The organism is Dictyoglomus sp. (assembly GCF_049968615.1).
Classification (GTDB): domain Bacteria; phylum Dictyoglomota; class Dictyoglomia; order Dictyoglomales; family Dictyoglomaceae; genus Dictyoglomus; species Dictyoglomus turgidum.
In genome coordinates this window covers 229,351-285,776 of sequence record NZ_JBMFQK010000001.1, presented here as the reverse complement: position 1 = coordinate 285,776, position 56,426 = coordinate 229,351, and the positions used below count along the sequence as shown (strand labels likewise).

Sequence of the window (56,426 nt, the reverse complement as noted above, 5' to 3'; positions counted from 1 at the left end):
ATATATACTCAAAATGTTATTGCTAATTTAACAATTAATAATTGTTTGATAAATGTGAAGAGTGACTATAAAATAGCTATGATTTATTCTTTCTATATTTTTTGGAATACTTTAAAAAGGGAACTAAAGGAAGAGAATTTGATCAAAGAGATTGAAAAAGCATGGAGTGAGTTTGTAGAAAGTTCTTTGCTTGATGTACGATATTTATTTAATCATATAGTGCTTGATAGAAGGCCTAACTTTATATATTTTTATAAAGAGAAGGACAAATACAGCGAAGATGAAATTAAAAACTTTATAGTTGAGGCTGGGGGATTGATTTATAGTGTGTTAGAGAGTAAACTAAGTAAATCTAATAAGGATGAAGTTTTTAATAAAATTATAAGGGAGATAGAAAGTAAAGTTGTAAAAGAGAAGGAGATATATATTAGTCTAATAAGATGAGAAATACAAGTAAAATATTAGCAATAATTTTTTTATTTATTAGTCTATATTCAACAATTTATGCTTTTACTTTTGCGGTAATTGGAGATAGAGCGGGAAGGCCTGTTTTTGGAGTTTTTGAAAGAAATCTTTCTGAAGTTGTAAAAAGAAAACCTGATTTTATAGTTCAGCTGGGAGATATTCTGGTAGAAAGTAGTGACGAAGAGTATCGGTATGTGGGAAGCATTTTAAAGAATGTAAGTGTACCCTTTTATATCGTTCCTGGGAATCATGATTTATATAAAGATCCTAAAGGGGCAAGGTTTCAAAGCTTTACTAAGAGACCCTTGTATTATTATTTTGACTATGAGAATGCAAGATTTATTATTCTGAATAACGCTTCGGGATCTCTTGGAAAGGTTCAGCTTGAATGGTTAATTGAAGTACTTAAGGGGACCAATAAGAAATATAAATTTGTTTTTATGCACCAACCAGTTATATCTCCAAGTTGGTTTTTCCTTTTTCACAAGGCAGATCCTGTAGAGTCTAAAATATTAATGAAATTATTTGAGGAATATCATGTAAATTATGTTTTTTCAGGGCATATTCATATGTATTATAGGAAAGAAATTAACGGAGTTGTTTATATCATCTCTGGAATTGGTGGCGCCCGTCCTTACATTTCATCGGACCTTGATGAGGGAAAGCCTCATTTTATTTTGATAAAAGTCAGCGATGAAGGTATAAATGAAGAAGTGGTTAGACTAAATTGGTAGAGCGAGAGGCTTAATAAAAGTAGCCTCTCGCTCTAATTTTTATGTTAGTAGTTTATAGAATCAAGCCAATAGGAACCTTCAAGAGTTTCTCCTGCTGGAGCATTTCCACCCATCAGGATTTTGATTCCAATTGCCTTTATTTTGGTTATATCTAATTGACCATCAGATCCTCCACCTGCCCAACTCCAATTTGGGTTATCAAAATTTAGTGTTACTTCTGTCCATGTTCCTACATTGCTGTCAGATACGTTGATCCAAGGTCCTGCTCCATAAGACCAATCACTGTCCTTTGCAAATATTTGTATGCCATTATTGGTTCCTTTTAAGTTAGGATCAATGTACATGTGTATTGTCAATGTTTTTCCAGTCATATCTACAGGTTCAGCAAAATATACTTCTACTCCCGCTTTTTCTTGAGTTCCCTTAATTAACTTTACGTCTACTTTTAAACTACCATTTCCTTTATAAGCTTTTGTGGTATCCTGAGAAACACCTATTACTGCTGACCCATCATCACCACTTGCTTTTTGCCATCCTTGAGTTCCATCCTCAAAATTAAATATTGCTGTATCCTCTTCGGGTCCAGTAGGAGGCGGAGTAGAAGGAGTTGTACAAGCAGTTCCTGAGAAAATTAGGAAAAGTCTTAAAAATTTACTAAGTCCTGCCCTTTTCCTATCTTTATAGTTTTTTTAATGATTTTCTGAAAAAAGTTTTGTGTTTCATAAAATGCTTTTTCTATGTTTAAATTTTGGGCAAGAAAAAAGGAGAGAATTGAGGAAAACAGACATCCTGTCCCATGGATATTTTGATCTTTTAAATACTCCTTTTCAAATAATACAAATCTATTTCTAGAATAAAGTAAGTCATAAACCTTGTTTTCTATATTTAAATGTCCACCCTTTAAAACTATATTTTCAATTTCAAATTTTTTACTGATTTCTTCTATAGAAGTTTCCATATCTTCCAAGGATTTTATTCTCTTTCCACTTAGGATTTCTGCTTCTGGTATGTTTGGAGTTATCACTGTACATAAGGATATCAGCCTTAGGAAAGAGGAAAAAGCATCTTTTTTAAGGAGTAAAACTCCTTTTGTAGGGTTTATTACTGGATCAAGAACTATGTTTTTAAGTTGATATTTTTTAATAAGTTCTATAGTTAAGTCAATGATTTTTTTTGAATATAGGACTCCTATTTTTACACTATCAAGTTCTCCTACATCCTTAATTAAAACTTCAAAGGTTTTCAAAAAGTATCTTGGATTTATTTCGTAAACTTTGTAGACTTTTTGGGTATTTTGGACAGTAAGACAGGTAGGAATACCAAAAGCATATCCTCCAAGCCTTTGGATTGTTTTTATATCCAGGAATATTCCCGCACCCCCTGATGGATCTAATCCCGCTATAACTAATATTTTAACTACTGTTTTTGATGGCACAAAGTTCACCACACATGGTACAAGTATTATGGAGTTCTCCTCTATATCTTTTTGTCTTCTCAGGATCTATAGAAAGATTTATAATCTTTTCCCAGTTCAACTCTCTTCTTGCCAAGGACATCTCTATATCCTTTTCAATAGATTTTCTAAATCCTCTTGCTATATTGGCACTATGGGCTGCGATTTTAAAAGCAATAATTCCTTCTTTTACATCTTCTAAATCTGGAAGTCTTAAATGTTCTGCAGGAGTGACATAGCAGAGGAAGTCAGCTCCAGCAAGGGATGCAATCAATGCTCCCATACTTCCAGATATATGATCATAGCCTGCTGCAATATCTGTAGTAAGGGGCCCCAAAACATATAAAGGGGCATCTTTGCAGATTTTTTTAATCATTTTTACTGTCCAATAAATTTCATTAGCTCTTACATGGCCAGGACCTTCAATAATTACTTGTACACCATATTCCCTTGCCTTTTCTGCGAGTTTACTTACTATGTAAGTTTCTCTTACTTGTAGCTCTTCTCCTGCATCTTGTATGCATCCTGGTCTAAAAGCATCACCTATACTTATAGTCGCATCATATTTTTTCAATATTTTAAGTACATCTTCAAAATATTCAAAATAGGGGTTTTCGAAGTTATTTGTCTCCATCCACTTATAGATCATGGAGCCACCACGAGACACAATATTTAGGAGACGGTTTTTATCTTTCAATTTTTCCACAAGTTCCCTATTTATTCCTGCATGTATAGTAACAAAGTCAACTCCAGTTTCTACGTGTTCTTCAAGAACTTCCAAAAAATCCTTTGGCTTTGCTTTTGTAAAATCCTTAAATTTAACGGAAAGATCATATATAGGAACACTTCCCACTATAAAAGAGAATTCATTTATAAGCTTTTCTCTAAATCTTTTAGCAAAAGTACCGCAAGAGAGATCCATAACTGATTCCACATTATATTTTTCACAAAGTTCAGCCTTTTTAAGTTCTTTATCAAAGCTAGAATAGCTTCCTGTAACTCCTATATTTGCATTTATTTTCACTGTACAATCCTTTCCAATGGCATAGTATTTGTTTCTTTTTCTTTTTTTATTAGCAGGAATAACAGTTTTTCCTTCAACTATGTTTTTTAATAAGATTTCCATTGCTGGTATTTCTTCATTTTCAAATGCAGATTTTATCTCATAAGAAAGTTCTCCTTTTTGGGCTTTTTCAAGCAATGTATTTTCCATTTTTATATCCCTCCAATATGTGGATGATTTTTCTCGTTTTCTCATAAATATTTGGAGAAGAAACAATCTCAGTCACCATAGCTATACATTTGGCTCCCAGATTTAGTATCTCATGGATATTGGATTCTTTTATACCCCCAATGGCAACAACGGGAATACTGATATTCTTGATAGCCCAATCAAGAATCTCTATTCCGATTGGTGGGTGAGGTTTTTCTTTTGTATAACTTGGAAATATAGGTCCAAGTCCAATATAATCAGCTCCTTTTCGTAATGCCTCCATAACTTGTTCCTTTGTATGAGTAGTGAGACCTATAATGAAGTTTTCCCCTAAGAACTCTTTAGCAACCTCTATAGGATAATCTTCTTGTCCAATATGTACCCCATCTGCTTCAACTATTTTTGTAAGATCTAGGTGATCATTTACTATAAGTAAAGCATTATACTTAGCAGTTAAATCTCTTATTTTTATGACTTCATGATATTTTTCTCTCATAGGTTTTTTCTTTTCTCGGTATTGTATAATCTTTACCCCTGCTTCAAGAATTTCTCTTACCACATCAATATTCTTCCTTCCTATGGAATATTCTTCACAGGTTAGGCAGTATAGATTGAAATCTTTTAATAGCTCTAATTTTTCTTTTTTATTCATAAAGCACCATCCTTAGGATTTCATCACATTGAATATTTGAAATTGCAATTACCTTAGGGGCATAGGGTTTGAAAAGAGAGTTATCACTTTCAAAATCACCTACGATAGAGATATTATTAAATCTTTTTATTTTTATTTTTTCAGAATTTCCATAACCACATACTCCCGATGCAGAGACAATTTTCTTGTTAAGTTTTATAGCAGTATTGAGAATAAGAGTTTTTGTTTGGGCTGAATCCACGGCCTCCATGATAATATCCCCTTTATTCATAAATATTTCTATATTTTCAGGGGTTATTTTTTCTTCATATTCCTCAATATTACAGTCGGGATTTATTTTTAATAAATTTTCTTTTAGAGCTTTTACCTTAGGCATTCCTATTTGATGGAGAAAGTAGGCTTGACGATTAAGATTTGAAATTTCAACCTTATCATAATCTATGAGGATAAAGTTTTTGAATCCTGTGCGTGTTAGAGAAATGGCACCATTGGAACCAAGCCCTCCGCATCCCATTATTACAATGCGGGTTTTTTGAATTTTATCAAGTTGTTCTTTTGTGAAATAGTTAAGGAGCATTTCCTCAAAAGAATTCATTAATATAGGCCTCCTTTTATCCAATTTGTGAATTCTGGTCTATATCCTCTATTTTTTATTGCATTAATAACTTCATTTACAGTTCTTCTGTCATCAGTTTCAAATTGAACACTTGTTGTTTCAGTTTGAGCATATCCCCCTACAGTAGTTTTTGAACCTGCAGACATTTTAGTGACTCCATAGCCAATGATATTATCTCTGAATCTGCTGTTTTCTCTTGTGGATATGGTTATTCCTACATGGGGTAGGTAAATTCTTGCACAGAAAATAAACCTTAAAAGTAATTTTTCGTTTACTTGGTACTTGGGTTTGAAGCCTGTTTTGGGGTCTCTAAATCTTGGGAAAGATATATTAATCTCAGCCTTTGGATATTTTTGAGAGAGGTACTCCGCATGAAGAATGCTCTTAAACACATCTTCATAGGGATCATTAATTCCTAAAAGTACTCCTACAGTTACCTCATAAACTCCTGCATTTAGTGCTCTTTCTTGAGTATGTAATCTATATTCGTAATCACTCTTAGGACCTACAGGGTGGAGCTTCTTATAGGTTTCCTCATTATAAGTTTCTTGATATTGAACAACTCCTGTTAAACCCTCCTTTACTAAGACTCTGTATTCTTCCTCCTCCATAGGATATGCTTCAATGGAGATCTCTGAAAAATATTTTTTAGCAAGTTTAACTGCATAGAGGATATATTCAAAGGGAGTATTAATTTTATCACAACCTGTTAAAAGTAAAATACTGTCAATGCTGGTTTGTTTGATGGCTTCGTATTCTCTTATTATCTCTTCCTCCTTTAGTTTCTTCCTTGGAATTTGAAGTTTAGCTGAGAATCCACAGTACTCACAGGGAGAAAGACAATAATTAGAAAGGTAAAGAGGAGTAAATAGGGTTATAACTTTTCCGAAATACCTTTCTGTAAGTCTCTTTGCTTTATTAGCCATTAATATTAAAGTTTCATCGGAATTATCAGTGAGGAGAATAAAAAGGTCCTCTTTTGATATCTTGTCTTTATCAATTATTTTCCTGACATTTCCTCCTTTATTCTCTAAGACATGAGATTTTCTCAAGATTTCATCTGCTTCTTTAAGAATCTCCCTGAGCATGTTTTTCACCTAATTCCTTTTATAAAATCTATCAGTGGTGACGAAGCGTCAGCATAGTCTTTTTCTTCGGGAAGACCAATTTCGTAGGCAATTCTTCCTGCTTTTACCGCTAAATTAAAAGCCTCAGCCATTTTAAAGGGATCATTGGATGTAGCGATGGCTGTATTTATAAGTACTGCATCAGCACCTAATTCCATAGCTTTTGAAGCGTGGGAAGGCCTTCCTATACCAGCATCGATAATAACAGGAATAGAGATTTCATTTATAATCGCCTTAAGCAAAGTTTCACAATCGATTCCCTTGTTACTTCCTATGGGAGAGCCTAAAGGCATTACTGCAGAAACTCCTATTTCTTCTAATTTTTTTGCTACGATAAGGTCTGGAGATATATAGGGAAAGACTTTAAATCCATCTTTGACAAGTATTTCTGCTGCCTTTATGGTCTCTTCATTATCGGGTAAAAGGTATTTTAATTCTCCTGATATCTCTATTTTTACCCAATCAGAACCCGTAAGTTCTCTTCCTATTTCCGCAATTTTAACTGCTTCTTTATGATTTCTTGCTCCAGAGGTGTTAATCATTATTTTTGCCGTTTTAGGAAGGAAATCTAAGATAGAATAACCCTTATTGATTTCGGGGTTTATTCTTCTTACTGCCACAGCAAATACTTCTATTTTTAGTTCTTCATGCATTTTGGGGATAACACTATAATCTGGCAGTTTACCTGTCCCTACAAAGAGACGGTTATTTATAATAGTATTATCAATTATTAAGCCCATATTATTATCCCCCTCCCACAAGAGAGACAATTTCTATGTAGTCTTCATCTCTTAACTCTACGTTATCCCAATTTTCCTTTTTTACAATTTCTCCGTTTACTAGTACAACTATTTTTTCGGTGGGATAATTAAGAGAAAGAAGCAATTCTTTTAAATTTCCTTTAAAATTTACTTCTTTATCGTTTACAAGCATGTTTTTCCCTCCCTATTAAACATAAAGGACCGCCCGGTTTATACCGAGCGGTCCTTTGATTTTTTATACCTTTCACTCCCTCCGCCGGCATTACCCGGGTCAGGTTCAAAGGGTCGAGACCGGGATCTTAGGTCTCCTCTCAGCCGAGCTTATCCCCTCAGCTCCCCTGGAAAACCATATTTAATTTTGGGAAAATTATACCATAAAAGTTAGAATTTATTCAATATAAGATAGTTCATTAGGATAAGGATTTAAATAGGTTTGATTTAAAAGATATTGGTCATCAAATCTATATGCCCAACTTCTCAAGATTTCAACAAGAGGGCTTAAATTTATTTTCGCTCTTCTATAAAGATCTAAAAGATGTAGAAAATGATTTTTTTCTCCCGCTTTTAATTTTCTAGAAAAATATCCATATATATGGAAGATGGCATTAACATGATTTCCTCTTTTAAGATTTGTAGAGAGTGCTTCTTTAAACAAGAGGGCATATTTCTCAATTAGCTCTTCAAAGGGATATTTAGACTGATTGGCTAAAAGATTTCCAAGTTCTTTCAAATGCTTTTGAGAATAAACCATAAGGAGATATTTGTTGTTTTGATGAAACTCTATTAGGTCTTTTACTTTTGTATTATCTTTATTCTTGAGATTTCTTAACTCTGATAGAGCAAAAATTCTCGTTAGAAATCTCTCCCTAATTTCTGGATTTCTTAACCTTCCCTCGTCTTCTGCTGGAATGTAAGGAAATTTTTCTAAAACCTTTTGAGCAAAGATTCCCTTTCCTTTAGAGTGGAAGATTTTTCCTTCTCTATCTTTATAAATCATGGTGTTTGATAGGCCACAGGAAGGAGATTTGCTTTTTAGGAGGAATCCATCTATTTCAGGTAAGGTATTTAGAAAATTTTCGGAAAAGTCAAGTATCTTATCGGTTAGGTCTAATCCAGTTTTGGGTTGATAGATTCCTAATCTATTCTCTTCCACATATACTATGATCTTTTCCCTGGGTACCCCAAGCCCTATAGAGACTTCTGGACATACTGTTATAATTTCACAATATTCTTTTAATTTCAGAGCAAAACTATCTTTTATTATTCCACCATCGTATCTTACTGGTTCTGAATTAAGACAAGCACTATATACTATTCTTGGCTTTGTAAAATTTCTCATGTTTGATATTATATCAATATCATTTGTAAAAAGCAAAAGGGGTGAACCTTATGGTTATGACTGTAAAAGGTTTTTTTGATAAAAAAGATATGGGAAAAACCTTAGTTCATGAGCATATTCTTGTGGATTTCTCTCCTGCCGAAGAACAAATAAAGATTGATGATAATTTGAGAAATGAGATTGTAGAGGTAATGTTACCGTATTTAATGGAGATTAAAAATTTAGGTTATAGTACTTTCTTTGAATGTACTCCCAAGTATGTAGGAAGAGATGTAAAGGTTTTGAAAATTCTATCAGAAAAAACTGGATTAAATGTCATAACAAATACAGGTTTTTATGGGGCAGGCGAAGATAAACATGTGCCCAAAAAGTATTGGAATCTTTCTTCAGAAGATTTTGCAAAAATGTGGATTGAAGAATGGGAAAAAGGAATTGAAGATGGTATTAAGCCCGGTTTTATTAAAACTGCAGTAAATCCTGGACCTCTAAATGAGATAGATAAAAAATTGATAAGAGCTTCTGCTTTTACTCATCTTGAGACTGGGCTTACAGTGGCATGTCATACAGGAGAAGAAAGGTGTGCCCTCGAAGTGGCAAGAATTTTTGAGGAAGAGAAAGTAGATCTTTCAGCTTTGATCATTGTTCATGCTGATGCCATTGAAAACTTTGAAGTGCACCTTGAATTGTTAGAAAAAGGAGCTTTTCTTGAGTACGATTCCATTGGGGCAAGACCAATGGAGTATCATTTAAACCTTATGGAGAAGGTTATAAAAGAGGGGTTCATAGATAGGATCCTGATCTCCCATGATGCAGGATGGTTTACTGTAGGAAAATCTAAAGAGGAACAAAATATAAGGCCTTATACAGACATATCTTATAAGTTTATTCCTAAACTGGAAGAAAAGGGCATAAGTGAGGAGATTGTTGAAAAGTTACTTGTTAATAATCCAAGTGAAGCTTTTGATATAAGAGTGAGAAAGAGATAAATAGTTTACTTATAGTAAAAAATATTTCCCCATAAATATCATCTATCCCTTTATCTTTATTGATTTTTTGCATTCATGGAGGGTTAATTTGAAATTTTTTAAGGTATATATTGACAAAAATTAAAATTCAATTTTAAAATATGTTAAGTAAAAATTAAGGATTTAGAGGTGATAGATGAAAAAGGGGCTTATGCGTGAGATTTTTAAGAAGGATTGGACTTTAAACGTATTAGCACTCCTTTTATCAACTGTAGTTGCGTTTATAAATATTTATTTCAAAAATATGGAAACGGATTTAAAGAGATTTTCTTTACTGTTCTATTGATCTCTATTTTTAGAATTATTTTGGAATATATCAAAGCTTTTAATTTAAGTAAATTCTCAGAAAGATATGTAAATGATCTAAGATTAAGGATTGGAGAAAAACTAAATAAGACTACATTATTTTCTTAACTCTTCTTTGGGTGATATTTTTTATCAACCTTTTGTCTTTACCCTTGGATTAATTCTTGCTTTACGTATAAATTGGAAGTTAACCCTTTTTACTTTTGCCATAATTCCCCTATGTATTTATCTTTCAGTTATTATTACAAAGCCTGTAGAAAAATATACAAATTAGAGGTTACTCTAAAGGGAGAGAAGATTGAAAACAAAGCGAAATTTCTATACATAAATGGGAAGGGCATTATAATGAAGCCCTTCTCTTTTTAATTTCCTTTAACTTCCTAATGTTAAATTTAGATCCTCATAGTCTTTTCTTTAGGATGATTTTTTGAACCTATACCTTTTATTACTTAAAAATCTTCTGAAGAGGATTTATAATATTATATGTTTCATTTGGTTCTATTCTTACCACATCAAGGTTTATCCTCTTTCGTATTTTTATAAACTTCTTATAAATTCAAAAAAAGCTTACTAAAAAATTGTAAGGCATAAGATTTTAATGATATAATGTCTTTGATTAAGATTTTAGATCTTGGGTGCGAAAGAAGATATTATATATTTTTTTGCAAAAAATGGACTTGAAGTTTATGCTACAGATATTTGTGATATGCGTATTTTTTGAAAGATATATATAAGGGGTGATTTATAATGTATATGAATATTATATGGTCTTTATTTATTCTCTTTGTATCCTTTTTTATTCATAAAATCATTATGAAAGCTATAAATAATGTCGCTTCAAGAGCAGGAAGAGAGATAAAGGCTCCAAAAACTGTTTCCATGCTTATTGGCTTCTTAATATTTGGCTTTGGTGTAGCTATTATTTTGTCCATTTGGAATGTAAATCTAATGCCCTATCTTACAGGACTTGGAATTTCGGGTGTGGTTTTAGGTCTTGCTTTTCAGGAACCGCTTACAAATTTTCTTTCTGGAATATTGGTTTTGGTGACAAGAAAAGTCTTTGAGGGAGAAGCTTTAGATGTAGATGGAATTAGTGGAATAGTGGATATGGTGGAGATGAACCATACAAGGATAAAGACTTTTGATGGGAAGATGGTATTAATACCCAATAGAAAAGTATGGTCTGGAACAGTGACAAAATTTTGGCCAGGTCCTTATAGGAGAGTAAGTTTTGATGTTAGTGTGGATTATTCTTCTGATCTTGAGAAGGTTATAAGTTTATTAAAAAGAGCTTTAGAAGAGGAAGAACTCGTAGTAAAGGATGAGAGTGTAAATAATATGGTGGTTTTTAAAGAGTATGGAAATTCGGGAATAACCTATACTGTGTATTTTTGGGTGAATAGAGATAGTTATTTTGATGCTATCAATGCTTTAAGTACTAGAATTAAGAAGGTTTTTGATGAAAATAATATTTCTATTCCATATATGGTCGTTGATCTGAGGATAACAAAGAATTAATTAGTAGTAGGATAAATGGGGGGAAGGGATAATGAAGTATTTAAAAAGACTTATTTCTTTTGTAATCATTTCTATTTTGTTACTCAACTTTGTTTTTTGTGGAACTAAGGGGATTTTCTATGAGGTAAGATCTGATTATGGTAAGGCGTATATTTTGGGATCTATCCATTATGGAACTCCCGACTTATACCCTCTTGATCCATTGATTGAGAAGGTTTTTATTGAGACAGAGGCATTAGTTGTTGAACTGGATATAACTGATTCCCAAAATATATTTAAAACTCAAAGTTATCTATTTAGGAGAGGAATATATAAAAAAGGAGATAGTATTGAGAATTATTTGGATTCTGAATCGGTAGGGTATTTAAAGAAGCTTTTGGGCGAGGAGAATTTTGAGCAAATAAAGATCTTTAAGCCTTGGGTATTATTGCTTCAAATTAGCTCTTCTGTTTTAAATTCTGCTTCGGATATGAGATATGGGATTGATTTCTATTTTTTGAATAGAGCCAAGAAATTAAATAAAAAAATAATACCCTTAGAGACTGTAGAGGAACAACTTGATGCATTTTCTGAAATACCGGAAGAGGATCAATTGAATATTTTGAAAACTATTTTACAAGGATTAAAGCAAGAAGAGCACAGTAAGAATGATTTATCATTATTGCTTGATGCATACAAAAATGGGGATGAAGAAAAATTGTTGAATTTTTTAATGAAAGATAGAGAGAAAAAAGAATATAAAATATTTTATGAGCATATATTCTATAGGAGGAACTTTAAGTTTGCAGAGAGAATAAAGAAATTATTAGGAGAATATAAATCCTTATTTATAGTAGTTGGGGCTGGACATTTAATAGGTGAAAATAATGTGATAAAATTATTAGAAAGTGAGGGGTTTTTAGGCAGTAAAATTTTTTGATAGAAAGGAGTTGTTGGTAAAATGATTAAGCAAAGGTTTTCCATCTTTGCACTCTTATTATTCCTTTTAATTTTTTCCATAAGCGATTTAAGGAAGGAGGCAGTAGGGATGGAGATTCCATCCCTGAAAGAAGTATATAAAGATTACTTTCCCATTGGTGCAGCGGTTAGCCATTTAAACATCTATACTTATGAGGATCTTCTTAAGAAACACTTTAATAGTCTAACACCTGAAAATCAAATGAAATGGGAAGTTATTCATCCTAAACCCTATGTTTATGATTTTGGTCCTGCCGATGAGATTGTAGATTTTGCCATGAAAAATGGTATGAAGGTAAGGGGACATACCTTAGTTTGGCATAATCAGACTCCAGGATGGGTTTATGCAGGAACTAAAGATGAGATTCTTGCAAGATTGAAAGAGCATATTTATGAGGTGGTAGGACACTATAAAGGTAAGGTTTACGCTTGGGATGTGGTTAATGAGGCCCTATCAGATAACCCTAATGAGTTTTTGAGAAAGGCTCCCTGGTATGATATTTGTGGGGAGGAAGTTATTGAAAAAGCATTTATTTGGGCTAATGAAGCAGATCCTAATGCTAAATTATTTTATAATGATTATAACTTAGAGGATCCCATAAAGAGGGAAAAGGCTTATCAATTGGTAAAAAGGCTTAAAGAGAAAGGGATCCCAATTCATGGTGTTGGAATACAGGGCCACTGGACATTAGCATGGCCTACACCTAAGATGCTTGAAGACTCTATAAAGAGATTTTCAGAGCTTGGTGTTGAGGTTCAGATTACTGAATTTGATATATCTATTTACTATGACAGAAATGAAAATAATAATTTTAAAGTTCCACCCGATGATAGGATTGAGAAGCAGGCTCAACTTTATAAACAAGCCTTTGAGATCTTAAGGAAATATAGAGGGGTGGTCACTGGGGTTACTTTTTGGGGTGTAGCTGATGATTATACTTGGCTTTACTTCTGGCCTGTAAGGGGAAGAGAAGACTATCCATTACTCTTTGATAAGAATCATAACCCTAAAAAGGCTTTTTGGGAAATTGTAAAGTTTTAAAGAAATATATGAATATAGGAGGGATTGTTAAATGAGAAAGCTTTTAAAATTGTTACTTTTTATTAGTTTAATTTTATGTTTTTCCTTTAATATTCTTTTAGCAGATACTAATAAATACGTGGATGAAAAGTTAGGTTTTTCTATTGTGCCCCCCGAAGGATGGGAGGTAAAAGACGGAAAACCTTATAATTTAGCGGTGATGTTTGTAGGTCCTGCTGATGAAGGATTTATGCCCAATTTCAATATAAATGTGGCAAATCTTCCTGGTGAGGTTACAGAGATAAATGAAGATCTTATAAGTGCAATAAAAGTCCAATTAGAAGCTGTAGGAAAATATTATGGTTCTTTAGAGTTTATTTCCGAAGGAGTAAGGGATGTATCAAAATATAAAGGTTATGAGATTGTTTATACTCTAAACGTGGATGAAAGTTTGTCTTTCGAACAAAAACAAGTTTATATTATCTATGAAGGAAGATTTTACATTTTTACTTTTACTTCTTTAAAAGATAATTTTGAGAAGTATTTACCTGCTTTTGAGAAGAGTTTAAGTACTTTTGAGATACTTTAAAATATAGGGGGCGAATAGCAAAACCGCCCCCATATTTTTACCAAGTCATTAAATTTCCTTTATAATCCATGTATATATTTTTATCGCTTATATCCCAATCTTTCATAGAGAGATTGTATATACCTTCAGCTGCTTCCTCAGGAGCTATATCTGCATTGGGACCCCCCATGTCAGTTCTCATCCAGCCAGGATGAATGGCTAAAACTTTTATACCTTTAGGTATGCTATAATTTTGCAATATGGCAGAGAGCATGTTTAAAGCTGATTTTGACATACAATAGGCATATTCCCTATCTCTCCAACAGTTGGAAATACTTCCAGCTTCTGATGATACATTTATTATTAATTTCTTATTTCCCCTCTCCACAAAGGAATAAAAGTATTTTAAGACTCTTAAGGGACCTATGGAGTTTATATTTAAAGTTGTAATGGCTTCTTCAATATCTACATTCTCTATGGTTTTAGTTTTGTCTTCTAAATATACAGCTGCATTGTTTATAAGAATGTCAATGTGACTAATTTTGTCTTTTAAAAAATCAAAGGCATTTTTGACTGAGTTTTCATCGGATACATCCATCGTATAAAGGATTAAGTTTGGATGATTTTTTATTTCTTCTAATTTTTCAAGATTCTTTCGATAGGTTGCTATTACTTTATGTCCTTTTTCAAGGTAGAGTTTTGTCAGAGAAAAACCTAACCCTTTAGAGGCTCCTGTTATAAATACGGTATAATTTGACATGTTAGAATCCTCCTTCTTTTGTGAAAGACTTATGGTATTATAATTATAGATTAAATTATTGCATATTGCATTATTTTCTCCTGTGTTGCTTCTTCTTTGCTTATTTCTGCTGTGATTCTTCCCTTTGATACTACAAGAATTCTATCAGAAAGGGCGAGAATTTCAGGAAGTTCTGAAGAGATAAGGATAATTCCAATTCCTTCTTGAGCCATTTCTCCAATAAGTCTATGTATTTCTGCTTTTGCTCCCACATCTATTCCCCTTGTAGGTTCATCAAGAATAAGAATCTTAGGTTTTAAAGCAAGCCATTTTGCAAGCACAACTTTTTGCTGATTTCCTCCAGAGAGGTTTATAACTTTTTGGAAAATACTTGGCGTTTTTATTTGTAGTTTTTTAACAAAATACTCAGCAAGATCATACTCTGTTTTTCTTTTTATAATTCCATTAGGGAATAAATATCTTAAAGAAGGTAAAGAAATATTCTCATAAACCGCCATATCCAGAATAAGTCCTTGAAGCTTTCTATCTTCAGGTACTAAGCCTATTTTTTGTTGTACCGCATCCTTTGGTGATTTAATTTCAATCCTTTTTCCTTCGAGATATATTTCTCCAGAAATTATAGGATCAGCTCCAAATATGGCTCTAATAATCTCTGTTCTTCCTGCTCCTACGAGACCTGCAATCCCTAAGACTTCTCCTTTTCTAAGTTGGAAAGATATATTTTTGATCTTTTTAGAAGATAGATTTCTTACCTCAAAGATAGGTTCTTCTGTTTTTGTAGAAGGTTTTGGTATTACTCTTATCTCTCTTCCTACCATCATTCTTATTACATCATCATACTTATCCCTTTGAGCAGGTAATTCTCCAACTCTTTTCCCATCTCTTAATACTACAATTCTGTCAGCAATTTCAAATACCTCTTCAAGCCTATGAGTAATAAATATTATTGAAATATTCTCACTTTTAAGCCTTCTCATTATCTCAAATAGTTTTTTAACCTCTCTTCCGGCAAGAGCCGAGGTAGGTTCATCCATTATGATAAGTTCTGCTTTTTGAGCAAGAGCCTTCGCAATTTCTACCATTTGTTGTTCGGCTACAGTAAGATCTTTTACTAAGGTGTCTGGTGATAAATTTAAGCCAAGTAAATCTAAGAGTTTTAATGATTCTTCGTAGGCTTTCTTATAATCAAAAATTTTTATAAATTTACCCTTTCTGGGCTCATTACCTAAAAATATGTTTGTAGCAATATCAAGGTTTGGGGCCAAATTAAATTCTTGATAAATAATAGAAATACCTAATTTTTGGGCTTCATGAGGATTTTGAGGGCTTATTTCCTTTCCTTTAAATAGGATTCTTCCTTCGTCTTTTTGGTAAACTCCTGTTAGAATTTTCATAAGGGTAGATTTTCCAGCTCCGTTTTCTCCCACAAGGGCAAGAATTTCACCCTTGTAGACTTCTAAATCTACTTGGTCCAAAGCTTTTACTCCAGGAAAGCTTTTTGAAATTTTCTCCATTTTTAATAGGAGATCCTGATTCATTTTTCAAGCCTCCTATGTATGTTTTGGGGGAGGAGAGCTCCTCCCCCTATTTCTTTGCTACCATCCCTGAACAGGTATACCAAGTTCTTGTAATTTCTTTCTATATTGCTCTACTGTTAGTGCTTGTACACTCTTTATGCTCTTTACGTATTTATCTCCCGCTACCACATCTACACCAGTGTCAATAATTCTGTTTGCTGGTAATTCTTTAAGAGTTGCGTCAACGCCCTTTTGTGCCATTTTGGTTAGAACTTCTACGCTCTTGTATCCCATCATATATGGCCTTTGACCTACAGTAGCGGATATTACTCCTTCTTTTATAAGTTGCATATGTTCTGCAGTGGTGTCAAAACATACTATTAACACTTGACCTACTTTTCCAGCAGATTTTACTGCTTTTGCTGCAGCGGGTCCATTGAAAGCATAGACTCCAAAGAATCCTCTAAGGTCTGGATAGGTCAAGAGTGCTTGTTCTGCAAGGGTAACAGCTCTTCCTGTGTCTTCAAAATCGCAAAGAGCTGGTTTAGTTACTACAACAATTCTTTTGTTAGAAGCTATGCCATCCATGAAACCACGGATTCTCTCTAAGGAGTTCATTGCAGTAAGAGATCCTGTTCCTATAGCTACCTTTCCTCCTTTTATTCCAAGTAGATCATTCATTACCATGCCAGCAATTTTTCCTGCTGAGTAGTTGTCAGTTCCGATGTATACTAATCTCTTGCTTTGAGGGGCATCGGTATCAAGGGTAATTACTGGAATACCTTTTGCCATTGCTTTTTCAATGGTTGGAGCTATAGCGGTTGGGTCAGAAGGAGCAATAGCAATACCATCAACACCCATAGCAATAAAGGACTCCATCTGGGATATTTGTGCAGGGATATCTTCTTTTTGAGGTACGAAGAAGGTAGCTTTTACTCCCAAATCTTTAGCTGCCTGTTTTACTCCGAGTTCTACCTCTGCCCAGTAAGGATGTACTGATTTTCCAATAACTGCTACATGTATTTCTTTAGAATACCCTATAGAGAATATAATAGGGAAAAGAATAATTAAAATAGCAACCAAAACTTTACGCATAAAGAACACCTCCCACTAGTTGAATTTCTTTAAAATTGGAAAAGAGATAGGAATTAAAATATTTTCTCACCCCCCCAAATTAGGATTTATCTTTTTCTCTTTCTCCAAATGTCTATTGTGACTGCTGTAACTATCACAAGTCCCATTACTACATCATGCCAATATGAAGATATTTCAAGAAGTATGAGTCCATTATAAATCACTGACATAATACTTGCTCCAATTATGGTACCTAAAATCGTACCCTCGCCACCCGAAAGAGAGGTACCTCCTATTACTGCAGCTGCGATAGCACTCAATTCATAGCCCCCTCCGACTCCTGCTTGTCCTTGGCTTAGTCTTGAGGCAATGATTATCCCTGTGATTCCTGCAAGGAAGGATCCAAAAACGTAGGTAAACATTCTTACTTTATCCACATCTATTCCAGAAAGTCTTGCAGCCTCAATATTTCCTCCTACTGCATATAAATCCCTTCCAAGCACTGTGTACTTTGTAATAAAGAAGGCTAAAATTGCAAAGACAATTAATATCACAGTAGGGAAAGGAATTCCCCAAAGATCTCCTTGGCCTATAAAGAAGAATTTTTCGGGGAGACCAATAATGGGCCATCCTTTTGTAATAACTGAGGCAAGTCCTCTTGCAGCAGTGAGGGTTCCTAAGGTTATTATAAAGGGGGGAACATTTAGTTTGGTGACAAAGAACCCATGCCAAAATCCTATAAGACAAGATATAATTAGCACCAAAAGAATTGCTACTACCATATCTATACCATTTTTCATGAAAAGAGCTACAAGGACACCTGTTAGAGCCACAAGAGATCCCACGGAAAGATCTATACCACCACCAATAATTATTAACGTTTCCCCAATAGCAAGAAGCCCATAAATTGCTATTTGTCTTGCAACCACCTGAAGGTTAAAGGGGGTAATAAACTTAGGATTCATTATTGTAATGAAGACACATAACACGGCAAGAGCAAGAAGAATATTTAATTCACGAAAATAAAATCTTAAGTTTTGCTTGTTGGACTTTATCTTCATCAACCCCTCTCTTAGAAAAGTTTACGTTATCGTTTTCCCATGATAGTATAGTTTTATTTTGAAAAAAATGCAATATTGACCACAAAAGAATATTTCTATAGAATTATAAAAATATATTCAAGGGAGAGATTATCTGTGAGAGAACTCGAGGAACTTAGAAGAGAGATAGATGAATTAGATAGGAAATTGCTTGAGATTATAAATAAAAGAGCCCAAATAGTACTTCAAATAAGAAATTGGAAGATTAAAAATAATTATCCTATTTTTGATCCTTCAAGGGAGAAAGAACTTTTGGAAAGATTAGTTAAAGAAAACCAGGGACCTTTAGATGAGAAGGCAATAATAGGAATCTTTAAGACTATCATGAGCTACTTAAGGGCTCTTGAGAAAGATATTGAGGTTTTATATTTAGGTCCTGAAGGCAGTTTTACTCATCAGGCTGCGGTAAAGTTTTTTGGAGAGGGTGTAAAGTTTAAACCTTTACTTTTGGTGGAGGACATTTTTAAGTCCTTAGAGGAAGGATCTGAATATGCTGTAGTTCCCATAGAAAATTCTTTAGAAGGTACGGTAGGAAGTACCATGGATCTTCTTGCTATTACTACTAAAAAAGTTATTGGGGAGGTTTATTTAGATGTAAGACATTCTTTAATATCTTCTGAAGATTCCATGAATAAGGTCAAAAGGGTATACTCTCATCCCCAAGCTCTTGCCCAGTGCAAAAGGTGGTTGAGGCAAAATTTACCTAACGTACAAGAGATACCAACCTCAAGCACAAGTTTTGCTGCTAAAATAGTAAAGGAAGAAAAAGAAAGTGCGGCTATCGCAAGTAATTTTGCAGCAGAGGTCTTTGGATTAAATATTCTTGCTGAGAATATTCAGGATTCTTGGAACAATAAGACAAGATTTTTAGTACTTGGAAAAGACATTCCAAAACCAACGGGTAAGGATAAAACCTCTATAATTTTCTCGGTTAAGCACCAAGCAGGAGCTTTATACAGGGCTTTGAGACCACTACATGATTTTGGTTTAAATATGACTTTAATTCAATCAAGACCTGTTCCTGCTAAACCCTTTGAGTATAGGTTCTTTGTAGATTTTCAAGGACATATATGGGATGAAAAGGTCTCTCAAGCCCTTGAGAGGGTAAAGGAAGAATGTATAGACTTTAAGATATTAGGCTCTTATCCAGAGGCTAATGATTTTTGAGGAAGGTTTTTTATAATAAAGTCTCTACTATATTTTAGGTCTTCGATTTTATTATCAAAAACAGTTTCCACAGTTAAAGGACCATCATATCCAATTTCAAATATCTTTTCAAATAGTTCTTTAAAATTGATTAATCCTTCTCCTAACTTTAAATATCTCCTTTTTCCTTCTTCATCAAAGCTTTGTCCATCATAATCCCTTATATGTATATTTCGGAGATAGTTTTTTAATAATTCTTTAGGATATTTGTCCAAGGAATACTTTGTGGAGTGAAGATACTCTACATCAATGGTTATGCCAATAGAATTTCTGTATCTCTTCACAAGAGCAGAGTAAAATTGAGGTGGATCAAGAAGATAAGGTACATTTTCTATGGTTAATATTACATTATGTCTTGAAGCAAAGTGGATTACATTGTCGAATATGGAGAATACATTTTTTAACAAAGAATCCATGGATTTTTGAAAGGGAGGATGCATAACAATAATTTTTATTTCCAACTCATAGCATTCCTTAATTAGTTTTACTAGATCAGGGAGTACAGACTTTATAGGTTTATGAAGAATGTTTTTAGGGGCATGTAAAGTTAATATTTTTCCTCTGATTTTTTTTGCTTCATTAAAGAGGGTTTCTCTTTTTTCCTCATCAAAGTCCTTAGGAAGAAAGAGTTCAATTCCATCGAAGTTGTTTTCTAAAATAGTGGTTAAAGCCTCAATAGAATTTTTTAATTTTTCATCTATGGTCATTTCTGGATTTATAAAGGCTGCAGTTGAACAAGAAATTAACATCTTTTACCTGTATTTGTTAAAATACACAAAATCTTTTATTGGAAGTCTTTCTGGCCTTTTCAGTTCTCTTTCTTTTTGTTCCTCAGAAAGATTTGGATTTATCTCTTTTGCTTGTTTTCCAAATACGATTAATAGAATTGCCGTCATATCTTCAGGTATATTTAAGATCTTTTTTTACCTTTTCCTCATCATAACCTGCTATAGGATGAGCTATTAATCCTAACTCTGTGGCCCTTAAAAGCATGAATCCCACAGCCATCCCAGTATCAAGAAGGGCATAATTTCTTCCTTTTATTTGACAATCCAACTCATCCTTTGTAAAGACTGTAACTATTAGAGGGGATTTATAAGCCCAATTATTTCTTGGGGTTAAAGCGGTATACAACTCTTTAAGGATATTTTGATCATAGGTAAAAATAAAGCGCCAAGGTTGATTGTTAAAGCATGAAGGGGCAAGAAAGGCTGATTCAGCAAGATCATATATTAACTCTTGAGTTACTTCAAAAGGCTCAAGGGATCTTAGAGATCTTCTCTCCTGAATTATTCTTTTTACTTCCATAAAATTCACCTTCTTTTTTTGTGAATAAGATTATACCACAAAATTTTAACTTAAAATTAAAAAATTTATGGTATAATTTTTTTGGACATCGGGGAGGTGTCCGAATTGGCTAAGGGGCCGGTCTTGAAAACCGGTAAGGCCTTCGTGGCCATGTGGGTTCGAGTCCCACCCTCCCCGCCAATTTTTTAATACATAGTAGTAACAGAGAAGGAGGACTTATGGTAAAAATTGGGGTAATTTCGGATACTCATCTTCCTTCTCGTTTTCCTTATCTTCCTCAAGTTATTGTTGAAAAGCTTCAAGGAGTGAATTTAATAATTCATGCTGGAGATTGGGAAGATATTTTCTTTTTACCAGAACTTCAGAGGATCGCAGAAGTTGTAGGAGTACATGGAAATATGGATAATTTTGAGGTGAAAAGAGTTCTTCCAGCAAAAAGGATCATAACTGTTGAGAATGTTAAGATAGGGATTACTCATGGTAGTGGTGCTCCATGGGGTATTAAGGAAAGGGTTAGGAATGTTTTTGAAGGAGAAACTTTGAATGCTATAGTTTTTGGACATACTCATAAAGCAGTGATAGAATGGGAAAATAATATACTCTTTTTTAATCCAGGCTCTCCCACAGATAAATTTTTTACCGACAAAAATACCATAGGCTATCTATATGTGGACAAGGATAAAATTTGGGGAGAGATAGTACCAATTGAGATCTGATTGGGAGGAAGGAAGTTGAAAAGGATTTTGGAGGTTGTTTTGGAGTTGGGAATTCCCGAGGAATTTTTTATCCCTTATGGTTGGTATGTTGGAAAAGTTAAATGGAATTATTATAAAGAAATACAAAATAATCCCTCAGGTAAGTTAATCCTAGTAAGTGCCATGAATCCTACACCATATGGAGAGGGAAAAACTACTACGACTATTGGATTAGGTGATGCCATTAGAAGACTTTCTTATCGTTCTTTTGTATGTATTCGTGAGCCATCTATGGGTCCTGTGTTTGGTATAAAAGGGGGAGCTGTGGGAGGGGGTAAGGCAAAGGTAGTTCCTGAGGACATCATTAATCTTCACTTTACGGGAGATATTCATGCTGTTACTTCGGCTCATAATCTTTTATCAGCTTTGATAGACAATCATATCTATCATGGGAATGAATTGAGCATTGATGTAAGGCAGATTTTTTGGAAGAGATGTTTAGACATGAATGATAGACAATTGAGATTTATTGTGAGTGGGCTTGGAGGAAGAGCAAATGGTGTACCTCGAGAGGACGGTTTTGATATAACTGCAGCTTCGGAGGTTATGGCAATAATATCGCTATCAAGGAATATTTCTGAGTTAAAAGAAAGATTAGGTAATATTGTAATTGGGATTAATAAAAATGGTATGCCCGTTTTATGTAAAGATATAGGAGCTCAAGGATCTATGAGTGTAGTTTTAAAGGATGCTATATCTCCTAATTTGGTTCAAACTCTTGAGGGTACTCCTGCTTTTGTGCATGGTGGTCCTTTTGCTAATATTGCCCATGGTGCTAATTCTCTTATTGCTACCGAGATGGCACTAAAACTTTCTGACTATGTGATAACAGAGGCTGGTTTTGGTGTGGATCTTGGAGCAGAGAAGTTTTTTAATATTAAATGTAGATTAGGAAATATAAAACCAAGTGCTGTAGTAATCGTGGTATCTGTAAGGGCATTAAAGTTTCATGGTGGAATAAAGAAAGATTTTGAAGGAGAAAATATAGAGGCTATAAAAAAGGGTCTTCCTAACCTTTTACATCATGTGGACGTGATAAGAGATGTTTTTAAATTACCTGTGGTGGTAGCTTTAAATAGATTTCCTAAGGATAGTGAAAGGGAAATAGAATATGTACTTTCGGAGCTTAGGGATAGAAACATAAGGGTAGCTATTTCGGAAGTTTATGAAAAAGGGGGCTTAGGTGGAATTCAACTTGCTCAAGAAGTGATTAAAGCTATAGAGGAAGATAAAAATGAATTTTCCTATCTATATGATTTAAATGAAAGCTATAAAGATAAAATAGACAAAATATGTAAGAGAGTATATGGGGCAAGGGAAGTAATATTTTCTGAGAGTGCAAAAGAAGATTTAAAAAGAATTGAAAGTTGGGGTTTTGTAAACTTACCAGTTTGTATGGCAAAAACTCAATATTCTTTATCGGACAATCCCAAGCTTTTAGGAAGACCTGAAGACTTCGTAATAAATGTTCAAGGAGTGAAAATCTCAGGCGGGGCTGGTTTTCTGGTAGTTTATACGGGTAATATAATGACCATGCCAGGACTTCCCAAGGTTCCCTCTGCTTACAATATGGATTTGGATGAAAATGGAAATATAATAGGTCTTTTGTAGGAGGTATTTATGGGGGTTATCCTTGAAGGAAAGCCTGTTGCTGAGAAATTAGAGAAGGAGATTAAAGAAAAAATTCAATTTTATAAATCACAAGGTGTTATTCCTACTTTATGTATAGTTAAGGTTGGCAAAAATGCTGAGGCAGAAGCTTACGCAAAGAGTATAGAAAAATTTTTTTCAAAAATAGGTATTAATATAGAAAGAAAAAATTTTAATGAAGAGATCTCCTTAGTAGATTTCAAAAAAATTATGAAGGAATTAGAAGAAGACAGCGCTATCCATGGAGTATTGATTTTAAGACCTCTTCCTGAAGAGCTTGAAAGAGGTAAGGCTTTTCAATTTTTACCCACTAAGAAGGATGTGGAAGGAGTAACCTATGAAAATTTAGGTAGACTTTTGGTGGGAGAGGACTCTTTTCATCCTTGTACGCCACAGGCAGTTCTTGAGCTTTTAGATTTTTATCAAATTCCTGTGGAAGGGAAAAATGTGGTGGTTGTAGGAAGAAGTATATCGGTAGGGAAACCCCTCTCTTTGTTGCTCTTGAATAGGAATGCGACAATTACTGTATGCCATTCAAAGACTAAAAATTTAGTAGAGTTTACTAAAAAAGCAGAAATTCTCATAGTAGCTATTGGAAAACCTTATTTTGTGGGTAAGGATATGGTAGGAGAAGGACAAGTAATAATTGATGTGGGCACTAATGTGGTAGATGGAAAGCTTGTAGGAGATGTAAATTTTGAAGAGGTAAAAGATAAAGTAGAGTATATAACTCCTGTTCCTGGGGGTATAGGAGTAATAACCACTCGAGTTCTTGCTATGAACCTTCTTAAGGCGGTGAAAAAAGTTGAGGCTTGAGTTTAAACCTATAGAAGAGATTAAAGGTTTTGTAAAAGGTAATAAAGTTTTTGTCTTTTCTTGTGATAATTGTGGTTTTGCAAAGGTGGAAGAGAAGAATCAACAAGTTTTAGATTATATTAGTGCTTTGGGTTATGAATTGGTAGGTATGTACACTTTAAAAAAGGAAGAGTGTAATGTGGGTTCGTTTTTGAAAATTGTTAAGGATTTAAAGGGGGTAAATGAAGCAGAGGCAATTTTAACTTTTACGTGTGGAGGCCTTCCTCAGATTATTCCCAATTATGTTAAAAAACAGGTTTTTCCAGCTACAAACACTTTGAAGATAGAGCCTGGTAGAAGTCTTGGAAGCTTTGTAAGATTGTGTTCTGCTTGTGGAGAATGCTGGATATATTATACTGGAAATTTATGTATGGAGAAATTGTGCCCTAAAAAAATGAGAAATGGCCCTTGTGGGGGTTCCGAAGAGGGTATGTGTGAAGTATTTAATAGATTATGTCCATGGGTTATTCTTTTTAAAAATAAGAGAATTACCGAAGAGGAGTTTTTAAAGATTATCCCACCCAAAGACTTTAGTAAGATCCTTTTTCAAGAATGAACTTTGAGCAAAAGTTGAAGTCTGGAAAGTTTGTTATAACTGCAGAGGTAAGTCCACCAAGAGGGGTGGATGTTAGTTCTTTTATTGAGAAGACTCTTCTTTTAAAGAATAGAATTGATGCGGTTAATGTTACTGATTTTCAAAATGTGGGAGTAAGAATTACATCTCTTGTGGGAAGTTATCTTCTTCTAAGAGAAGGATTTGAGCCTATTTTTCAGATAACTGCAAGGGATAGAAATAGGGTAGCTATATCAGGGGAGCTCTTGAGTGCTTATGCTCTTGGGATTAGAAATGTGTTGGTGCTCACTGGTGATTATACTACTACGGGAATAGTAAAATCTGCAAAGCCTGTATTTGATCTTGATGCTACCAATATATTAGTGATTGCCAAAAAGTTAGAAGAAGGAGAGGATTTTTCAGGCAAGAAGTTAAATAAGAGTCCTGATTTTTTCTTGGGAGCAGTATTCAATCCTAATCTTGTTCCTTTAGAGATAGAAATCTTAAAACTATTAAAAAAGAAAAAGGCTGGAGCTGAGTTTTTTCAGACCCAACTTTTTTTTGAGCTTTCCCTTATGGAGAGGGTAAGGGAGAGGGTTGGAGATGATGTAAAAATCATAGCTGGGGTTACTATTTTTAAATCTTTGGAAATGTTAGAGTATATGATGGATAATGTTCCTGGTATAAAAATTCCTGAGAGAGTCATAGAAATGTTTAAAAACACTAAGGATATAAAAGCTTTAAGTATTGAATTTTGTGTTGAGTTTTGTTCTAAGCTGAAAGAGAGTAAACTTCTCGATGGTATACATTTTCTTGCTTCAAGACCTTCAGATATAATTAAAGTGTTGGATCTATTAAAATGGTGAAGGGAGGCACAGTGAAGTGTTTGAACCTGAAGAGTTTTTCGATTTGTCGGGTATTGAGAAAGAACTTTTTGAAAATGTTAATTTAGTTTGGGAAGTGCTAAGAAAACTTGAGAAGTTTTTAAAGGAATATGCAAGACCTGAAATTAGAGGAGTAATAAAAGGTGGAGTGTTTATAGAGGGAAATGTATTTATAGATGAAGGAACAGTGATTGAGCCTTTTGTATATATAAAGGGTCCTGCTTATATAGGGAAAAACTGTGAAATAAGGCAAGGTGCTTATATAAGAGGTAATGTTTTTATTGGAGACAATTGTGTGGTGGGGCATACCACAGAAGTTAAAAATAGTGTTTTACTCTCTGGGGCAAAGGCTCCTCATTTTAATTATGTAGGAGATAGCATTCTTGGCCACAATGTAAATTTGGGAGCAGGTACTAAGATATCAAATTTAAAAATAGGGCTTTCAGGTACTGTGAAGATAAAGGTAAAGGAAGAAGTATATGATACTGGACTTAGGAAATTAGGAGCCATTATTGGGGATGATAGTGAAACAGGATGCAACTCTGTTCTCAATCCAGGAACTATTATAGGAAAAAGAGTGCTAATTTATCCTAATGCCAGTGTAAGAGGTTTTATTCCAGAAAACAGTATTGTAAAATTTAAACCTAATTTAGATATTACAGACGTAAAATAGATTTAAAAAGCCTTTTTCAATATTTCAAGGACAACTTCATAGGTCAAGGTTCTTGGATTTGTCTTATAAGAGCCTGTCTTAGGAGCTTCTTTTGCTATATTAGGAAGGTCCTGCCATTTAATTCCATAATTGTGAAGTCCAAGCCTAATATTTAGCACGGAAAAGAGCTCAGCTATTTTTTTCAAGATTCTTTCTTTTGCTGATCTTAAAGAGTAAACGCCTAATGCTCTTCCTAAGGCTGAGATTTTCTCTTTTGTAAGTATCTCTAAGTTATATTCTAAAACAGGAATAGTTATGAGGGCACAAGCAAGTCCGTGAGGAATATTTGCATAAGCTCCAATGGGATGAGCAAGAGCGTGGATTCCCCCAAGTCCTGTTTGGGTAAAGGCTATTCCACTAATAGTACTGGCATACAATACTTTTTCTCTTAGATCAATTCTTTCAAGGTTATTATATACCCGGGGAAGATATTTATATATGGTTCTTAACGCTGTAAGGGCAAGGGGTTCTGTAACCATATTGCTATTTATGGAGAGAAAGGATTCTAAAGAATGAATAAAAGCATCAAGACCACTATAAGCAGTATTTTCCTTGGGCAAGGAGAGAGTAAGATAAGGATCTATAATGGCAAGAGTTGCATATAAAAAATCATGTCTTATACTTAGCTTTTCCTTTGTCTCTGGATTAATTAGGACAGATACTCTTGTAACCTCGCTTGCTGTTCCTGCTGTCGTAGGAGCAAGAATAGTAGGTATTCCTTTCATGGTTATTTTATTGCTATTTTCTCCCACATAGTCCCATATAGTCCCCGGTAAATTTACTTTAACTGCAATTGCTTTTGCTACATCAAGGGCACTTCCACCCCCAATACCTACTATAAGATCTATATTTTTAGTTTTAACAATTTCTGCTCCTTGGTCTACCACATAATAAGGAGGCTCAGGGGGCACTTCGTCAAAAATGTAAACATCAATAGGATAATTGTTATATATATTTATAAGTCTAGCAAGGATTCCTGTACTTTTTAAATGTTTCTTTCCTGTTACAATTAAGATCTTTTTAGCCCCTAAGGAGTAGGACTCTTCAGGAATTTTTTCCCAGAGTCCTACTCCAAATTTTATCCTTACTGGGATATAAAAATTAAAGTACTGCATCTAAATTTTAAAATCTCCCTCTTTTTTCAGATACTCTACAAGTCCTCCTGCCTGTAATATTTTTACCATTATATCTGGAAAGGTACTTTTTGAATTTATTACTACATTTTTTGTCTTATTAAAGATTTTACCATTAAAGAGGTCCACTTCCAATTCATCTCCTTGATCTATCTGATTTGTATCAGCTTCAAGAAGGGGCAGTCCTACATTTATGGAGTTTCTATAGAAAATTCTTGCAAAGCTTTTGGCTATTACTAAGCTTATTCCTGCATGCTTAATTACCAAAGGTGCTTGTTCTCTGGATGAACCGCATCCAAAGTTTTTACCAGCTACGATTATATCTCCTGGAGTTATCTTTTTATAAAAATCAGGATCCAAATCTTCAAAAAGATGTTTTGACATCTCGTTAAAGTCTAAGCTTTTAAACTTGTACTTTCCTGAAATTATGTAATCAGTGTTTATGTCATCTCCAAATTTATGAGCTTTTCCTCTAATTAACATGAGAGCCATCCTCCTAACTAAGCAGTTCTCTGGGATCAGTAATCTTACCTAAGACAGCTGAAGCAGCTACAGTAAGAGGAGAAGCTAAATATATAAAGGCTTTATTGTTTCCCATTCTCCCTTTGAAGTTTCTGTTAGCAGTGGATATAATGTTTTCTCCATCTGCAGGTACACCTTGATGGGTTCCTACACAGGGACCACAACCTGGATTTGTTACTATAGCTCCTGCTTCTAAGAATATATCAACAAGTCCTTCCTTCATGGCTTGCATGAAGATTCGTTTAGAGGCAGGGGTTACAATCATTTTCACATTTTTTGCAACTTTTCTTCCTTTAAGGATTGATGCTGCAAGTCTCAAGTCTTCTAATCTACCATTAGTACATGTACCAATAAATGCTTCATGTATTTTTATATTCTCTATTTGGGATATAGGATACACATTGTCTACAGTATGTGGTAGTGCTACCTGAGGCTCTAAATTAGAAAGGTTAAATTCATAAACTGCTTCGTATTCTGCATCAGGATCTGCTTCTACTCCTTTTTCTTGAGGAAGGCCTATGCTTTTAAAAAATTCCTTGGTTTTTTCATCAAAAGGCATAATACCTGCTTTAGCTCCCATTTCAACTACCATATTGGTTATGGTTGCTCTTCCATCAATAGAAAGGTTATTGATTACTTCTCCATCAAATTCTATGGCTTTGTAAGTTAAACCATCAGCCTTGAAATATCCTGCAAGGAATAATATCACATCCTTAGATACTACACCCTTGGAAAGTTTTCCATTTAAAATAATTTTTACAGTACTTGGAACTTTAAACCACAGTTTACCTGTATACATAGCTGCTGCAAGTTCACTGGAACCTACTCCTGTGGAAAAACAATTTAAAACCCCATAGGTACAAGTATGAGAATCGGCACCAATTACAAGACTTCCAGGGGTTGCAAGCCCTCTTTCCATAAATACCTGGTGGCATACTCCTTCTCCAAACTCTGTTATTTGAGTACCATACTTTTCTGCAAAATCTCTCATTAGTTTATGAAGATTTGCTACACCTTCATTTGGAGGAGGGACAGAATGATCCATTACTAAAAGAACTCTATCTGCATTTACAACCTTCTCTCCTCCTAATTCCTCAAAAACTTTGATTGCAAGAGGAGAAGTCCCATCTTGTCCCATTAAGGCATCGAGCTTTGCAATAACTAAATCTCCAGCTTTCACATCTCTTCCCACATGAGCTGAAAAGATCTTTTCAGCTATTGTTTTTCCCATCTTTTTCTTACACTCCTTCTTTTTCAGCCTTCTCTTTCAGATAATCTTGATAGAGATACATTAACTCTTTATCAAATAATGGTCTTTTAAGCTCTACTGCAAGGGCTCTTACTTTCTTAAGTAATTCTTGGGCATCTTCTTCCGAAAGGGTAATACCATACTCTTGGAATTTTCTTATAAGAGCATGGGTTCCTGAATGTTTTCCAATAACTATCTGTCTCTCTCCTCCCACTTCTTCAGGAGAGAAAACCTCGTAGGTTTTTGGATATTTAATTACACCATCAGCATGGATTCCTGATTCATGGGCAAAAATATTTTTACCTACAATTGCTTTATTTACAGGAAGCTCCCTTTGAGAGGCTTTTGCTACATATTCGCTAAGCTCTCTGAGTTTATAGGTTTTGATGCCCACATCAATGTTATAGATATATTTAAGTGCCATAACTACTTCTTCTAATGCAGCATTTCCTGCTCTTTCTCCAAGTCCATTTACAGTTACCCCCACATAGGTTGCACCTGCTCTCACCCCTGCAAGAGCATTAGCAGTAGCCATTCCAAAATCATTATGGGTGTGCATTTCCACAGGTATTCCTACTTTTTCAATGATGGTCTTTATCACCTCGTACATGGTGAAGGGTTCCATTATTCCTACAGTGTCACAATATCTTAGACGATCTGCTCCCGCTTCTTTTGCAGCTTTTGCAAACTGTAATAGGAAGTCCATATCAGTTCTGGAAGCATCCTCGGCATTTACTGATATGTAAACTCCGTGTTTTTTTGCAAATTCTGTTGCTTTTACCATACTTTCTAAGACCCACTCTCTGGTTTTCTTAAGCTTATATTTAATATGAATATCTGATGTGGAAATAGAAATAGCCACCGCATCTACACCACATCTTAAAGATGCCTCAATATCACTTATTACAGCTCTATTCCATCCCATAATACTTGCCTTTAATCCTGCTTTGACTATAGCTTTTATTGCTTCTTCCTCGTCTCCTCCCATCACCGGAATTCCCGCCTCAATCTGATGTACTCCTATCTCATCAAGCATTCTTGCAATCTGAAGTTTTTCAGCTTTTGAGAATACTACACCAGCAGTTTGCTCACCATCTCTTAATGTGGTGTCTACAATTTTTATCTCAGTATTTTTCATAATTTTGCGCCTCCCATTTAATGTAAATTTTGTCTATAAAACTAAAAAGGCGCTTCGGAATGACCTCCAAAGCGCCTTCGCATTTTTAGTATTTTTTAGTTACATTATAAATTTTAGCATATAATTGCTTAAAAAAGAAGGGAGTAAATATTTAAAGTAATGTTAATTCTTAAAGTTGCTTAAATGACCTTTAGAGGATAAAATAATTAAGACTTCTTAATTTTTTAGGAGGTTATTATATGTATTGCAAATTCTCAGTAAGGGATGAGAAATTAGAAGATTTTAAAAAGGGAAATTTTTTAATTAGATTTTTAAAATTTCAAGCCCCCTTTAAGAGCGATACAGAGGTACATAAAAAGGTAAACGATATATACATCATATATTCTGGAAAAGCGAAAGTTTTATTAAGTGATAAATATGAAGGAGGAAAAGAAATTGAACCTTATGAAATTAGAGGGTGTAATATCTTGAATCCTGAAAATGTGGAGATGCAAAGTGGAGATGTTCTTCTTATTTCCGCTAATACTCCTCATCAGCTTATAGTGGAAGAAGGATCCTTAAATATTATTATTGTAAAAATTCCAGAGGAATAGGGGGATAAGTATATGATAAAAAAGGCTATTTTTCCTGCAGCGGGCCTTGGTACAAGGTTTCTTCCAGCTACAAAAGCTCAGCCTAAGGAAATGCTTCCTGTAGTAGATAAACCAATAATTCAGTATGCTGTAGAAGAAGCTGTTAACTCTGGAATTGACGAGATAATTATTGTTACAGGGAGAAATAAAAGAGCAATTGAAGATCATTTTGATATATCCTTTGAATTGGAGTATTTTTTGCAGAAAAAAGGAGAACTGGACTTATTGAAACAAGTAAGAGAGATTTCAGAGCTTGCTACCGTTTACTATATTAGGCAGAAAGAGCCTCTTGGTCTTGGCCATGCAGTCTTGGTTACTAAGGAGCTTGTTAAGAATGAACCTTTTGCTGTAATATTAAGTGATGATCTTATTGTGAGCGATGTACCTTGTATAAAGCAGATGATAGAGATATATGAAAGGTATAAATGTTCCGTCATAGCAGTAGAAAAAGTTCCAAGAGAAGAGGTTAAGAATTATGGGGTAATAGCAGGAAAAGAGATTGATGATGGAATTTATCAGGTTACCGATCTTGTTGAGAAGCCATTAATAGAAGAGGCACCATCGGATCTTGCTATTGTAGGAAGGTATATATTAACTCCAGGAATATTTTACATGTTAGAAAAGGTTAAGCCAGGAAGAGGAGGAGAGATACAGCTTACTGATGGTCTAAAGTTGTTATTGGAAAAGGAAGCTATATATGCTTATGAGTTTAAAGGGAAAAGATATGATACGGGAAGTAAACTTGGTTTTTTGATAGCTTCTGTAGAACTTGCCCTTAAAAGAGAAGGGCTTGGAGAACAATTTAGGGAATATCTCAAAAGTCTAAGGTTAGATTAGAGTTTTTGTCAATTTTAATAATTTGTCCGTTATTTACATAGTAGATTTCATCAAAAAGTTCTTCTTCTATGGGAACATGGGTTACTACAAATATTTGATCAAAGAACTCTGCCACTTCGCCTTGAGTTAGAAGGTAGAGAAGACCTCTTGCTCTATCTTCGTCAAAGGAACCTAAGGGTTCATCTAAGAAAATAAATTTAGGTTGTACTCCTTTATCTTGAGGAAGAGTTGCCATAGCAAAAGCAAGTCTTAAGGCTAAAGAAAGCTGATCTTGGGTTCCACCGCTGAATATATTTTTTTCTAAAGGGTCTTTTGTATCGCTGGTGTATACTCTCAACTTATAACTCTCATCAATTTCAGCATAATGATATCTATCTGAGGTTAATATAGGTAGAATTTTTTGCATAAAAGCCATGGTTCTTGGAAGGATTGATTTTAGGATGCTCTCTCTTGTACTTTCAGCAATCTTAATGGCATATTCCATTTTTTGGATATTCTTTTCCAAGTTTTTGTAATCTTCCTCTATTTTTTCGGGAATTAAATCTTCTACTTTTTTGCCTGTTCTCTTTTCATATTCTTTCAGTATAGCTTCTTTTTCTCCGAGAATTTTAATGAGCTCTTCTTTTTGATTTATTAATACTTCTTTTTCCTTTGGATCCACATCAGTAGAGGAGTAAATTTCCCAAGTTTCTTCCTGAAAATTACTTTTGAACTCTTCTATAAGTTTTTTATACTCTTCTTCTACAGAGCTTTTTTGTCCCCTTTTATTACTAAGCTGGGATAAAATATTCTCATAATTCTCTTTTACTTTTCTCTCTTCTAAATCTTTTATAATCTCTTTTAGCCTTTTTACATATTCATTGTCTGTAGATGGTATTTTTTTAGATAAAAACTCAATTTTTTCTTTCTCTTCTTTAATATTCTTTTCAAGGTTCAAAAGAAGGATCTTTTGTTTATCTAATTCTTTCTTATAGTGATCTATGTTTCTTAGCTCGTTTTCCAAAGAACCTTTTTCAGAGATTAAGTTGGAGAGCTCTCTATCTGGAATTGGATCTTCCTTTTTAAGATATTCTATCTCTTTTTCTCTGTCGTCGATTTCTCTTCTTTTCTTTTCTAAAACTTCTTGCACTTTCAATATTTTCTCCTCTATTGCAGTGATGTGGTTGTCACATTTAAGCCTTGAGGAAAGATCAAAGATTAGCCTTTGAGCCTCATCCTTTAGAAGATTTATGTCGGAAATTTCTTTATTTATTTTTGCTTTTTCTTCTATTAGAGAGGAGGGATCTATGTTTGAAATTTGGGTTTTTATCGCTTCTATTACTCTTTCAGCTTTGTTTTTTTTGATTTCACTTCTTTTTTCAATTTCAATGAGTTCTTTTCTCAATTCTTCTTTACCCTTTTTTATGAGATGTTCAGGTATATCTCTTTTTATAAACTCTGTTATAGTTAACTCTTTGCTGAGATTGCTATTTATTTGGGAATAATTTTTATAAATAAAAATAGTCGTAGTTATAAGGATAATTGAAGGAATAAGGAAAAGTTGATTTAACAAAAAAGATAAAAGTAGAAAAAGAAGGGTTGAAATAAAGGAAAGAATTAAACTATTTTTAATCTTTGAGAGGGATTTCTCTAGGAAAAGGACCTTCTCTTCCTTTTCTTTATAATCTAAGGCTTTTTGATGGATTTTTAGGTTTTCTTTTACTTTATTTATTTCGTTTAATGCATTTCTTAATTTTTCTTCTCTTTTTTCAAGGTTTCTTTTTCTTATTTCAAGTTTTTGAAGGCTCTCCTCCAAGTAGGAGAGTTTGTTTAAAAGGATTTTTTCGGTATTTATTTTTTTTACTATTTCTTTATAATTTTCTACTTTTTCTAAAAGATTTGGAATTGTCTCTTCAGTTTTTGAGATTTTTAGTTTTTCCTCACTCAAAATCCTTGTAAGCTCTTCGACTCTACTCTTTATTTTTATTCCCTTGTTTAAGAAGTCTATTCTCTCTTTTATTTTTTCTTCCTCTTTTATTTTTCCCTCTAATTCTTGGATCTTTTCTAAGGTTTGGTTTTTTTGTTTTTCCAAAATGTTAATTTTTTCTTCCATACTTCTTATCTCATTTATGAGTTTTTCTTCCTCTTTATACCTTTCTAATAACGCTACGTCTTTTCTTACCTTCTCAATTTCTTCTTCTAACTTAGTAATTTCTTCTATTAATGTCTTTAAAAGTTTTTCCTTTTTCATAATTTCGTGGGAAAGCTCTATTTTTCTAATCTTATTTAATTGCTCTTCTACTTCCTCTATTTTCTTTTTGATTTCAGGGAGGTCTCTTTTTGCCTCTCCTGCTTTTTTTATAATCTCATATTGTTCTTTTTGATTGGTAAATTCTTTCTTTATGTCTTTTGCTTTTCCTATAAGGTTTACAAAGTAGTCTAAGTTAAAAAGTTTAGATATAAGTTCTTGTCTTTCTTGGGCTGTTAGATTTTCTAAGGTTTCTAATCTTTTTTGTCCTATAAAACACGTATTTATGAATATATCCTGATCTATTCCTATTTCTTTTATAATTCTGGGATCTACGTTCTTAACTCCGGTTATGATAATGGGGGTAGAGCTGTCATTTTTCTTTATGTGAAGTTCTGCATTTTGAGAGGCATTTTTTGAGAGGACTCTTCTTATGGTTAGGATTTTGTCCTCTGTTTTTACTACGAGTTCAATTTGGGCTTTTTCTGCATTAAATCTTATTAAATTAGGCTTAGAGCCTACATATACTGGTTTACCAAATAGGGCAAAAGCTATGGCTTCAAATATAGTACTTTTTCCCGCTTCATTTTTGCCCTTAATAAGTATTTTGCCTTGCTCTGGGAATTCTATTCGGGCATTTTGGTATTGTTTAAAATTGCTGAGTTTAAGGCTCACTAATTTTATCATAGCATTATCTCTCTATTTTTTAACTCTTCTTTTAACCAGTTTAAAGCTTCTATTATTATATCCTTATCTTCGGGGCTTTCTTCCATATATTTTTTTGTAATCATTTCAAGGTTCTTGTCAACACTGGTTTCAGGAGCGGGAAGAGTGTGGATCTCTTCGCCTTTTATCCTTAGATTTTGGGTATCAAGATCAAATAGAAAGTTGGAGTTTATTCCTGCTTCAAGAATTTTATTAAAGTTAATAGAACGGTATAAAGATAAGGATATCTCACCTATAAGCTTGCATTTTAAAAGTAGATCTTTGTGAGAATTATTTATTATTCTTTCTATTATGGAATTTGTAGGATTTTCCGAAATTATTTCCGTTAACCTGATCTCCATATTTCTCATGGGTTGAGCTTTTACCTTTATATGCTCGTAATTAATCTTTTTGTTTTCAATGGTAAGAAGGTAAAATCCAGGAGTGAGATTTTCTTCCCCAAACTCAAATCTTTCTGTGCTTCCAGGAATTATTACATGTTTATTAGCAAAGCGATAGGTATTTTGTTCATGTAGATGTCCTATGATATAAATATCAAAAGGTAAAAGATCTAAAGTTCCAATAGAGACTTGCGGCTCTTGAGCTTTGGGATGAGCAAATTTTTCAAAGGAATAGTGGAGAATTAACAATTTAATTAAATTATTCTCTTTTGGAAAATCAGAAGGAATTATAGCCTTTTCTATAGGATCTATTCTTCCCTTTCTTCTGGGATCATGAGAAAGTCCAGAAATGAGTATATTTAATCCATCTTTTTCAAAGATTTCATAATTTATTGTAGATTGGGAGGAGAAGGTTTTTATTAATCCTGCCTCCTCAAAGATTCTTATAGGGTAAGAATCGGATTCTAACATGTTGGGAGCATCATGGTTTCCTCCAATGGCATATATTTTTATGTGGTTTTTTGTCATCTTGGAAAATTCTCGGGCCACAAAAGTTAGATCTTGATTTCTTGGATTTGGAGAGTCGAATAGATCTCCTGCCTGAACGAATATATCTACCTTTTCTTCTATGGCAAAATTTACTACTTCTTCAAAGGCATCTCTCAGTCTTTTTCTTCTCTCTTGTAATTTTTCTGGTAATAATTTCTTATAATATTTACCTAAGTGATTGTCAGCAGTAATTACGATTTTTACCATTCTTATATCTCACTCCCAAAATCAGGGAGGATCTCTATGTCATTTTCTATGATACTATCCACGTGGTTTAAGGCTTTTTGAAACTCTTCATCTAAGTCAATATCAAAACCGCCTTCTGCAGTTTCTCTTTCTCCTATTTTTACCATTACGGGAATTTTAGTTAGTCTTCCAAGAATTATGGCTTCACCTATGTTTAGGCCGGGAAGATCGTGGAATAAGTTTTCCGAGAGAGCTTCGGATGCTTCTTTTACTGCGGTTTGGTCTGTAGGATTAGTCAGTCTCATAATTATTTGGCTTCCACATTGGGAAAGGGTATTGCTACTTATTTTATAAGGTCTTTGGGTAACCACAATAAGGAATACTTTGAATTTTCTACCTTCTGCTGCAATGGAGTTTATTATCCTTGAACTTTTTAATTTTTCTCCTTTTTCCTTAGGTACTAAATTATGGGCTTCTTCAAGCACTATAAAGAGGGGATAAGGAAGTCCTTCAGATTTTGCTTTTGTCCATATGTCGTTTAATAGTTTGCTAACTACGAGATCTTGAAGGTTCTTTTCTATTCCTGCAAGATCTATTACCGAGATATGAGCAGGTTTCAATATTTTTTCAGGAGAAATATCTTTAAATCCCCAGATAGGATAATCTTTTATCCACTTTACATATTTTAATGCCTTCCTTGCTCCAATTGTGGTTTCTTCGGGATATTTTTTCTTATTCTTTTTTTCCATTTCTTTTAGAAGTCTTTTTTCGTAGTCCTCAAAATTAGAAATTTCTTCTTCCTCTTTTTCTTCTATTCCTGCCATATTTTCGAGTTTTTCATACAACTCATTGGGAGTAAAATCTATTTTTGAACTTCGCAATTCTTCAATAGCTCTTTCAACTGCATCTCTTATATTGCTGTATTCTGATATTCCAAGAATTTCTGCTATTTGCTCATTTTCCAATTCGCTAAATCTTATAGAGTAAGGCTCAACTCCACCTATCATATCATCGCTAAATCTTCCTTGCACCTTGGGTATTCGGTATATGGTTACATTATGAGCAATAGATGAAAATTCTCTTAAATTATTTCTTTTTCTTCTTAAGAGTACATAATCGCTATTGGGATCAAAGACCAGTATAGTTGCCCCTAATTTTACAAGTTTTTCCAAAAGTAGTCCTGTAAGGTATGATTTTCCAGCTCCTGTTTGAGCTATTATAGCGAGGTGTCTTCTAAGTCCATTGGGATCAAGGGTGACTTTAACATTGGGTCTATATAAAAGAGTTCCTATCTCAATGGCTGTTTTTTTATTATGGGTAAAAAATTTTTGAAGAAGCTCATCAGGAGCAAGGTATACAGGAGATCCAGGAAGGGATACTGATCTTGGAAGGAGAATGTTACCATCTTTATCTAAGTATCCAAGAACTCTTGCAGAGGCTATTAATTTTAGGGGGATTTTATAGTTTAACTCCAAAAGTTTTGTAGTGGCATCATATTCCTGATCTTCCGAAAGTACATCAGAGAATGCTTTTAAACTTTCCACTTGAGCTAACACTTCTACTTCTTCGTCTGAGGACGCAATTCCCTTTATTATTACATATTCAAGCCTTTTGGGGGCTAACTCTTCATTAGTAATAAATTGAAAGCTATCACAAAAACTTTCTCCTACTAAATATCCCACGCATTTTAATTCCATTTATTAATAGAACCTCCCCTGACTTCTATCAAGTTCAATAAACCCTGGAAATTCTTTTTTTAAAATCATTAGATATCTTTCTAAATCAGGTTCTCTTTTTATTCTAACAATTTGATCTACAAAATACAAAGGAGTTTGGTATATTTTAGAGTTTACACAATTTTTTTTTAATATTCCTAAAATTTGGGCCATATTTATATCCTTGCCCCAAAAATAGTTTACCGACAGAATATTTGCTTTTTCTCCCACTATATTTGCAGGAAAATCTATTCTCAAAAGCTGATCTCTTGGCATAAGTCTTATATAGAAGGTATAAAAGGCTTGAGTATTGCTAAGAACTTTTTGAAGATCCGAATTTTTTTCTATAATTTCTAATTGTTTATGTCCAAGACCCATTTCTGCTCCTATTAAAAGGGGAGTGGTATAGCCAGGTTCCCAGGTAAAAATGCTTAAAATTTCGCTATCTGTAGGTTTGTAAGATATGTTTTTTTCTATATCAGGATTATCAATGGATAGGATCTGAAAGAAGAAGGTATTCCTTGAAGATTTAGAGATTGAAATAAGATCTATACCATTTTTAGAGGCATTTATAAGGTCTAAGGTATTCATCAATACATTGTAGGCAAGATTTATATAGTTTTCATCTTCAAAACTATGTAGATACCTTAAAAGATAGGAGATTCGTGATAATAAAGAGCCATCAATTAGCAGAATGAAAGGAGGATGATTCTCTTTAACAATTTGAAGAGCAAGTTTAATCTCCAAATCCTGCATTAAAAGATCTCTTAAGAGTCCTAGTTGATTTTCTGGTATGGAACCTACGACTGGCTCAATGGATACCAAGGCTTTTTCATATCCATTTGAACCTATAGCGAGAGCTTGAGTTATTATTAGATAGGGTCCTAAGGAAAAGGATAAGGTTCTTTGAGAGGCATCCACCGCAAAGGTAGGTTTTTTAGTGAAATCATAAGTGTCTGAGAGATTATTCCAAATCTTCTCAATAAATTCTGCTATGTAAGGTCTTTCACTAAGACCCCTTTTAATGAGAAGTTCTTCAAGGAGAGGTTTTTTCTTTTTTATTTCCGATATAAATAAAGATATAAAATCAGGCATTACTATTATTATATTCTCTTATAAGGTCTTCATACAAGGCTAAGAGTTTCTTGTTAAGGTTCTTTATATGAAATGATCTTGAGGTCTCTAAGGCATGGAGAGACATTTTTGTGTACAGATCTTTGTCTTCAATAAGGTTTTTTATCTTTTCAGAAAATAGTCTCTTGTTTTCCTGATTGTTAGGTACTAAAAAACCATTTATTCCATCTTTAACAAAATCTGAAATAGCGTCATCATCTATAGCAACTACTGGAAGTCCCGATGCCATTGCTTCAAGGATTACTAATCCTTGAGTTTCTGTGATTGAGGAAAACACAAATATATCAGAAGCATAATAGGCTTCAATGACCCTTTCATACTCTAAATATCCCGTAAAAATTGTTCTATCATAGACATTTAAAGTTTTAGCTTTGTTTTTTAGTTCTTCCATAACTCTTTTATCGGGATTATCCCCTACGATTACAAGATAAATCAATTTTTCATTATTTTCCTTTATGTATTTCATTACTTCTATGAGAAATTCAATATTTTTTTCCTTACCTAACCTTCCTACAAAGAGGAGTAAAATAACATCAGTAGGAAGACCTAAACTTTTTCTTGCTTCAGGTTTTGGAATCTTTTTAAACCTATCAAGATCTATTCCATTAGGTAAAATTTCTATTGGCTTTTGGATCCCAAAATTTTTAAGGAGCCTTTTTATTTTTGTTGATGGAGCAATAATTAGATCAGAGTGATTACAATATTCCCTACTTATCCAAATGGCTATTCTTTTTGCTCTTTCTTCGTCTATGATGTTTTTCTTCACAAAATGGGGAAAATGATCCCAGATGTAGTAGGCGTAGTCAGGGAGAAGAGTGTGATAGGTATGAACTATAGGGATTTTAATTCTTTTTCCCATATATAATCCAAAGATTCCCAAAGAAAAAGGAGTATGGGTATGTATAATATTGGGTTCCATGTTCCTTAACATAAGATCATATTTTATAGAATAGGGTAGAGCAATACGGTGTTCTTTTTGAAAAGGAAAGGTTATAGAAGGAAGAGTAAAGGTATTTCTCTCTTTAGGAATGTTGGGAATAAAGGGAATAAAAAGGTAAACAGAATGGGATTCTTCCTCTAAGGTTTTCTTGAGAAAGCTTAATGATGTGGCTACACCATTTTTATGGGGAATGTAAGTATCGCTGAAAAAGGCTATCTTCATTTTACAAAAAATCCATAGTATATAAAGTGGGTTAAAATAAGTCCAATGATTCCTCCAGTTATGGCTTCTATAGGTGTATGACCTATAGATTCTTTTAAGTAGATTTCTTTCAATTCAGGATTTTTTATTTCCTTTTGTATAATTTTGTTTATAACCTTTGCTTGTTCTTCTGTAGCAAGTCTTACTCCAATGGCGTCTGCTATTACTATTCCTGCAAAGAACATAGAAAGAATATAGATGGTGGAATTAAAACCCTCCTTTATGCCAATTATCAGGGATAAAGATACTACAAGAGCAGAATGGGAACTTGGCATTCCACCCCATTCAAAGAAGGCTCTCCATAAAAATTTTTTCTCTTGAATACTCCTTATTAATCCCTTAATTCCTTGAGTAATCATTGCCACCATCATAGGAATAATAAATACAGGATTTTGAAGTAAGTCTTCTATTATCTGTATTATATTTGTCATCTTGTTATGGTAACCTTCCTTATATTTCTGGGGTTGTCAGGATCTCTTCCCTTAATCTCAGCAAGATAATAAGCAAAAAATTGAGCAGGATAAATGAAAGGTATAGGAGTTATATATTCTGGAATATCACAGTTTATGTAAATTCCATCATATTCTTTTAAGAGATCAATTTCGTTGGTGAAGATAAAAATATCGCTTCCTTTTTCTTTTAGAGTTTTTAAAACCTCTAAGGAATGCTCCATACTTTCTCCTTTTGGAACAAAAAAGAACACAGGAAATCCTTCAGAAGCAAGGGCAAGGGGCCCATGCATAAAGTCTGCTGAAGAATAAGGCTGAGCAATAATATAAGAGGTTTCTTTTAATTTTAAGGCAGTTTCTAAAGCTGTGGATAAATTAAAGCCTCTTCCAAGGACAGCACAATGCTCCATGTATTTATAAGGTTTTACCTTTTCTTTTATCTCTTCCTCTCTTTTTAGAATATCTTCCATAGTGTTTAATATTTTATCAAATTCAGGTAGTATATTTCTACCTATTAATGTGTTTGTTAGAAAATAAATGGATACTAATTGAGATAAGTAAGTTTTAGTGGCTGCAACACTTTTTTCAATGCCTGAGTTTAGGAAAATATTTATTTTAGCTATTTGGGCTAATTTCCCTTGAGGATTATTAGTTATGCCAATTGTCAAGGCTCCTTGTTTGTTGGCATTATTTACAACTTCACATATATCATCACTTTCCCCTGATTGAGAGATGGCAATAACCAAGGATGATTTAAGATTAGGAGGAAGTTTATATATGGTAAATAAAGATGGGGCACATAGAGATACAGGAACTCTTAAATGAGACTCCATATAGTATTTTCCCCATGTGGCTGCGTTATCTGATGATCCTCTTGCTACAAAAACAATGTTTTGAAAATCAAGGGATTTTATTCTTTTTGAAACTTCTACAAATTCTTCCCATCGATCTTTATAACTTTTTATTATGGAAAAGCCCTCTCTTATTTCCTTAATCATAAACTTTTCGGACATTAGTAATCACCTCTTTATATTGGAGTTAAGGAAAGTTTAGCATCAGGGAGCATAATTTGTCAACAAAGATGACTAAATTTTTCCAATTGGCATCAAATATGTGGGAATTTCAAATTTAGGTAAATTTAGGATTTTACTTATTTCGTCATCATCAAAGGCACCTACCGCTACTGTACCTAAACCTAAAGAAACACATTGTAGGTAAATATTCTGAGCGCAATGTCCTGTTTCTATGTATATATATCTTATTCCCCTTTCCCCATAACGAGCTTTGGTTTTATAAAAAGAGGCACAAATTATGAGTACAACAGGAGCCCACTTTACCCATTCCTGCTTTAAAGATGCCTCATAAAGTTCATCCCTTTTATGATTTTTATATAACTGGATTATCTCATGTTTTTCTGGAGTGTATTTATATATACCTGATTCTATTCCCTCAACCTTTAAGATTGATATATAGACTTCTAAAGGATATAATGCTCCAGCTGAGGGACAAGTCCTAAACTTATAGTCAGAATCTGATATTCCCTGAGAAGCCCAAAGGATTTGTGATAATTCCTGAGTAGTAAGGGGTAGGTCTTTATAAAATCTCTTTGATCTTCTATAAAGCAAGGCTTCTTCAATGGAGATGGAACTTTTAAAGGAGGGAGTCGGAAGTTTTATTACTTTACCATTCTGGGCATAAGTAAACTTTATTAATGAAATTACCCCTATAATAAAGCTTATTACATATTCCATAGTGCATCTTATTATATCAAATTTTGTGATATACTTAAAACATGTTTAGAAGATATGACATATTGTTAATAATATTCTTTCTTTTATTGGCATTAGGTCTGTTTTACTTCAATTATATTAGAAATGAAGGGGTTGTCTTAAAGGTATATGTAAACAATAGAGAAGTTTTTTCCAAATCCTTAGGAGAGTTAAAAAGCAGAGAAAGATTTGAAGTTCAAGGTCTTTTAGGTAAGAGTGTTTTTGAATACGTAGAGGGAAAAGGGGTTCGTATGATTTCTTCTCCTTGTCCTGATAAACTTTGCATTAAACAAGGTTTTATAAATAAAGTAGGGGAAAGTATTGTTTGTCTTCCCAATAGAGTAGTTATCACTTGGGAGGGAAGAAAATGAAATTGGTAACTTCTGAAGAGATAAAAAGGCTTGAAGAAAGGTTAGAGAGAGAGTACTCTATTCCACCAATACTACTAATGGAAAATGCTGCATCTTTTTTATTTAGTTTTTTGAAAGAGAAATTTGAAGATATAGAGAATAGAAAAATAGCTATTCTTTGTGGCCCAGGAAATAATGGTGGTGATGGTGTTGCTTTGGCAAGATATCTGTATTCAAATGGCATTAGAAAAATTACCATTTTCTCCTATTTGTGGGGTAAGAAAATATCGGATCTTTTGAAGATTCAATTGGGTCTTTTAAAGAACCTGGTTGAGATAAAAGATATTTTGCAAGATTATACAGAACTTAAGGAATATGAATTAATAGTAGATGGGATTTTTGGTATAGGTCTAAAAAGAGAAATTGATGATGATTTAAAAAAGATCTTCAGATATATTAATAATTTGGGCAAAAAAATAATTTCTATTGATATACCTTCAGGAATAAATTCTGATACTGGGGAGATAATGGGCGAAGCGTTAAGAGCAGATTATGTTTTAACGATGTTTCTTCCTAAAGTGGGACTTTTTGAAACTGGAGCTGTGGATTATGTAGGAGAGGTTATTGTTGGTAGGTTGGGTATTCCTATAGAGATTGTTAATGATATTGTGGAGTCAAATATACACCTTGTGGACTGGGAACTTTTGAAGGATATTGTTCGTATCCCTTCCAAAGGGGTACATAAGGGGAAAAAGGGAAAAGTATTAATTATTGGGGGATCTTTTAGGTATACCGGCGCTCCTATTCTTTCTGCTCTCTCTGCTCTAAGGACAGGAGCTGGAATGGTTTACCTTGCGGTTCCAGAAAAAATTAGCATGGTATATAGAGGAAACTATCCCGAGATTATTTATATTCCATTAAAAGATAAAGATGGTTATATTTCTTATGACAATTTAGGGTATATTCTAGAAATAATAGAAACTTACGGAATTGAAGCTGTAGCTATTGGTCCAGGGATAGGCATAAACGAAGATGTAAGAAAGCTGGTTCAAGATTTTTTGAGAAAAGTTGATAAGAAAGTGGTGGTAGATGCAGATGCACTTTCTTTTGTTAAGGATATTCTTGGAGATATTTCAGGCAAAGATGTGGTCTTTACGCCTCACTATGGGGAGATGTCAAGAATTGTAGAAGAAAGTGTAGAGACAATTTCGAAAAAGAGAGTTGAAATAGGTAGGAATTTTGTAGAAAGGTATAAATTGAATCTGATAATTAAAGGTCCCAATTCTTTATTTTTTGATCCCAAAAACCATGTGTATGTGAATCCTTTTGCAGATTTTCTACTAGCAACAGCGGGTTCAGGGGATGTTCTTACAGGAATAATTGCGGGGTTTTCAGCACAAGGATACTCGTTAAAGGAAGCCTGTATTCTTGGTAATTTTGTTCATGGTTATAGTTCAGTTATATGGAAAAAGTATAAAGGTAGTGTTGGACTTACAGCTTCAGATATAATTAAAATACTTCCTTTGGTTATAGATGAGGTAATTAGAAGAAGAAATGTTTAAAGATCTCAATAAGTCCTTTGATGTCTTCTTCTTTAGCTACATAAGTTGCTATCTCTTTTATCTTCGGATGGCCATTGGCAGGGGTAGCTTTATATTTTAGTTTGCTTAGAAAAGGAAAGTCTCCAAGGCTATCTCCAATTCCTAATACCTCATCGTAGGATAAATTTTTCATTTCTAAGAGTATGTCCATTCCTGAACCTTTATCAATTCCTTTGGGGGTAATATCAACCGCTACCGATGAATATACTAATTGAAATTCTGGAAATTCCTCTTTAATTAGTTCTTGCGTATATGCAGCGAGATCCTTTACAAGAATACCCTCTTCTGGAAATAGAGAAACACATACTTCTTTTCCTGGCTCTATATGGCCTAGATTCTTGATCTTCTCTTTTAAAAACTTTTTGAGTTCTTCTTTTTCTTTTAGAATGTTGTCATTTATGATAGGATGTAAAACAATATCGTCTTTTTCAACTAAGTATATGGTGCAACCATTCTCTCCTATGGAGTCTTGAAAATCTCCTAAAGCTTGAAGGATTGCTTCAATGTATGGTTTTGATCTACCTGTATTAAGAGAAATAGGAGGAAGTTTTTTTAAATTCTCTCGTATCCATTGAAGAGATAAAAGATCCAGAGGATATCCTTTGTTCTTTGTGATACAGCCTTCTATGTCTGTCAAGATCAATCTTATATTCATAGTAAGATAGTTTAATTAAAAGTGGTATTCTTGTCAAACTTAATAAAATGTTGTAGAATGCTTATGAAACATAGCAAATCTTTGATTTAAAAGGAGGCGGAATAATGTCAGGACACTCCAAGTGGGCAAATATTAAACATAGGAAGGCAGCAGCAGATGCTAAGAAGGGAAAACTTTTCTCTCAATTGAGTAAAGAAATTATAATAGCAGCAAAGCATGGTGGGGGAAATCCTGAAACTAATCCTCGCCTAAGAGCTGCCATTGAACGAGCAAGAGAGGCAAATATGCCTAAGGAGAATATAGAAAAGGCCATAATGAGAGGAACGGGAGAGATTCCTGGAGTTGCTTATGAAGAAGTAACTTATGAAGGATATGGACCAGGTGGTGTTGCGATAATGGTAGAGGTAGTCACAGATAACAAGAATAGAACAGCAGCTGAAATAAGAAGGATATTTACCAAGCATGGGGGAAATCTTGGGGAGGCAGGCTGTGTTGCTTGGATTTTTGAAGAGAAAGGAAGCATAATCATTGAAAAAGAGAGTGTAAAGGATGAAGATCAACTAATATCTGATGCTCTTGAAGCGGGAGCTGAAGATGTACAAATAAGTGATGATACTGTTGAGGTTATCACGAGTCCTGAAAGTTTTTCTGAGGTAAGGGATATATTAAAGGAAAAGGGATATAAGATTACTCAGGCGGAAGTAACAAAGGTTCCTAAGAATTTGGTTCCTGTGGATGGACCTGATGCTGAAAAAGTATTGAAGCTTATGGAAGAACTTGAAGACCATGATGATGTACAAAAGACTTACGCAAATTTTGATATACCTGATGAAATTTTACAGTCACTTTCATAAATGGTTGTCATAGGGTTTGATCCTGGAACTGCAATAACAGGTTATGGTATTTTAAATAAGGGTGAAGATGGAATATCAATAATTGAGTATGGTGCTTTAACTACTCCTTCTGGTTGGGGTATTGGAAGGAGGTTAAATTATCTATTTGATCAAGTTTCCTCTCTTTTGGATTTATACAATCCTGATGTAGTAGTCATGGAGAATATTTTCTTTAATAAAAACATTAAGACTGCTATTAATATAGGGCAAGCTCAGGGGGTTATAATCCTTGCAGCAGAACAGCATCAAAAAGAAATATCTATATTGACTCCTCTTGAGGTAAAACTTTCTGTAGTTGGCTATGGTAGAGCCACAAAAAATCAAATTCAATATATGGTTAAGGAGATATTGAAGTTAAAGGATATTCCTAAACCTGATGATGTGGCAGATGCTTTAGCTTTGTGTATTTCTTACATTTATAAACAGGAAGGTTGTTAATCTTGGCATTTTTGAATCATATTTATGGAAAACTTTTAAAAATACATGGGGACTCTCTTATAATTGATACAGGAAATTTTGGTTTTAAAATTTATGTTAGCAAAAATTTAACTTCAAAGCTTAGTGAAGAATTGAACAATAAAATATTGCTTTACATTGCAGAAGTCATAGAAAAGGACGGAATAAAGTTTTTTGGATTTTTGTCGGAAGAAGAAAGAGATTTGTTTGAGAGGCTTAAAAATATTACTGGAGTTGGGATAAAGATTGCTCTAAGAATTGTTTCTGCGATGTCTCCTAAAGAGTTTTATGAGGTGATTGAAAAAGAAGACTTAAATGCTCTTTTAATGGTTCCTGGCGTTGGGAAAAAGATTACTCAAAAAATCTTTCTTGAGATAAAAGGAGTTATCCCAAAGAGAGAACATAAAGAAGAAGATATAATAAAAGACACTCTCTTAAATTTGGGATATAAGAAAGAGGAAATAGAAGTAGTTATGAAAGAGATAAGAAAGGAATTTAAAGACCTTGATAATCTTGAGGAAATTATAAGGTTTGCACTAAGGAAGCTATCTCAGGAGATATGAAAGTGAAAAGATTTCCCTACTTTTCTCTTGTTCAAAGAGAACCAGCCCTTGATAATGTATTAAGACCAAAGAATCTATCAGATTTTATAGGACAAGAAAGGATAAAAGATAGATTAGCTTTAATAATTAATGCTGCTAAAAAAAGGGAAGAGGCTGTAGATCACATTCTTTTTGTAGGTCCTCCTGGAGTAGGAAAGACGACCCTTGCTTTGATCATAGCAGAAGAACAAAATGCCCCCATAAAAATGGTATCTGCACCATCTTTACAAAAGAGTGGCGATTTAATAGCTTTGCTTACAAGTGTAGAAGAGAGGGGCATTATTTTTATAGACGAGATTCATAGGTTGAATCCCTCCTTGGAAGAGATACTTTATTCTGCTTTAGAGGATAGGAGTGTTAGTATTGTAACTGGAAAGGGTCCTGGAGGTAAAGTTTTAAGCATAAAACTTCCCCCCTTCACCTTAGTAGGTGCGACTACAAGACCTGCCTTGCTTAGCAGTCCTTTGAGAGATCGCTTTGGATTTATAGCAAATTTAGATTTTTATACCCATGAAGAAATGGTGAAGATTATTGAAAGGTCTCAAAAAATTCTTGGTTTAAATCTTCCCTATGAATCCATAATTGAGATTGCTAAAAGATCAAGAGGTGTTCCTCGAATTGCTAACAGAATTTTGAAAAGAATAAAAGATTATATAGATCTGAAAGAAGAAAAAAATATTAACTTAGAAGAAACTAAGAGGGTACTTGAATTAATTGGTATCGATGAAAAGGGGCTTGATGAGTTGGATAGGAAGATTCTTTTTGCCCTTAGGGATAAATTTTCTGGTGGTCCTGTGGGATTAAAAGCCCTTGCAGCAGTACTCAACGAATCTCCAGATACTATTGAATCCATATATGAACCTTATCTTTTAAGAATTGGCTTTATTCAAAGGACATCAAGAGGAAGGATTATAACCCCTCTTGGTTTAGCTCATATAATGGGGTGTAAGAATGACGGATAAAAGGTTGTTTCTTCACATCTGTTGTGCCCCTTGTTTAACCTATCCTCTCAAGAGATTGAGAGAGGAAGGTTTTGATATTACAGGTTTTTGGTATAATCCTAATATTCATCCCTATACTGAATATTTGATGCGTTTAAATACTTTAAAGGATTTTGCTGAGAAACAAAGTTTGCCTGTAGTTTATGAGGATGATTATGCTCTTGAAGAATTTATAAGACAGGTAGTTTACAGGGAAAAGGATAGATGCCCTGTGTGTTATTACATGCGTTTAAAGAAAACAGTGGAAAAGGCAAAAGAACTTGGATTTGATCTTTTCTCTACAACCTTGCTTGTAAGTCCTTATCAAAAGCATGACCTAATTAAGGAGATTGCAAATTACCTTGCAAATGAGTATAAAATAGAATTTTATTATGAGGATTTTAGAGTGGGTTATAGAGAGGGGGTTAATTTATCTAAGGAGTATGGTCTCTATAGGCAAAAATATTGTGGATGTATATATAGTGAGAAAGACAGATATTATAAAGGAGGTAAAAAGTGAAATACCACATTCTTTTTAATCCAACTTCAAATCGTGGGAGAGCAGGAAAAAGATATCATGAGCTTGTTAATGTTCTTGAAGAAGAAAATTTAGATTATACTATTGAATTTACCTTAGGAAAGGAAGGAACTATTAAACAGGTTGAGGAGGCTTTAAGAAGGGGAGTAGATGTGGTAGTTGCAGCTGGTGGGGATGGAACTATAAATGAGGTTGTAAATGGGCTTAAAGGAAGAGGAATTTTAGGCATTATTCCCTTAGGAAGAGGTAATGATATTGCTATATCTTATAGGATTCCGAGAGACATTAGAAAAGCAGTAAAATTGTTAAAAAATGGAATTATAAAGGAAGTTGACATTGGACTTCTTGATGGGAGATACTTTGTAGGTATTGCGGGGACAGGTTTTGTAGGAGACGTTAATTACAATTCTAATAAGTTAAACTTAACAGGATTTAAAGGCTATTTAATTTCAGTCTTTACTACTTTGAAAGAGTTTAAATACCCAGAATGTGAGGTTTCCTTTGATGGAATATCTTGGAAGGGAAGAATTACCCTTATTGCTCTCGGGAATACATCTTACTATGGGGGTGGCATGAAATTGCTTCCTACTTCAGATCCTGAAGATGGTTATTTTGATGTGGGGATTGCTCAGAAAATACACCCTATAGAATTGATTTTGACTTTTCCTCTGGTTTATTTAGGAAAACATACTATAAACCCCCATATTAAAATATATAGAGGAAGGGAAGTTAGAATTGCCTCGGATCAGGATCTTATAATAAGTTTTGATGGAGAGATGATAGTAAGTAAAGAAATTAAATTTACCAATGTTCCAAAATTTCAAAAGGTTATTAGGGGGTAGATATTATGTCTTTTTTAGGAAAATGGTTAATTCTTTTTGGATTTATATTAATACTTCTTGGTTTGATCTTTGTTTTTATGGACAAAATACCTTTTTTGGGTAAGCTTCCAGGAGATATAAGAATAGAGAGAAAAAATTTTGTATTCTATTTTCCTTTGACCACATCTATACTTTTAAGTCTTATTCTAACAATTATCATAAATATAATTCTTAGATTAAGAAAATAACATGCTAAGGCGATTAGTTATTGCTTTCTTTTTGATTTTCATTTTTGTTTTTTTAAATGGTTCTTACTCTCAGAATATTCCTTTGGTAAGAATAGGTATTACTAAAATTGATAGTGATGCATATTTTTCAAATGTGGGAAGGATGTCTACAGATTTTCTTGACATAAAAGTGGAAGGTAAAGGATATGTGAAAGTAAGAGTAAAAAATGGGTCTGGCTTCATAGAGAGTAATACTGGAATTTTGAGTGTAACTTTACCTTTGAGGATTTATCCTGATGGCTACTATGTGAATTATAATTCTAATTATTATAGAGGATACTTGGAAATTCTTCCCTCAGGATGGCTTATTAATGTACTAAATATGGAAGAATATCTCCTCTCAGTGGTGCCTTCCGAGATGCCTGTCTCTTATCCTTTAGAAGCTTTAAAAGCACAAGCAATAGCATCCCGTACTTATGCATTAGTAAATAGAGGAAAACATGGGGAATTTGATCTTTGTAATACTACACATTGCCAAGTATACAAAGGTATGAGTGTAGAGAATGAAAGAAGCACAAGAGCGGTTATGGAGACCTTAGGCGAGGTGATTACCTATAATGGTCAACTTATAAAAGCGTTTTTTCACTCCTCTTCAGGAGGATATACAGAAGATTGTAAATATGTATGGGGAGAAGATCTTCCCTATTTAAAAAGTGTAAGGGATGTAGATGAGTTAATAAATGATACTTGGAGTAGGGTAATAAGCATTAATGAACTTACTAACAAGTTGAATTCTGTAGGAATAAATTTAAGTGACAGTTTTTCTATAGAGCTGGAAAAGACAAATTCTGGTAGAGTGTACACTGTATACTTTAAAAGCGACCAAGGAATTTATTCTTTGAAAGGAACCACTTTTAGGAGTTTGTTTAATCTTCCCAGTACTTTATTTGATATGGAGTTAGGTAGTTATTACCTGTTTTTATCAGGACGAGGGAATGGTCACGGGGTAGGCCTTTCTCAAAAGGGGGCAAGATTTTTAGCAGAAAAAGGTTATAATTATAGAGAAATTTTGAAGTATTATTATCAGGGAGTAGAGATAGTAAAATGGTATTAAAGTTATCAGATTATGATTATTATCTGCCAGAAGAATTAATTGCTCAGGAACCTGCGGAGCCTAGGGATTCTTCTCGTTTAATGTTGGTGAATAGAAGAACTGGTGAGATTGATATAACCATATTTAGGGAAATCAAAAATTACTTAAAAAGTGGAGACGTATTAGTACTAAATAATACAAAAGTTATACCCGCAAGACTTTACGGTAAAAAAGATACAGGAGCAAAAATAGAGGTATTACTTCTTAAAAAAGTGGAAGAAGGAGTATATGAAGCTTTGGTAAAACCTGGTAAAAGAGCAAAGATTGGAACAAAAATATATTTCTCTGGGGATATTTATGCTGAAGTGGTGGAAAGGAAGGAAGAAGGAATATTTGTACTGAGGTTTTCTCAGGAAGATTTAGAAGAAATTCTTCCTGAAATTGGTAATATCCCTCTTCCTCCTTATATTAAGAAGCCTCTTAATGATCCTAATAAATATCAGACAGTTTATGCACAAAAGGAGGGGGCTGTAGCAGCTCCAACTGCTGGTTTACATTTTACTGAAGAGCTTCTACATACTTTACAAAAGATGGGTATTGAAATTTTATACATTACTCTACATGTTGGACTTGGAACCTTTAGACCAGTAGTGGTGGAGGATATTACTAAGCATAAACTGGATCCAGAGTATTTTGAAGTGAGAGAGGATGTGGCAGAGAGAATAAATAGAGCAAAGGAAGAGGGGAGAAGAGTTATAGCGGTAGGGACTACAGTCACAAGGGTATTAGAAGCTCAGGGAAGATCTGGAAGGGTTGAACCTGGGGCTGGGCTTGTAGATCTTTTTATATATCCTGGTTTTGAGTTCAAAATATTAGATGGTCTAATAACTAATTTTCATTTGCCAAAATCTACCTTACTTATGCTGGTGGCTGCCTTTATGGGATATGATCTTATGAAAAAGGCTTATAATAGAGCTATTGAAGAAAGAATGAGATTTTACAGCTTTGGGGATGCCATGTTTATTTATTAAGGTGAAAAGATGTATGATTTTTGAAATTATTGTAAGAGATAAAAAAACGAGAGCAAGACTGGGAAAACTTAAGACTTTTCATGGGGAGATTAATACTCCTGTTTTTATGCCCGTAGGAACTCAGGGTGCAGTAAAAACTCTTTCTCCAGAAGAAGTGGAGAAGGTCGGAGCAGAAATAATTCTCTCTAATACATACCATCTTTTTTTAAGACCAGGACATGAGATTGTTAGAAAAGGTGGTGGACTTCATAAGTTTATGGGATGGGAGAAACCAATTCTTACTGATAGTGGAGGATATCAAGTATTTAGCTTGGCAAGATTAAGAAGGATTGACGAAGATGGGATATATTTTAATTCTCATATTGATGGAACTCGGTATTTTTATACTCCTGAACTTGTTATGGAGATACAAAAGTCTCTTGGTTCCGATATTATAATGCCCTTGGATATATGTCTTGGATATGGAGCATCTTACTGGGAAACGAAAGAAGCCCTTGAAATTACTTTGAGGTGGCTTAAAAGGAGTATAGATTACAAAAATAATAGCAATATGGATCATCAACTTCTTTTTGGAATTGTGCAAGGGGGTTTTTATAAAGAGTTAAGGAAAGAAGCAGTAGAAAGAATGCTTAATATAGATCTTCCGGGATTGGCTCTTGGTGGAATAAGTGTAGGAGAACCTAAGGATAAAATGTATGAGATAATAGATTATACAGTAAGTTTGCTTCCTGAGGAGAAACCAAGATATCTTATGGGAGTAGGAGCACCTGAAGATTTAGTAGTGGGAGTTTCTATGGGAATAGATATGTTTGATTGTGTTTTACCCACAAGGCTTGCAAGACATGGGGTTTTTTATACTTCAAAAGGAAGGAAAAATATAAAGAATGCACAATATAAAGAGGACTTTTCACCTCTTGAAGAAGATTGTGATTGTTATACTTGTAGAAAGTTTACCAAAGCCTATATTAGGCATTTATTTTTACAGCATGAAACTTTTTCCTATAGACTTTTAACTATTCATAACCTAAGATTCCTTTTTAGATTAATGGAAAATATTAGGAAAAGCATTAGGGAAGGGAGGTTGGAAGAGTTTAAGAAAGAATTTTTAACTGAGTATCTAAGAGATGATCGAGAAAATAGATTGGAGAAGGAGGAGCTATGGAGCAAGCTGTTAATTTAATAAGTATACTCTTAGTTTGGGGTGCTTTTTTAGCTATTTTTTATTTTATTCTTGTGATTCCCCAAAAAAGAGAAGCAAAAAGAAGACAGGAAATGCTTGATTCTCTAAAGGTGGGAGATAGAATAGTTACAAAGGGGGGATTGATAGGACAAATAGTAGCAATTAATAAACAAAAAAAGATTATTCAGGTTTCTTTTGCAAAGGGAATAGTTTTTGAAATGCTTCTTGAAGGTGTAGCTTATCCCTTAAAAGATTAATAAAGAAAGGGGAGATAAAGGATTTATGAATATAAGACCAGAAATTAAAACTGCTTTTATAGTGATTATTTTGGGCATTGCCATATGGATACTACTTACCTTTCCCTTTAGATATGGGCTGGATATAAGGGGCGGTATAAGAGTAACATTGCAATGCCAAAAGACAGAAGGGGTAGAAATTACCGATGATGCTGTAAGGAGAACTATAGAGGTTATTAGAAATCGTATAGATCAATTAGGAGTTACAGAGCCATCCATATATAAAGAGGGAAGCGATAAAATTGTAGTAGAGCTTCCTGGTATAAAAGATCCCGAAAGGGCTCTTGAGATTATAGGACAGACTGCTCTTTTAGAGTTTAAAGATGAAACTGGAAAAACCATACTTACAGGTTCTGCTCTTAAAAATGCTAAGGTTGAATTTGATCAAGTAGGACAACCTATGGTTAGGGTAGAGATGAATCCAGAAGGTGCAAAGATTTTTGCAGACTTCACTTCAAAAAATGTAGGAAAACAGGTATTTATAGTGCTTGATGGGAAAGTAATATCAAATCCTGTAATTAAAGAGCCTATAACGGAAGGGACAGGAGTAATTACAGGCAGATTTACTATTGATGAGGCACAAAAACTTGCTATTCTCTTAAGAGCAGGTGCTCTTCCTGTCCCTGTGAAGGTAATAGAAAATAGAACCATCGATCCTACTCTTGGTAAAGATACCATGGAGTCTGCATACAGAGCAGGAGTAATTGGGGCCATTCTTGTGGTGTTGTTTATGATTTTGGTTTTTAGATTTTTAGGATTGGTCGCAGATATAGCACTTTTGATTTATGTGGTTCTTGATCTTGCTGCTTTAAAGTTATTAAATGCCACATTAACTCTTCCTGGTGTTGCAGGTATTATTCTTTCTATCGGAATGGCTGTGGATGCTAACTGTCTTATCTTTGCAAGGATGAAGGAAGAGTATGCTCAAAGGAAAACACCTATGGCTTCTCTTGATGCCGGATTTAGAAATGCTTTAAGGGCTATCATTGATAGTAATGTGACTACTATCCTTGCCGCATTAATTCTATTCTATTTTGGAACAGGTCCTATAAGAGGTTTTGCTGTAACCTTGTCTCTTGGTGTGGCTCTTTCCATGTTTACTCAAATAACTATAACTCGTACGCTTCTTGAGAATTTATTGTCTTTGCCTGTTTTTAAGAAGGCAACTAAGCTTTTGGGCTTATAAAGAAGGGAGGAAGATTTGTGAAAAAGGAGATTAATTTTTTAGGAAAAAGGGTAAGAAGAGTATTTATGATATTATCCCTTCTCTTTGTTATAATTGGGATGTATTTTTTCTTTACTAAAGGCTTAAATTATAGCATTGATTTTCAAAGTGGCAGTGTGATCTATTATAAACTCTCATCTCCTTTAAATAGTAATCAGATAGCAAATTTAAGGGATATTGCGAGGAGTTTTTATAGTAAATCTACCATTCAGACAGGATCAAATGGAAAAGAAGTATGGATAAGAACCAAATTTTTAGAAGAAAATGAGCTTAAGAGATTAACATCAGAAGTAGAAAAAGTGATTGTTAAGTATGAAGGAAGAGAGATAACAACTATTGAGCCTACTATAAGTAGAGAGCTGAGAGAAAAGGCTATTTTGGCGGCGGTTCTTGCTATAATTGTCATGCTTGTATATATAACAGTGAGATTCAGATTTGATTTTGCAATTTCTGCTATTATAAATGAGGCTTTTGTTTTGCTTGCTACTATTTCAATTTTTGCCATATCCCAATGGGAGGTTAGTCCATCCTTTATTGCTGCAATTCTTACCCTACTTGGTTATGCTATTAATGACAACATAATAGTTTTTGATAGAATAAGGGAGAACTCTAAAAAATATCCTAAGGAAGATTTCACAATTATTGCCAATAGAAGTATTAATCAGACTCTTGCAAGAACTTTATATACTGTGATAACTACTTTACTTGCAATTACTCCTCTTCTAATATGGGGTGGAGTGGTTTTAAGACCATTTATTCTTGCTATATATCTTGGAATAATAATTGGAACCTATTCTACCATATATATAGCATCGGCCATTCTTTGTGAGTGGAGAGAATTACAGAAATAAAGTATGAGAAGATGGGTTTTCCTCTTTGAGGAAAATAAAGGGCAGGAAGAGGTTTTGGCAAGAAAGCTTGGAATATCATCTCTTCTTGCCCGACTCCTTTTGAATCGAGGAATAAGTGAACCTTCAAAGGCAAAAAAATTTTTAAATCCTAAGATAGAAGATTTATATGATCCTTTTACTTATTTTCCCGATTTAGAAAAGGCTATAGATTTCTTAATTAAGCTAAGAAATGCTAAGAGAAAGATACTTGTTTTTGGAGATTATGACGTAGACGGAATAACTGCTACAACCCTTATGTATAGAGTTTTATCCCATTGGGGTTGGGATGTAAGTTTTTATGTGCCTCATAGACTGGATGAAGGGTATGGGTTAAAGGAAAAAAGTGTTAAAAAAGCGTTATCTCAAAATGAGTTTATAGGTCTATTAATTACTGTGGATTGTGGGATTAAAAGTAAAAAAGAGGTTGAATATTTAAAGAAAAATGGAGTTGAAGTTATTATTACTGATCATCATATTCCTGAGGAAGGAAGTATTCCAGAAGCTCTTCTTGTGCTTGATCCTTACTTAAACAATTATCCCTATCCATATATGGCAGGAGTTGGAGTTGCTTTTAAGTTCCTAAAAGCCCTGGGAGATGCAATAGGGAAAGATATTTATAAAGAAAAGGGGGTATTAGAATTAGTAACCTTAGGAACCTTGGGAGACTTAATGGAGCTTAAAGATGAGAATAGGGTCCTTGTTAGATATGGTCTTGAGAAGATTTTAAATTCCGATCTTGTAGGAGTTAGAACTCTTATTAGAAAAGTAGGGCTTGATAAAAATACTTTTATAAGTTCAAAGGATATTATTTTTAATATAACTCCAAGGATAAATGCCATAGGTAGATTCAAAGAGGTAGAAGAAGCAATAAGACTATTTCTTACTGAAAATGTAGAAGAAGCTGAGATACTTTTTGATAAACTTGACGAATTTAATAGGAAAAGAAAAGAAGAGGTAGAAAGAGTTTACGAGATGGCAAAAGAGATGTTAAGAGAGGAGGATATAGAAAATAATAAAGCAGTATTTTTATACAATAGTTTGTGGGGGAGAGATGTGGGTGGGGTAATGGGAATTGTAGCTTCTATGCTTGTAGAAGAATATAATGTGCCCTTCTTTCTTGGAAGAAAAGAAGGAGAGTTTATTGTCTTTTCAGGGAGAGGAGTAGAAGATGTAAATTTATTTGAATTTGTCTCTAAGTTATCAGACTATTTAATAAACTTTGGTGGACATAAAGGAGCTGTTGGTTTTTCTCTGTTTGAAAAAGACTATGAGGATTTTAAGAATAGTGCAGTAAGGCTTGCAAATGAAATTTGGAAGGAATTAGATTTTACTCCAAAGGTTAAGATAGATGCTGAAATTCCTTTAGATAAGATTAAAAGTGAAAATATTGGTAAGTTTCTTTCTGAGCTTGATATGCTTTCGCCTTTTGGTCCAGGTAATGAAGAACCAAGGTTCAAAATAAATTCAACGGTTATTGCATATTTTGAAAAAATGGGAAATGGAGGAAGATATAAGATTAAAATTGGTGATATATCGGGAAAAATTTTGTCAACTCCCATTTTTTCTCTTGGAATAGAGGAAGAAGCGCTAAAAGAGTCTCCTCAAACAGTGG

Annotated in this window: 63 protein-coding genes, 1 tRNA gene and 1 riboswitch (2 of these 65 only partly in view); of the genes, 35 read left to right on the top strand and 29 right to left on the bottom strand. The window is 33.8% G+C overall.

Annotation, left to right across the window (positions count from 1 at the left end):
* Positions 1–444 carry the 3' portion of a DUF4388 domain-containing protein gene (locus ACP5QL_RS01485; protein ID WP_428125006.1) on the top strand. 954 nt of this gene lie to the left of the window's left edge, so only the last 444 of its 1,398 coding nucleotides appear in the window; the start codon falls outside the window, past its left edge; the stop codon is at positions 442–444.
* Positions 441–1,199: a metallophosphoesterase family protein gene (locus ACP5QL_RS01480; RefSeq protein ID WP_272995192.1), complete on the top strand. Its 759-nt coding sequence runs from the start codon at positions 441–443 to the stop codon at positions 1,197–1,199. The genes ACP5QL_RS01485 and ACP5QL_RS01480 overlap by 4 nt, the downstream gene beginning before the upstream one ends.
* A 44-nt stretch (positions 1,200–1,243) precedes the next feature.
* Here the strand turns inward: ACP5QL_RS01480 and ACP5QL_RS01475 are convergent, their stop codons facing one another.
* From ACP5QL_RS01475 to ACP5QL_RS01435, 9 genes are all read right to left on the bottom strand, one after another.
* Positions 1,244–1,570 (bottom strand): hypothetical protein, encoded by a 327-nt coding sequence (locus ACP5QL_RS01475; RefSeq protein ID WP_273334085.1) that lies wholly within the window; start codon positions 1,568–1,570, stop codon positions 1,244–1,246.
* Positions 1,571–1,842: 272 nt separating this feature from the next.
* On the bottom strand, positions 1,843–2,634 hold the full coding sequence (gene thiD / locus ACP5QL_RS01470) for a bifunctional hydroxymethylpyrimidine kinase/phosphomethylpyrimidine kinase (protein ID WP_012584009.1): 792 nt from the start codon (positions 2,632–2,634) through the stop codon (positions 1,843–1,845).
* Complete coding sequence (gene thiC, locus ACP5QL_RS01465) at positions 2,612–3,865, bottom strand: phosphomethylpyrimidine synthase ThiC (protein ID WP_012584008.1); 1,254 nt, start codon at positions 3,863–3,865, stop codon at positions 2,612–2,614. Before thiC ends, thiD begins: the two co-directional genes overlap by 23 nt.
* Positions 3,846–4,517, bottom strand: a complete 672-nt coding sequence (thiE, locus tag ACP5QL_RS01460; protein WP_272995196.1) for a thiamine phosphate synthase — start codon at positions 4,515–4,517, stop codon at positions 3,846–3,848. The genes thiC and thiE overlap by 20 nt, the downstream gene beginning before the upstream one ends.
* The gene (gene thiF, locus ACP5QL_RS01455; protein ID WP_012584006.1) at positions 4,510–5,112 is read right to left on the bottom strand and encodes a sulfur carrier protein ThiS adenylyltransferase ThiF; all 603 of its coding nucleotides are present in this window, start codon (positions 5,110–5,112) and stop codon (positions 4,510–4,512) included. The genes thiE and thiF overlap by 8 nt, the downstream gene beginning before the upstream one ends.
* Entirely contained in the window at positions 5,112–6,221 is a 1,110-nt protein-coding gene (thiH, locus tag ACP5QL_RS01450; RefSeq protein WP_272995198.1) for a 2-iminoacetate synthase ThiH, read from the bottom strand. The genes thiF and thiH overlap by 1 nt, the downstream gene beginning before the upstream one ends.
* A 5-nt stretch (positions 6,222–6,226) precedes the next feature.
* Complete coding sequence (locus tag ACP5QL_RS01445; RefSeq protein ID WP_012584004.1) at positions 6,227–7,000, bottom strand: thiazole synthase; 774 nt, start codon at positions 6,998–7,000, stop codon at positions 6,227–6,229.
* Positions 7,001–7,004: 4 nt separating this feature from the next.
* A complete protein-coding gene (gene thiS / locus ACP5QL_RS01440; protein ID WP_012584003.1) occupies positions 7,005–7,193 on the bottom strand; it encodes a sulfur carrier protein ThiS in 189 nt (62 codons plus the stop codon).
* 58 nt (positions 7,194–7,251) lie between these two features.
* Positions 7,252–7,371: riboswitch (TPP riboswitch) on the bottom strand.
* Between the two features lie 38 nt (positions 7,372–7,409).
* On the bottom strand, positions 7,410–8,396 hold the full coding sequence (locus ACP5QL_RS01435) for a YbgA family protein (RefSeq protein ID WP_242603699.1): 987 nt from the start codon (positions 8,394–8,396) through the stop codon (positions 7,410–7,412).
* Between the two features lie 20 nt (positions 8,397–8,416).
* On the opposite strand from ACP5QL_RS01435, the gene ACP5QL_RS01430 reads away from it, so the two are divergent.
* The 7 genes from ACP5QL_RS01430 (at position 8,417) to ACP5QL_RS01400 (ending at position 13,776) form a co-directional block, all read left to right on the top strand.
* Positions 8,417–9,346, top strand: a complete 930-nt coding sequence (locus ACP5QL_RS01430) for a phosphotriesterase family protein (protein WP_428124995.1) — start codon at positions 8,417–8,419, stop codon at positions 9,344–9,346.
* 213 nt (positions 9,347–9,559) lie between these two features.
* A complete protein-coding gene (locus ACP5QL_RS01425) occupies positions 9,560–9,799 on the top strand; it encodes a hypothetical protein (protein WP_164931031.1) in 240 nt (79 codons plus the stop codon).
* Between the two features lie 7 nt (positions 9,800–9,806).
* Entirely contained in the window at positions 9,807–9,965 is a 159-nt protein-coding gene (locus tag ACP5QL_RS01420) for an ABC transporter transmembrane domain-containing protein (protein WP_428124992.1), read from the top strand.
* 473 nt (positions 9,966–10,438) lie between these two features.
* A complete protein-coding gene (locus tag ACP5QL_RS01415; RefSeq protein WP_012583997.1) occupies positions 10,439–11,209 on the top strand; it encodes a mechanosensitive ion channel family protein in 771 nt (256 codons plus the stop codon).
* Positions 11,210–11,240: 31 nt separating this feature from the next.
* A complete protein-coding gene (locus tag ACP5QL_RS01410; protein ID WP_428124989.1) occupies positions 11,241–12,128 on the top strand; it encodes a TraB/GumN family protein in 888 nt (295 codons plus the stop codon).
* Between the two features lie 108 nt (positions 12,129–12,236).
* Entirely contained in the window at positions 12,237–13,208 is a 972-nt protein-coding gene (locus ACP5QL_RS01405; protein WP_012583995.1) for an endo-1,4-beta-xylanase, read from the top strand.
* Between the two features lie 31 nt (positions 13,209–13,239).
* Positions 13,240–13,776: a PsbP-related protein gene (locus ACP5QL_RS01400; protein WP_428124985.1), complete on the top strand. Its 537-nt coding sequence runs from the start codon at positions 13,240–13,242 to the stop codon at positions 13,774–13,776.
* Between the two features lie 37 nt (positions 13,777–13,813).
* Here the strand turns inward: ACP5QL_RS01400 and ACP5QL_RS01395 are convergent, their stop codons facing one another.
* The 4 genes from ACP5QL_RS01395 to ACP5QL_RS01380 form a co-directional block, all read right to left on the bottom strand.
* Positions 13,814–14,515: an SDR family oxidoreductase gene (locus tag ACP5QL_RS01395; RefSeq protein WP_012583993.1), complete on the bottom strand. Its 702-nt coding sequence runs from the start codon at positions 14,513–14,515 to the stop codon at positions 13,814–13,816.
* Between the two features lie 50 nt (positions 14,516–14,565).
* Positions 14,566–16,053, bottom strand: a complete 1,488-nt coding sequence (locus tag ACP5QL_RS01390) for a sugar ABC transporter ATP-binding protein (RefSeq protein WP_273334065.1) — start codon at positions 16,051–16,053, stop codon at positions 14,566–14,568.
* 57 nt (positions 16,054–16,110) lie between these two features.
* Positions 16,111–17,127 (bottom strand): sugar-binding protein, encoded by a 1,017-nt coding sequence (locus ACP5QL_RS01385; RefSeq protein WP_012583991.1) that lies wholly within the window; start codon positions 17,125–17,127, stop codon positions 16,111–16,113.
* An 86-nt stretch (positions 17,128–17,213) separates the two neighbouring features.
* The gene (locus tag ACP5QL_RS01380) at positions 17,214–18,167 is read right to left on the bottom strand and encodes an ABC transporter permease (RefSeq protein WP_012583990.1); all 954 of its coding nucleotides are present in this window, start codon (positions 18,165–18,167) and stop codon (positions 17,214–17,216) included.
* Positions 18,168–18,302: 135 nt separating this feature from the next.
* On the opposite strand from ACP5QL_RS01380, the gene pheA reads away from it, so the two are divergent.
* The gene (pheA, locus tag ACP5QL_RS01375) at positions 18,303–19,373 is read left to right on the top strand and encodes a prephenate dehydratase (protein ID WP_273334061.1); all 1,071 of its coding nucleotides are present in this window, start codon (positions 18,303–18,305) and stop codon (positions 19,371–19,373) included.
* On the opposite strand, the gene ACP5QL_RS01370 is transcribed toward pheA, so the two are convergent.
* From ACP5QL_RS01370 to ACP5QL_RS01360, 3 genes are read right to left on the bottom strand one after another with little or no spacing between them, the layout of a single operon-like run.
* Entirely contained in the window at positions 19,349–20,161 is an 813-nt protein-coding gene (locus ACP5QL_RS01370; protein WP_273334059.1) for a sugar phosphate isomerase/epimerase family protein, read from the bottom strand. The two genes, pheA and ACP5QL_RS01370, sit on opposite strands and share 25 nt — an antisense overlap.
* Before the next feature lie 3 nt (positions 20,162–20,164).
* Positions 20,165–20,308 (bottom strand): hypothetical protein, encoded by a 144-nt coding sequence (locus ACP5QL_RS01365; RefSeq protein ID WP_428124978.1) that lies wholly within the window; start codon positions 20,306–20,308, stop codon positions 20,165–20,167.
* Between the two features lie 4 nt (positions 20,309–20,312).
* Positions 20,313–20,720: a nitroreductase family protein gene (locus tag ACP5QL_RS01360; RefSeq protein WP_428124975.1), complete on the bottom strand. Its 408-nt coding sequence runs from the start codon at positions 20,718–20,720 to the stop codon at positions 20,313–20,315.
* A gap of 90 nt (positions 20,721–20,810) precedes the next feature.
* Here ACP5QL_RS01360 and ACP5QL_RS01355 point away from each other — a divergent pair.
* The 7 genes from ACP5QL_RS01355 (at position 20,811) to ACP5QL_RS01325 (ending at position 26,090) form a co-directional block, all read left to right on the top strand.
* A tRNA-Ser gene (locus ACP5QL_RS01355) sits at positions 20,811–20,900 on the top strand.
* A gap of 38 nt (positions 20,901–20,938) precedes the next feature.
* Entirely contained in the window at positions 20,939–21,436 is a 498-nt protein-coding gene (locus ACP5QL_RS01350) for a metallophosphoesterase family protein (RefSeq protein WP_012583986.1), read from the top strand.
* Positions 21,437–21,451: 15 nt separating this feature from the next.
* Positions 21,452–23,086: a formate--tetrahydrofolate ligase gene (locus ACP5QL_RS01345; RefSeq protein WP_273334055.1), complete on the top strand. Its 1,635-nt coding sequence runs from the start codon at positions 21,452–21,454 to the stop codon at positions 23,084–23,086.
* Between the two features lie 9 nt (positions 23,087–23,095).
* On the top strand, positions 23,096–23,941 hold the full coding sequence (locus ACP5QL_RS01340) for a bifunctional 5,10-methylenetetrahydrofolate dehydrogenase/5,10-methenyltetrahydrofolate cyclohydrolase (protein ID WP_012583984.1): 846 nt from the start codon (positions 23,096–23,098) through the stop codon (positions 23,939–23,941).
* Positions 23,931–24,536 carry a methylenetetrahydrofolate reductase C-terminal domain-containing protein gene (locus ACP5QL_RS01335; protein WP_428124971.1) on the top strand — a complete coding sequence of 202 codons (606 nt, stop codon included), beginning with the start codon at positions 23,931–23,933 and terminating at the stop codon, positions 24,534–24,536. Before ACP5QL_RS01340 ends, ACP5QL_RS01335 begins: the two co-directional genes overlap by 11 nt.
* Entirely contained in the window at positions 24,533–25,399 is an 867-nt protein-coding gene (locus ACP5QL_RS01330) for a methylenetetrahydrofolate reductase (protein WP_273334052.1), read from the top strand. The genes ACP5QL_RS01335 and ACP5QL_RS01330 overlap by 4 nt, the downstream gene beginning before the upstream one ends.
* A 16-nt stretch (positions 25,400–25,415) precedes the next feature.
* A complete protein-coding gene (locus ACP5QL_RS01325) occupies positions 25,416–26,090 on the top strand; it encodes a glucose-1-phosphate thymidylyltransferase (protein WP_012583981.1) in 675 nt (224 codons plus the stop codon).
* Positions 26,091–26,092: 2 nt separating this feature from the next.
* Here the strand turns inward: ACP5QL_RS01325 and ACP5QL_RS01320 are convergent, their stop codons facing one another.
* The 4 genes from ACP5QL_RS01320 to nifV are packed head-to-tail and all read right to left on the bottom strand — an operon-like array spanning position 26,093 to position 30,171.
* Positions 26,093–27,244 carry an iron-containing alcohol dehydrogenase family protein gene (locus ACP5QL_RS01320; RefSeq protein ID WP_273334050.1) on the bottom strand — a complete coding sequence of 384 codons (1,152 nt, stop codon included), beginning with the start codon at positions 27,242–27,244 and terminating at the stop codon, positions 26,093–26,095.
* Positions 27,245–27,745, bottom strand: coding sequence for a 3-isopropylmalate dehydratase small subunit (locus ACP5QL_RS01315; protein ID WP_012583979.1), 501 nt, complete (start codon positions 27,743–27,745; stop codon positions 27,245–27,247).
* A gap of 13 nt (positions 27,746–27,758) precedes the next feature.
* The gene (locus ACP5QL_RS01310) at positions 27,759–29,015 is read right to left on the bottom strand and encodes a 3-isopropylmalate dehydratase large subunit (RefSeq protein ID WP_012583978.1); all 1,257 of its coding nucleotides are present in this window, start codon (positions 29,013–29,015) and stop codon (positions 27,759–27,761) included.
* Positions 29,016–29,022: 7 nt separating this feature from the next.
* On the bottom strand, positions 29,023–30,171 hold the full coding sequence (nifV, locus tag ACP5QL_RS01305) for a homocitrate synthase (RefSeq protein WP_012583977.1): 1,149 nt from the start codon (positions 30,169–30,171) through the stop codon (positions 29,023–29,025).
* Positions 30,172–30,410: 239 nt separating this feature from the next.
* Here nifV and ACP5QL_RS01300 point away from each other — a divergent pair, with 239 nt between their 5' ends.
* Entirely contained in the window at positions 30,411–30,764 is a 354-nt protein-coding gene (locus ACP5QL_RS01300; protein ID WP_012583976.1) for a hypothetical protein, read from the top strand.
* Between the two features lie 12 nt (positions 30,765–30,776).
* Complete coding sequence (gene galU / locus ACP5QL_RS01295) at positions 30,777–31,640, top strand: UTP--glucose-1-phosphate uridylyltransferase GalU (RefSeq protein ID WP_012583975.1); 864 nt, start codon at positions 30,777–30,779, stop codon at positions 31,638–31,640.
* Here galU and ACP5QL_RS01290 read toward each other — a convergent pair.
* The 8 genes from ACP5QL_RS01290 to ACP5QL_RS01255 all read right to left on the bottom strand — a co-directional run bounded on the left by ACP5QL_RS01290 (position 31,618) and on the right by ACP5QL_RS01255 (position 41,958).
* Complete coding sequence (locus ACP5QL_RS01290; RefSeq protein ID WP_428124964.1) at positions 31,618–34,554, bottom strand: AAA family ATPase; 2,937 nt, start codon at positions 34,552–34,554, stop codon at positions 31,618–31,620. The genes galU and ACP5QL_RS01290 overlap by 23 nt on opposite strands.
* Positions 34,551–35,729 carry a metallophosphoesterase family protein gene (locus tag ACP5QL_RS01285; RefSeq protein ID WP_012583973.1) on the bottom strand — a complete coding sequence of 393 codons (1,179 nt, stop codon included), beginning with the start codon at positions 35,727–35,729 and terminating at the stop codon, positions 34,551–34,553. The genes ACP5QL_RS01290 and ACP5QL_RS01285 overlap by 4 nt, the downstream gene beginning before the upstream one ends.
* 2 nt (positions 35,730–35,731) lie before the next feature.
* Complete coding sequence (locus ACP5QL_RS01280) at positions 35,732–37,405, bottom strand: helicase HerA domain-containing protein (RefSeq protein ID WP_012583972.1); 1,674 nt, start codon at positions 37,403–37,405, stop codon at positions 35,732–35,734.
* Positions 37,406–37,408: 3 nt separating this feature from the next.
* A complete protein-coding gene (locus ACP5QL_RS01275) occupies positions 37,409–38,518 on the bottom strand; it encodes a DNA double-strand break repair nuclease NurA (protein ID WP_273334042.1) in 1,110 nt (369 codons plus the stop codon).
* Complete coding sequence (locus ACP5QL_RS01270) at positions 38,511–39,719, bottom strand: glycosyltransferase family 4 protein (protein WP_012583970.1); 1,209 nt, start codon at positions 39,717–39,719, stop codon at positions 38,511–38,513. The genes ACP5QL_RS01275 and ACP5QL_RS01270 overlap by 8 nt, the downstream gene beginning before the upstream one ends.
* Positions 39,716–40,189 (bottom strand): divergent PAP2 family protein, encoded by a 474-nt coding sequence (locus tag ACP5QL_RS01265; RefSeq protein ID WP_273334041.1) that lies wholly within the window; start codon positions 40,187–40,189, stop codon positions 39,716–39,718. The genes ACP5QL_RS01270 and ACP5QL_RS01265 overlap by 4 nt, the downstream gene beginning before the upstream one ends.
* Positions 40,186–41,220: an SIS domain-containing protein gene (locus ACP5QL_RS01260; protein WP_428124958.1), complete on the bottom strand. Its 1,035-nt coding sequence runs from the start codon at positions 41,218–41,220 to the stop codon at positions 40,186–40,188. The genes ACP5QL_RS01265 and ACP5QL_RS01260 overlap by 4 nt, the downstream gene beginning before the upstream one ends.
* Before the next feature lie 72 nt (positions 41,221–41,292).
* Positions 41,293–41,958 (bottom strand): SagB/ThcOx family dehydrogenase, encoded by a 666-nt coding sequence (locus tag ACP5QL_RS01255; RefSeq protein ID WP_012583967.1) that lies wholly within the window; start codon positions 41,956–41,958, stop codon positions 41,293–41,295.
* Between the two features lie 41 nt (positions 41,959–41,999).
* On the opposite strand from ACP5QL_RS01255, the gene ACP5QL_RS01250 reads away from it, so the two are divergent.
* Together ACP5QL_RS01250 and ACP5QL_RS01245 are read left to right on the top strand one after the other, a co-directional pair.
* Entirely contained in the window at positions 42,000–42,347 is a 348-nt protein-coding gene (locus ACP5QL_RS01250) for a NusG domain II-containing protein (RefSeq protein WP_012583966.1), read from the top strand.
* Entirely contained in the window at positions 42,344–43,888 is a 1,545-nt protein-coding gene (locus ACP5QL_RS01245) for an NAD(P)H-hydrate dehydratase (RefSeq protein WP_428124954.1), read from the top strand. The genes ACP5QL_RS01250 and ACP5QL_RS01245 overlap by 4 nt, the downstream gene beginning before the upstream one ends.
* On the opposite strand, the gene ACP5QL_RS01240 is transcribed toward ACP5QL_RS01245, so the two are convergent.
* Positions 43,869–44,582 carry an HAD-IIB family hydrolase gene (locus ACP5QL_RS01240; RefSeq protein WP_428124952.1) on the bottom strand — a complete coding sequence of 238 codons (714 nt, stop codon included), beginning with the start codon at positions 44,580–44,582 and terminating at the stop codon, positions 43,869–43,871. The genes ACP5QL_RS01245 and ACP5QL_RS01240 overlap by 20 nt on opposite strands.
* Before the next feature lie 104 nt (positions 44,583–44,686).
* Here ACP5QL_RS01240 and ACP5QL_RS01235 point away from each other — a divergent pair, with 104 nt between their 5' ends.
* The 14 genes in view from ACP5QL_RS01235 to recJ are tightly spaced (at most 25 nt apart) and all read left to right on the top strand, a layout consistent with a single transcriptional unit that may run on beyond the window.
* A complete protein-coding gene (locus ACP5QL_RS01235; RefSeq protein WP_012583963.1) occupies positions 44,687–45,436 on the top strand; it encodes a YebC/PmpR family DNA-binding transcriptional regulator in 750 nt (249 codons plus the stop codon).
* Complete coding sequence (gene ruvC, locus ACP5QL_RS01230) at positions 45,437–45,913, top strand: crossover junction endodeoxyribonuclease RuvC (RefSeq protein ID WP_012583962.1); 477 nt, start codon at positions 45,437–45,439, stop codon at positions 45,911–45,913.
* Between the two features lie 2 nt (positions 45,914–45,915).
* Positions 45,916–46,494: a Holliday junction branch migration protein RuvA gene (ruvA, locus tag ACP5QL_RS01225; RefSeq protein WP_012583961.1), complete on the top strand. Its 579-nt coding sequence runs from the start codon at positions 45,916–45,918 to the stop codon at positions 46,492–46,494.
* Positions 46,491–47,495 (top strand): Holliday junction branch migration DNA helicase RuvB, encoded by a 1,005-nt coding sequence (gene ruvB, locus ACP5QL_RS01220; protein ID WP_012583960.1) that lies wholly within the window; start codon positions 46,491–46,493, stop codon positions 47,493–47,495. Before ruvA ends, ruvB begins: the two co-directional genes overlap by 4 nt.
* On the top strand, positions 47,485–48,033 hold the full coding sequence (locus tag ACP5QL_RS01215; RefSeq protein ID WP_012583959.1) for an epoxyqueuosine reductase QueH: 549 nt from the start codon (positions 47,485–47,487) through the stop codon (positions 48,031–48,033). Before ruvB ends, ACP5QL_RS01215 begins: the two co-directional genes overlap by 11 nt.
* Complete coding sequence (locus tag ACP5QL_RS01210) at positions 48,030–48,893, top strand: diacylglycerol/lipid kinase family protein (RefSeq protein ID WP_012583958.1); 864 nt, start codon at positions 48,030–48,032, stop codon at positions 48,891–48,893. Before ACP5QL_RS01215 ends, ACP5QL_RS01210 begins: the two co-directional genes overlap by 4 nt.
* A 5-nt stretch (positions 48,894–48,898) precedes the next feature.
* Positions 48,899–49,120 (top strand): DUF2905 domain-containing protein, encoded by a 222-nt coding sequence (locus tag ACP5QL_RS01205; RefSeq protein ID WP_273334029.1) that lies wholly within the window; start codon positions 48,899–48,901, stop codon positions 49,118–49,120.
* A 1-nt stretch (position 49,121) separates the two neighbouring features.
* On the top strand, positions 49,122–50,213 hold the full coding sequence (locus ACP5QL_RS01200; RefSeq protein ID WP_012583956.1) for a SpoIID/LytB domain-containing protein: 1,092 nt from the start codon (positions 49,122–49,124) through the stop codon (positions 50,211–50,213).
* On the top strand, positions 50,204–51,223 hold the full coding sequence (gene queA, locus ACP5QL_RS01195) for a tRNA preQ1(34) S-adenosylmethionine ribosyltransferase-isomerase QueA (protein ID WP_012583955.1): 1,020 nt from the start codon (positions 50,204–50,206) through the stop codon (positions 51,221–51,223). The genes ACP5QL_RS01200 and queA overlap by 10 nt, the downstream gene beginning before the upstream one ends.
* Before the next feature lie 13 nt (positions 51,224–51,236).
* The gene (tgt, locus tag ACP5QL_RS01190; protein ID WP_012583954.1) at positions 51,237–52,403 is read left to right on the top strand and encodes a tRNA guanosine(34) transglycosylase Tgt; all 1,167 of its coding nucleotides are present in this window, start codon (positions 51,237–51,239) and stop codon (positions 52,401–52,403) included.
* On the top strand, positions 52,382–52,660 hold the full coding sequence (gene yajC, locus ACP5QL_RS01185) for a preprotein translocase subunit YajC (RefSeq protein WP_012583953.1): 279 nt from the start codon (positions 52,382–52,384) through the stop codon (positions 52,658–52,660). Before tgt ends, yajC begins: the two co-directional genes overlap by 22 nt.
* Before the next feature lie 25 nt (positions 52,661–52,685).
* Positions 52,686–53,885, top strand: a complete 1,200-nt coding sequence (secD, locus tag ACP5QL_RS01180; protein ID WP_012583952.1) for a protein translocase subunit SecD — start codon at positions 52,686–52,688, stop codon at positions 53,883–53,885.
* A gap of 17 nt (positions 53,886–53,902) precedes the next feature.
* Entirely contained in the window at positions 53,903–54,775 is an 873-nt protein-coding gene (gene secF / locus ACP5QL_RS01175; protein WP_012583951.1) for a protein translocase subunit SecF, read from the top strand.
* Between the two features lie 3 nt (positions 54,776–54,778).
* A protein-coding gene (gene recJ, locus ACP5QL_RS01170; protein WP_012583950.1) for a single-stranded-DNA-specific exonuclease RecJ crosses the window boundary here: on the top strand, positions 54,779–56,426 show its 5' portion. The gene runs 824 nt beyond the window's last position; 1,648 of the gene's 2,472 nt are visible here — the first part of the coding sequence; the start codon lies at positions 54,779–54,781; its stop codon lies beyond the right edge, outside the window.

What these genes read in the sequence shown, in the direction of transcription:
- ACP5QL_RS01480 (WP_272995192.1), top strand. Translation starts at nt 441, where the DNA reads ATGAGAAATACAAGTAAAATATTAGCAATAATTTTTTTATTTATTAGT.
- ACP5QL_RS01475 (WP_273334085.1), bottom strand. Translation starts at nt 1,570, where the DNA reads ATGACTGGAAAAACATTGACAATACACATGTACATTGATCCTAACTTA.
- thiC (WP_012584008.1), bottom strand. Translation starts at nt 3,865, where the DNA reads ATGGAAAATACATTGCTTGAAAAAGCCCAAAAAGGAGAACTTTCTTAT.
- thiE (WP_272995196.1), bottom strand. Translation starts at nt 4,517, where the DNA reads ATGAATAAAAAAGAAAAATTAGAGCTATTAAAAGATTTCAATCTATAC.
- thiF (WP_012584006.1), bottom strand. Translation starts at nt 5,112, where the DNA reads ATGAATTCTTTTGAGGAAATGCTCCTTAACTATTTCACAAAAGAACAA.
- thiH (WP_272995198.1), bottom strand. Translation starts at nt 6,221, where the DNA reads ATGCTCAGGGAGATTCTTAAAGAAGCAGATGAAATCTTGAGAAAATCT.
- ACP5QL_RS01445 (WP_012584004.1), bottom strand. Translation starts at nt 7,000, where the DNA reads ATGGGCTTAATAATTGATAATACTATTATAAATAACCGTCTCTTTGTA.
- thiS (WP_012584003.1), bottom strand. Translation starts at nt 7,193, where the DNA reads ATGCTTGTAAACGATAAAGAAGTAAATTTTAAAGGAAATTTAAAAGAA.
- ACP5QL_RS01430 (WP_428124995.1), top strand. Translation starts at nt 8,417, where the DNA reads ATGACTGTAAAAGGTTTTTTTGATAAAAAAGATATGGGAAAAACCTTA.
- ACP5QL_RS01415 (WP_012583997.1), top strand. Translation starts at nt 10,439, where the DNA reads ATGTATATGAATATTATATGGTCTTTATTTATTCTCTTTGTATCCTTT.
- ACP5QL_RS01410 (WP_428124989.1), top strand. Translation starts at nt 11,241, where the DNA reads ATGAAGTATTTAAAAAGACTTATTTCTTTTGTAATCATTTCTATTTTG.
- ACP5QL_RS01405 (WP_012583995.1), top strand. Translation starts at nt 12,237, where the DNA reads ATGGAGATTCCATCCCTGAAAGAAGTATATAAAGATTACTTTCCCATT.
- ACP5QL_RS01400 (WP_428124985.1), top strand. Translation starts at nt 13,240, where the DNA reads ATGAGAAAGCTTTTAAAATTGTTACTTTTTATTAGTTTAATTTTATGT.
- ACP5QL_RS01395 (WP_012583993.1), bottom strand. Translation starts at nt 14,515, where the DNA reads ATGTCAAATTATACCGTATTTATAACAGGAGCCTCTAAAGGGTTAGGT.
- ACP5QL_RS01390 (WP_273334065.1), bottom strand. Translation starts at nt 16,053, where the DNA reads ATGAATCAGGATCTCCTATTAAAAATGGAGAAAATTTCAAAAAGCTTT.
- ACP5QL_RS01385 (WP_012583991.1), bottom strand. Translation starts at nt 17,127, where the DNA reads ATGCGTAAAGTTTTGGTTGCTATTTTAATTATTCTTTTCCCTATTATA.
- ACP5QL_RS01380 (WP_012583990.1), bottom strand. Translation starts at nt 18,167, where the DNA reads ATGAAGATAAAGTCCAACAAGCAAAACTTAAGATTTTATTTTCGTGAA.
- ACP5QL_RS01370 (WP_273334059.1), bottom strand. Translation starts at nt 20,161, where the DNA reads ATGTTAATTTCTTGTTCAACTGCAGCCTTTATAAATCCAGAAATGACC.
- ACP5QL_RS01365 (WP_428124978.1), bottom strand. Translation starts at nt 20,308, where the DNA reads ATGACGGCAATTCTATTAATCGTATTTGGAAAACAAGCAAAAGAGATA.
- ACP5QL_RS01360 (WP_428124975.1), bottom strand. Translation starts at nt 20,720, where the DNA reads ATGGAAGTAAAAAGAATAATTCAGGAGAGAAGATCTCTAAGATCCCTT.
- ACP5QL_RS01350 (WP_012583986.1), top strand. Translation starts at nt 20,939, where the DNA reads ATGGTAAAAATTGGGGTAATTTCGGATACTCATCTTCCTTCTCGTTTT.
- ACP5QL_RS01340 (WP_012583984.1), top strand. Translation starts at nt 23,096, where the DNA reads ATGGGGGTTATCCTTGAAGGAAAGCCTGTTGCTGAGAAATTAGAGAAG.
- ACP5QL_RS01330 (WP_273334052.1), top strand. Translation starts at nt 24,533, where the DNA reads ATGAACTTTGAGCAAAAGTTGAAGTCTGGAAAGTTTGTTATAACTGCA.
- ACP5QL_RS01320 (WP_273334050.1), bottom strand. Translation starts at nt 27,244, where the DNA reads ATGCAGTACTTTAATTTTTATATCCCAGTAAGGATAAAATTTGGAGTA.
- ACP5QL_RS01315 (WP_012583979.1), bottom strand. Translation starts at nt 27,745, where the DNA reads ATGTTAATTAGAGGAAAAGCTCATAAATTTGGAGATGACATAAACACT.
- ACP5QL_RS01310 (WP_012583978.1), bottom strand. Translation starts at nt 29,015, where the DNA reads ATGGGAAAAACAATAGCTGAAAAGATCTTTTCAGCTCATGTGGGAAGA.
- nifV (WP_012583977.1), bottom strand. Translation starts at nt 30,171, where the DNA reads ATGAAAAATACTGAGATAAAAATTGTAGACACCACATTAAGAGATGGT.
- ACP5QL_RS01300 (WP_012583976.1), top strand. Translation starts at nt 30,411, where the DNA reads ATGTATTGCAAATTCTCAGTAAGGGATGAGAAATTAGAAGATTTTAAA.
- galU (WP_012583975.1), top strand. Translation starts at nt 30,777, where the DNA reads ATGATAAAAAAGGCTATTTTTCCTGCAGCGGGCCTTGGTACAAGGTTT.
- ACP5QL_RS01290 (WP_428124964.1), bottom strand. Translation starts at nt 34,554, where the DNA reads ATGATAAAATTAGTGAGCCTTAAACTCAGCAATTTTAAACAATACCAA.
- ACP5QL_RS01285 (WP_012583973.1), bottom strand. Translation starts at nt 35,729, where the DNA reads ATGGTAAAAATCGTAATTACTGCTGACAATCACTTAGGTAAATATTAT.
- ACP5QL_RS01280 (WP_012583972.1), bottom strand. Translation starts at nt 37,405, where the DNA reads ATGGAATTAAAATGCGTGGGATATTTAGTAGGAGAAAGTTTTTGTGAT.
- ACP5QL_RS01275 (WP_273334042.1), bottom strand. Translation starts at nt 38,518, where the DNA reads ATGCCTGATTTTATATCTTTATTTATATCGGAAATAAAAAAGAAAAAA.
- ACP5QL_RS01270 (WP_012583970.1), bottom strand. Translation starts at nt 39,719, where the DNA reads ATGAAGATAGCCTTTTTCAGCGATACTTACATTCCCCATAAAAATGGT.
- ACP5QL_RS01265 (WP_273334041.1), bottom strand. Translation starts at nt 40,189, where the DNA reads ATGACAAATATAATACAGATAATAGAAGACTTACTTCAAAATCCTGTA.
- ACP5QL_RS01260 (WP_428124958.1), bottom strand. Translation starts at nt 41,220, where the DNA reads ATGTCCGAAAAGTTTATGATTAAGGAAATAAGAGAGGGCTTTTCCATA.
- ACP5QL_RS01255 (WP_012583967.1), bottom strand. Translation starts at nt 41,958, where the DNA reads ATGGAATATGTAATAAGCTTTATTATAGGGGTAATTTCATTAATAAAG.
- ACP5QL_RS01250 (WP_012583966.1), top strand. Translation starts at nt 42,000, where the DNA reads ATGTTTAGAAGATATGACATATTGTTAATAATATTCTTTCTTTTATTG.
- ACP5QL_RS01245 (WP_428124954.1), top strand. Translation starts at nt 42,344, where the DNA reads ATGAAATTGGTAACTTCTGAAGAGATAAAAAGGCTTGAAGAAAGGTTA.
- ACP5QL_RS01240 (WP_428124952.1), bottom strand. Translation starts at nt 44,582, where the DNA reads ATGAATATAAGATTGATCTTGACAGACATAGAAGGCTGTATCACAAAG.
- ACP5QL_RS01235 (WP_012583963.1), top strand. Translation starts at nt 44,687, where the DNA reads ATGTCAGGACACTCCAAGTGGGCAAATATTAAACATAGGAAGGCAGCA.
- ruvC (WP_012583962.1), top strand. Translation starts at nt 45,437, where the DNA reads ATGGTTGTCATAGGGTTTGATCCTGGAACTGCAATAACAGGTTATGGT.
- ruvB (WP_012583960.1), top strand. Translation starts at nt 46,491, where the DNA reads ATGAAAGTGAAAAGATTTCCCTACTTTTCTCTTGTTCAAAGAGAACCA.
- ACP5QL_RS01215 (WP_012583959.1), top strand. Translation starts at nt 47,485, where the DNA reads ATGACGGATAAAAGGTTGTTTCTTCACATCTGTTGTGCCCCTTGTTTA.
- ACP5QL_RS01205 (WP_273334029.1), top strand. Translation starts at nt 48,899, where the DNA reads ATGTCTTTTTTAGGAAAATGGTTAATTCTTTTTGGATTTATATTAATA.
- ACP5QL_RS01200 (WP_012583956.1), top strand. Translation starts at nt 49,122, where the DNA reads ATGCTAAGGCGATTAGTTATTGCTTTCTTTTTGATTTTCATTTTTGTT.
- queA (WP_012583955.1), top strand. Translation starts at nt 50,204, where the DNA reads ATGGTATTAAAGTTATCAGATTATGATTATTATCTGCCAGAAGAATTA.
- tgt (WP_012583954.1), top strand. Translation starts at nt 51,237, where the DNA reads ATGATTTTTGAAATTATTGTAAGAGATAAAAAAACGAGAGCAAGACTG.
- yajC (WP_012583953.1), top strand. Translation starts at nt 52,382, where the DNA reads ATGGAGCAAGCTGTTAATTTAATAAGTATACTCTTAGTTTGGGGTGCT.
- secD (WP_012583952.1), top strand. Translation starts at nt 52,686, where the DNA reads ATGAATATAAGACCAGAAATTAAAACTGCTTTTATAGTGATTATTTTG.